Source organism: Phreatobacter stygius (assembly GCF_005144885.1).
Lineage (GTDB): Bacteria > Pseudomonadota > Alphaproteobacteria > Rhizobiales > Phreatobacteraceae > Phreatobacter > Phreatobacter stygius.
Genome location: NZ_CP039690.1, coordinates 843,541 through 900,548, shown reverse-complemented (window position 1 = coordinate 900,548; position 57,008 = coordinate 843,541). Strand labels below are relative to the sequence as shown.

Annotated in this window: 49 protein-coding genes (2 of these 49 only partly in view); 35 read left to right on the top strand and 14 right to left on the bottom strand. The window is 66.6% G+C overall.

Going from position 1 to position 57,008, the window contains the following annotated elements; translation table 11 throughout:
* The 5 genes from E8M01_RS04205 to E8M01_RS04185 all read left to right on the top strand — a co-directional run.
* A protein-coding gene (locus E8M01_RS04205) for a chemotaxis protein CheW (protein ID WP_136958966.1) crosses the window boundary here: on the top strand, positions 1 to 163 show its 3' end. It extends 299 nt beyond the left edge of the window; the window shows 163 of its 462 coding nt (coding positions 300–462); its start codon lies off the left edge, out of view; its stop codon occupies positions 161 to 163.
* A 28-nt stretch (positions 164 to 191) separates the two neighbouring features.
* Positions 192 to 557: a response regulator gene (locus E8M01_RS04200; RefSeq protein ID WP_136958965.1), complete on the top strand. Its 366-nt coding sequence runs from the start codon at positions 192 to 194 to the stop codon at positions 555 to 557.
* A gap of 59 nt (positions 558 to 616) precedes the next feature.
* Positions 617 to 1,804, top strand: coding sequence for a protein-glutamate methylesterase/protein-glutamine glutaminase (locus tag E8M01_RS04195; protein ID WP_136958964.1), 1,188 nt, complete (start codon positions 617 to 619; stop codon positions 1,802 to 1,804).
* A complete protein-coding gene (locus tag E8M01_RS04190; protein WP_136958963.1) occupies positions 1,801 to 2,673 on the top strand; it encodes a CheR family methyltransferase in 873 nt (290 codons plus the stop codon). Before E8M01_RS04195 ends, E8M01_RS04190 begins: the two co-directional genes overlap by 4 nt.
* A 240-nt stretch (positions 2,674 to 2,913) precedes the next feature.
* Positions 2,914 to 3,669 carry a sulfite exporter TauE/SafE family protein gene (locus E8M01_RS04185; RefSeq protein WP_136958962.1) on the top strand — a complete coding sequence of 252 codons (756 nt, stop codon included), beginning with the start codon at positions 2,914 to 2,916 and terminating at the stop codon, positions 3,667 to 3,669.
* Positions 3,670 to 3,696: 27 nt separating this feature from the next.
* Here the strand turns inward: E8M01_RS04185 and E8M01_RS04180 are convergent, their stop codons facing one another.
* Together E8M01_RS04180 and E8M01_RS04175 are read right to left on the bottom strand one after the other, a co-directional pair.
* Positions 3,697 to 4,554, bottom strand: a complete 858-nt coding sequence (locus E8M01_RS04180) for an isocitrate lyase/PEP mutase family protein (protein WP_136958961.1) — start codon at positions 4,552 to 4,554, stop codon at positions 3,697 to 3,699.
* Between the two features lie 12 nt (positions 4,555 to 4,566).
* Positions 4,567 to 5,775 carry a cytochrome P450 gene (locus tag E8M01_RS04175; RefSeq protein ID WP_136958960.1) on the bottom strand — a complete coding sequence of 403 codons (1,209 nt, stop codon included), beginning with the start codon at positions 5,773 to 5,775 and terminating at the stop codon, positions 4,567 to 4,569.
* A gap of 113 nt (positions 5,776 to 5,888) precedes the next feature.
* On the opposite strand from E8M01_RS04175, the gene E8M01_RS04170 reads away from it, so the two are divergent.
* Positions 5,889 to 6,824, top strand: a complete 936-nt coding sequence (locus E8M01_RS04170) for a LysR family transcriptional regulator (RefSeq protein WP_170181772.1) — start codon at positions 5,889 to 5,891, stop codon at positions 6,822 to 6,824.
* Between the two features lie 88 nt (positions 6,825 to 6,912).
* Here the strand turns inward: E8M01_RS04170 and E8M01_RS04165 are convergent, their stop codons facing one another.
* Complete coding sequence (locus E8M01_RS04165; RefSeq protein ID WP_136958958.1) at positions 6,913 to 7,650, bottom strand: outer membrane protein; 738 nt, start codon at positions 7,648 to 7,650, stop codon at positions 6,913 to 6,915.
* 453 nt (positions 7,651 to 8,103) lie between these two features.
* Here E8M01_RS04165 and E8M01_RS04160 point away from each other — a divergent pair, with 453 nt between their 5' ends.
* The 3 genes from E8M01_RS04160 to E8M01_RS04150 all read left to right on the top strand — a co-directional run bounded on the left by E8M01_RS04160 (position 8,104) and on the right by E8M01_RS04150 (position 13,697).
* Positions 8,104 to 9,726: an acyl-CoA synthetase gene (locus E8M01_RS04160; RefSeq protein ID WP_136958957.1), complete on the top strand. Its 1,623-nt coding sequence runs from the start codon at positions 8,104 to 8,106 to the stop codon at positions 9,724 to 9,726.
* Between the two features lie 169 nt (positions 9,727 to 9,895).
* Complete coding sequence (locus E8M01_RS04155) at positions 9,896 to 11,545, top strand: FAD-binding dehydrogenase (RefSeq protein WP_136958956.1); 1,650 nt, start codon at positions 9,896 to 9,898, stop codon at positions 11,543 to 11,545.
* Positions 11,546 to 11,786: 241 nt separating this feature from the next.
* The gene (locus E8M01_RS04150) at positions 11,787 to 13,697 is read left to right on the top strand and encodes a propionyl-CoA synthetase (RefSeq protein ID WP_136958955.1); all 1,911 of its coding nucleotides are present in this window, start codon (positions 11,787 to 11,789) and stop codon (positions 13,695 to 13,697) included.
* Between the two features lie 33 nt (positions 13,698 to 13,730).
* Here E8M01_RS04150 and cysK read toward each other — a convergent pair whose 3' ends face one another.
* The 3 genes from cysK to ctrA all read right to left on the bottom strand — a co-directional run bounded on the left by cysK (position 13,731) and on the right by ctrA (position 16,588).
* Complete coding sequence (cysK, locus tag E8M01_RS04145) at positions 13,731 to 14,708, bottom strand: cysteine synthase A (protein ID WP_136958954.1); 978 nt, start codon at positions 14,706 to 14,708, stop codon at positions 13,731 to 13,733.
* A 541-nt stretch (positions 14,709 to 15,249) separates the two neighbouring features.
* Positions 15,250 to 15,648, bottom strand: coding sequence for a PaaI family thioesterase (locus E8M01_RS04140; RefSeq protein WP_136958953.1), 399 nt, complete (start codon positions 15,646 to 15,648; stop codon positions 15,250 to 15,252).
* A 238-nt stretch (positions 15,649 to 15,886) separates the two neighbouring features.
* On the bottom strand, positions 15,887 to 16,588 hold the full coding sequence (gene ctrA / locus E8M01_RS04135; RefSeq protein WP_136958952.1) for a response regulator transcription factor CtrA: 702 nt from the start codon (positions 16,586 to 16,588) through the stop codon (positions 15,887 to 15,889).
* 780 nt (positions 16,589 to 17,368) lie between these two features.
* On the opposite strand from ctrA, the gene fliI reads away from it, so the two are divergent.
* Both fliI and fliJ read left to right on the top strand, forming a co-directional pair.
* Entirely contained in the window at positions 17,369 to 18,697 is a 1,329-nt protein-coding gene (gene fliI, locus E8M01_RS04130) for a flagellar protein export ATPase FliI (protein WP_136958951.1), read from the top strand.
* Between the two features lie 195 nt (positions 18,698 to 18,892).
* Positions 18,893 to 19,312 (top strand): flagellar export protein FliJ, encoded by a 420-nt coding sequence (gene fliJ / locus E8M01_RS04125; RefSeq protein ID WP_136964443.1) that lies wholly within the window; start codon positions 18,893 to 18,895, stop codon positions 19,310 to 19,312.
* Positions 19,313 to 19,714: 402 nt separating this feature from the next.
* Here fliJ and E8M01_RS04120 read toward each other — a convergent pair whose 3' ends face one another.
* Both E8M01_RS04120 and mbfA read right to left on the bottom strand, forming a co-directional pair.
* Positions 19,715 to 20,569, bottom strand: a complete 855-nt coding sequence (locus E8M01_RS04120) for a metallophosphoesterase family protein (protein WP_170181771.1) — start codon at positions 20,567 to 20,569, stop codon at positions 19,715 to 19,717.
* Positions 20,570 to 20,678: 109 nt separating this feature from the next.
* Positions 20,679 to 21,650: an iron exporter MbfA gene (mbfA, locus tag E8M01_RS04115; protein ID WP_136958949.1), complete on the bottom strand. Its 972-nt coding sequence runs from the start codon at positions 21,648 to 21,650 to the stop codon at positions 20,679 to 20,681.
* A gap of 284 nt (positions 21,651 to 21,934) precedes the next feature.
* On the opposite strand from mbfA, the gene E8M01_RS04110 reads away from it, so the two are divergent.
* The 6 genes from E8M01_RS04110 to E8M01_RS04085 all read left to right on the top strand — a co-directional run bounded on the left by E8M01_RS04110 (position 21,935) and on the right by E8M01_RS04085 (position 26,438).
* Entirely contained in the window at positions 21,935 to 23,050 is a 1,116-nt protein-coding gene (locus E8M01_RS04110) for a lipocalin-like domain-containing protein (protein WP_136958948.1), read from the top strand.
* 422 nt (positions 23,051 to 23,472) lie between these two features.
* Complete coding sequence (locus E8M01_RS04105) at positions 23,473 to 23,949, top strand: NUDIX domain-containing protein (RefSeq protein WP_136958947.1); 477 nt, start codon at positions 23,473 to 23,475, stop codon at positions 23,947 to 23,949.
* Between the two features lie 89 nt (positions 23,950 to 24,038).
* Positions 24,039 to 24,896: an AraC family transcriptional regulator gene (locus E8M01_RS04100; protein WP_136958946.1), complete on the top strand. Its 858-nt coding sequence runs from the start codon at positions 24,039 to 24,041 to the stop codon at positions 24,894 to 24,896.
* A complete protein-coding gene (locus E8M01_RS04095; protein ID WP_246088593.1) occupies positions 24,896 to 25,315 on the top strand; it encodes a hypothetical protein in 420 nt (139 codons plus the stop codon). Before E8M01_RS04100 ends, E8M01_RS04095 begins: the two co-directional genes overlap by 1 nt.
* Positions 25,316 to 25,543: 228 nt before the next feature.
* Positions 25,544 to 26,053, top strand: a complete 510-nt coding sequence (locus E8M01_RS04090) for a GNAT family N-acetyltransferase (protein WP_136958945.1) — start codon at positions 25,544 to 25,546, stop codon at positions 26,051 to 26,053.
* A gap of 100 nt (positions 26,054 to 26,153) precedes the next feature.
* A complete protein-coding gene (locus E8M01_RS04085; RefSeq protein WP_136958944.1) occupies positions 26,154 to 26,438 on the top strand; it encodes a peptide-binding protein in 285 nt (94 codons plus the stop codon).
* Positions 26,439 to 26,459: 21 nt separating this feature from the next.
* Here E8M01_RS04085 and E8M01_RS04080 read toward each other — a convergent pair whose 3' ends face one another.
* The 4 genes from E8M01_RS04080 to E8M01_RS04065 are packed head-to-tail and all read right to left on the bottom strand — an operon-like array spanning position 26,460 to position 33,348.
* Complete coding sequence (locus E8M01_RS04080; protein WP_136958943.1) at positions 26,460 to 28,541, bottom strand: hypothetical protein; 2,082 nt, start codon at positions 28,539 to 28,541, stop codon at positions 26,460 to 26,462.
* A gap of 3 nt (positions 28,542 to 28,544) precedes the next feature.
* Positions 28,545 to 31,397, bottom strand: coding sequence for a DUF4159 domain-containing protein (locus tag E8M01_RS04075; protein WP_136958942.1), 2,853 nt, complete (start codon positions 31,395 to 31,397; stop codon positions 28,545 to 28,547).
* Positions 31,394 to 32,338: a DUF58 domain-containing protein gene (locus tag E8M01_RS04070; protein ID WP_136958941.1), complete on the bottom strand. Its 945-nt coding sequence runs from the start codon at positions 32,336 to 32,338 to the stop codon at positions 31,394 to 31,396. Before E8M01_RS04070 ends, E8M01_RS04075 begins: the two co-directional genes overlap by 4 nt.
* 8 nt (positions 32,339 to 32,346) lie before the next feature.
* Complete coding sequence (locus tag E8M01_RS04065; RefSeq protein ID WP_136958940.1) at positions 32,347 to 33,348, bottom strand: AAA family ATPase; 1,002 nt, start codon at positions 33,346 to 33,348, stop codon at positions 32,347 to 32,349.
* Between the two features lie 152 nt (positions 33,349 to 33,500).
* On the opposite strand from E8M01_RS04065, the gene E8M01_RS04060 reads away from it, so the two are divergent.
* From E8M01_RS04060 to E8M01_RS04035, 6 genes are all read left to right on the top strand, one after another.
* On the top strand, positions 33,501 to 34,091 hold the full coding sequence (locus tag E8M01_RS04060) for a DUF1285 domain-containing protein (protein ID WP_425467702.1): 591 nt from the start codon (positions 33,501 to 33,503) through the stop codon (positions 34,089 to 34,091).
* Entirely contained in the window at positions 34,088 to 34,750 is a 663-nt protein-coding gene (locus tag E8M01_RS04055) for a CoA pyrophosphatase (RefSeq protein ID WP_246088592.1), read from the top strand. The genes E8M01_RS04060 and E8M01_RS04055 overlap by 4 nt, the downstream gene beginning before the upstream one ends.
* Positions 34,750 to 35,031 (top strand): DUF6111 family protein, encoded by a 282-nt coding sequence (locus tag E8M01_RS04050; RefSeq protein WP_136958939.1) that lies wholly within the window; start codon positions 34,750 to 34,752, stop codon positions 35,029 to 35,031. Before E8M01_RS04055 ends, E8M01_RS04050 begins: the two co-directional genes overlap by 1 nt.
* Complete coding sequence (locus E8M01_RS04045; RefSeq protein WP_246088591.1) at positions 35,028 to 36,281, top strand: CCA tRNA nucleotidyltransferase; 1,254 nt, start codon at positions 35,028 to 35,030, stop codon at positions 36,279 to 36,281. Before E8M01_RS04050 ends, E8M01_RS04045 begins: the two co-directional genes overlap by 4 nt.
* 150 nt (positions 36,282 to 36,431) lie before the next feature.
* Positions 36,432 to 38,741: a putative bifunctional diguanylate cyclase/phosphodiesterase gene (locus E8M01_RS04040; RefSeq protein WP_136958938.1), complete on the top strand. Its 2,310-nt coding sequence runs from the start codon at positions 36,432 to 36,434 to the stop codon at positions 38,739 to 38,741.
* Positions 38,742 to 39,263: 522 nt separating this feature from the next.
* Entirely contained in the window at positions 39,264 to 39,953 is a 690-nt protein-coding gene (locus E8M01_RS04035; RefSeq protein WP_136958937.1) for an N-acyl amino acid synthase FeeM domain-containing protein, read from the top strand.
* Between the two features lie 101 nt (positions 39,954 to 40,054).
* On the opposite strand, the gene E8M01_RS04030 is transcribed toward E8M01_RS04035, so the two are convergent.
* Positions 40,055 to 42,379 carry a heavy metal translocating P-type ATPase gene (locus tag E8M01_RS04030; RefSeq protein WP_136958936.1) on the bottom strand — a complete coding sequence of 775 codons (2,325 nt, stop codon included), beginning with the start codon at positions 42,377 to 42,379 and terminating at the stop codon, positions 40,055 to 40,057.
* Positions 42,380 to 42,585: 206 nt separating this feature from the next.
* On the opposite strand from E8M01_RS04030, the gene E8M01_RS04025 reads away from it, so the two are divergent.
* The gene (locus E8M01_RS04025) at positions 42,586 to 42,831 is read left to right on the top strand and encodes a hypothetical protein (RefSeq protein WP_136958935.1); all 246 of its coding nucleotides are present in this window, start codon (positions 42,586 to 42,588) and stop codon (positions 42,829 to 42,831) included.
* Positions 42,832 to 42,834: 3 nt separating this feature from the next.
* Here the strand turns inward: E8M01_RS04025 and E8M01_RS04020 are convergent, their stop codons facing one another.
* Positions 42,835 to 43,110: a YodC family protein gene (locus tag E8M01_RS04020; RefSeq protein ID WP_136958934.1), complete on the bottom strand. Its 276-nt coding sequence runs from the start codon at positions 43,108 to 43,110 to the stop codon at positions 42,835 to 42,837.
* A 206-nt stretch (positions 43,111 to 43,316) separates the two neighbouring features.
* Here E8M01_RS04020 and E8M01_RS04015 point away from each other — a divergent pair, with 206 nt between their 5' ends.
* From E8M01_RS04015 to E8M01_RS03965, 11 genes are all read left to right on the top strand, one after another.
* Complete coding sequence (locus E8M01_RS04015; protein ID WP_136958933.1) at positions 43,317 to 43,604, top strand: hypothetical protein; 288 nt, start codon at positions 43,317 to 43,319, stop codon at positions 43,602 to 43,604.
* Between the two features lie 236 nt (positions 43,605 to 43,840).
* Positions 43,841 to 44,956, top strand: a complete 1,116-nt coding sequence (locus E8M01_RS04010; protein ID WP_136958932.1) for a C45 family autoproteolytic acyltransferase/hydrolase — start codon at positions 43,841 to 43,843, stop codon at positions 44,954 to 44,956.
* Positions 44,953 to 46,539 carry an ABC transporter substrate-binding protein gene (locus tag E8M01_RS04005; RefSeq protein ID WP_246088590.1) on the top strand — a complete coding sequence of 529 codons (1,587 nt, stop codon included), beginning with the start codon at positions 44,953 to 44,955 and terminating at the stop codon, positions 46,537 to 46,539. The genes E8M01_RS04010 and E8M01_RS04005 overlap by 4 nt, the downstream gene beginning before the upstream one ends.
* A gap of 24 nt (positions 46,540 to 46,563) precedes the next feature.
* Positions 46,564 to 47,511 carry an ABC transporter permease gene (locus tag E8M01_RS04000; protein ID WP_136958931.1) on the top strand — a complete coding sequence of 316 codons (948 nt, stop codon included), beginning with the start codon at positions 46,564 to 46,566 and terminating at the stop codon, positions 47,509 to 47,511.
* 5 nt (positions 47,512 to 47,516) lie between these two features.
* Complete coding sequence (locus E8M01_RS03995) at positions 47,517 to 48,332, top strand: ABC transporter permease (protein ID WP_215908855.1); 816 nt, start codon at positions 47,517 to 47,519, stop codon at positions 48,330 to 48,332.
* Positions 48,329 to 49,948: an ABC transporter ATP-binding protein gene (locus E8M01_RS03990; RefSeq protein ID WP_136958930.1), complete on the top strand. Its 1,620-nt coding sequence runs from the start codon at positions 48,329 to 48,331 to the stop codon at positions 49,946 to 49,948. Before E8M01_RS03995 ends, E8M01_RS03990 begins: the two co-directional genes overlap by 4 nt.
* Before the next feature lie 102 nt (positions 49,949 to 50,050).
* Positions 50,051 to 51,076 (top strand): NAD-dependent epimerase, encoded by a 1,026-nt coding sequence (locus E8M01_RS03985; RefSeq protein WP_136958929.1) that lies wholly within the window; start codon positions 50,051 to 50,053, stop codon positions 51,074 to 51,076.
* A 49-nt stretch (positions 51,077 to 51,125) separates the two neighbouring features.
* Positions 51,126 to 53,093 carry an asparagine synthase (glutamine-hydrolyzing) gene (gene asnB / locus E8M01_RS03980; protein WP_136958928.1) on the top strand — a complete coding sequence of 656 codons (1,968 nt, stop codon included), beginning with the start codon at positions 51,126 to 51,128 and terminating at the stop codon, positions 53,091 to 53,093.
* Positions 53,000 to 54,964: a glycosyltransferase gene (locus E8M01_RS03975; protein WP_136958927.1), complete on the top strand. Its 1,965-nt coding sequence runs from the start codon at positions 53,000 to 53,002 to the stop codon at positions 54,962 to 54,964. The genes asnB and E8M01_RS03975 overlap by 94 nt, the downstream gene beginning before the upstream one ends.
* Positions 54,965 to 54,966: 2 nt before the next feature.
* Positions 54,967 to 55,860, top strand: a complete 894-nt coding sequence (locus tag E8M01_RS03970) for a class I SAM-dependent methyltransferase (RefSeq protein WP_136958926.1) — start codon at positions 54,967 to 54,969, stop codon at positions 55,858 to 55,860.
* A 91-nt stretch (positions 55,861 to 55,951) separates the two neighbouring features.
* Positions 55,952 to 57,008, top strand: the 5' portion of a protein-coding gene (locus E8M01_RS03965; RefSeq protein ID WP_170181770.1) for a glycosyltransferase. Its footprint extends 128 nt past the window's final position; only the first 1,057 of its 1,185 coding nucleotides appear in the window; its start codon is at positions 55,952 to 55,954; its stop codon lies off the right edge, out of view.

The following is a 57,008-nucleotide window of genomic DNA, read 5'->3' as shown; positions in this document are numbered from 1 at the left end:
GGTGCTGAAGCTCTCCCCCGACAGCCGCGAACAGAACCCGATCAATCTCGACGCGCGCTGGACGCGCGTCTCCGCCGGCGTTCACCGGCTCGATGGTCAGCTGATGGTCATTCTCGATGTCGATTCGGTGCTCGCCATGGGTGGCGAGGCCCTGGCGGCATGAATTCTTCTCAACAGTCAGGACCAATGTGATGAAAACCTGTCTCGTGGTCGACGATAGTTCGGTCATCCGCAAGGTTGCCCGCCGCATTCTGGAAGGGCTCGGCTTCACGATCGAAGAGGCCGAGGACGGCAAGAAGGCGTTGGATATCTGCTACGGCGCCATGCCCGAGGCCATCCTGCTCGATTGGAACATGCCGGTCATGGACGGCTACGAGTTCCTGCGCGAACTGCGCAAGCTGCCGGGCGGCCAGGCTCCGAAAGTGGTGTTCTGCACCACCGAGAATGACGTCGCCCACATTGCGCGGGCCATGCATGCCGGCGCCAACGAATACATCATGAAGCCGTTCGACAAAGAGATCGTCGAAGCCAAATTCGCCGAGGTCGGCCTGATCTGATCCATCTGCCGCGGCTCCGGCCGCAGTGTCTCATGTCACATGTGTTCGAGTAGCGGCGTATGAGTATCGCGTCTTTGACCGGCTCCCCGGCGGGAGCAGCAGTCGCCCAGGCAGACCCGATCAAGGTCATGCTGGTCGACGATGCCGTGGTGGTGCGCGGCCTGGTCGGCCGTTGGATTTCCGACGAACCGGACATGACGCTGGTGGCGGCCCACCGCTCGGCCCGCGACGCGGTCGCCGACATCACCAGGCAGAACCCCGACATCGTCATTCTCGATATCGAGATGCCCGACATGGACGGCATCACGGCGCTGCCGCTGATGATCGCCGCCAAGCGCGATCTGGTGGTCGTGATGGCGTCGACCTTGACCCGGCGCAATGCCGAGATCTCGCTGAAATGCCTGTCGCTGGGTGCCGCCGACTATGTGCCGAAGCCGGAATCGAATGCCGGCGTGACCACCTCGCCGGCATTCAAGCGCGAGCTGATCGACAAGATCCGGGCGCTTGGCCGGAAGCGTCGGATCGGGACGCGGTTCGCCCATGCGCCGGCCGCCGGGGCGGCGGCGTCAGCCGCTTCGGCGACCACCCGCATCGCCGCGCCGTCGATCGTGCCGCACCATCATGCGCCGCATGCCTTCAAGACCCGGGCGTTCAACCCGACGGCGCCCAAGGTGCTGCTGATCGGCTCGTCGACCGGCGGTCCGCAAGCCTTGACCGCGGTGCTGCGCGGGCTCGGCTCGATCCTCGAGCGGGTGCCGGTGCTGATCACCCAGCATATGCCGCCGACCTTCACCACCATCCTGGCCGAGCATACCGCCAAGGCCACCGGCCGGCCGGCGGCCGAGGCCAAGGACGGCGAGCCGATCCTGGCCGGCCACATCTATGTCGCGCCCGGCGGCCGCCACATGCTGGTCAAGCGCACCGGCACCACGCCGGTGATTCACCTCGATGACGGCCCGCCGATCAATTTCTGCAAGCCGGCGGTCGACCCGCTGTTCAAGTCCGCCGCCCAGGTCTGGGCCGGTGCCGCGCTCGGCTGCGTCCTGACCGGCATGGGCGCCGACGGCTCGCATGGCGCCGGCGACATCGTGACCGCCGGCGGCAATGTCATCGCCCAGGACGAGGCGACCAGCGTCGTCTGGGGCATGCCCGGCGCCGTCGCCATGGCCGGCCACGCGGCAGCGGTGCTGCCGCTCGATCAAATCGCTCCGAAGATTGTACGCTTGTTCTCGGGAGACCGGTCGTGACACCGCTCGACTACGACTATCTGCGCGGCTTCCTGAAGACGCGCTCCGGTCTGATGCTGTCGAATGACAAGCAATATCTGATCGAGAGCCGGCTGATGCCGATCGCCCGCAAAGAGGGCCTCGCCGGCATCAGCGAGATCGTCCAGAAGCTCAAAGCGCCCGGTTCGGAGCGGCTCGCCTCGAAAGTGACCGAGGCGATGACCACCAATGAGAGCTTCTTCTTCCGCGACAAGACGCCGTTCGACCACTTCAAGGACGTCATGATGCCAGCCCTGCTGGCGGCCAGGGCGAACAAGCGGCACATCCGCATCTGGTGCGCGGCGGCCTCCACCGGCCAGGAGCCCTACTCGCTGGCCATGATGCTGAAGGAGATGGGCCCGGCGCTGAGCAGCTGGCGGATCGAGATCATCGCCACCGACCTGTCGGGCGAAGTGCTGGAGCGAGCCAAGGCCGGCACCTATACCCAGTTCGAGGTGCAGCGCGGCCTGCCGATCCAGATGCTCCTGAAATATTTCAAGCAGAACGGCGACCAGTGGACGATCGCCCCCGAAATCCGCAGCATGGTGCATTACCGCACGCTCAATCTGCTCAATGATTTTTCGGCGCTCGGCCAGTTCGACATCATCTATTGCCGCAACGTGCTGATCTATTTCGATCAGCCGACCAAGGTCGGCGTGCTCAACCGGGCAGCCAAGCTGACGGCGCCCGACGGCTATCTTCTGCTCGGCGCCGCCGAGACGGTGGTCGGCCTGACCGATACCTACAAGCCGGTGGCCGACCGGCGCGGGCTCTATGTGCCCTCGGCCGCAGGCGCGGGTGCGACTGCCGCATCGCGGCTGTTTGCGGTCGCCGGTGGCCAGGTTGCCTGACGCCCGGCTCGCCTGACGCCCGGTTCGCCTGACGCCCGGCTCGCTCCCGGGAGGAGAGCAGGCGCGTGGCGAAGCAATGCATGACTGGCGCTGCGCCCATGCGCCGGCCGTGGCGCATCGCGCCGCGATCCCTGCCATGGTTGGTTCATTCCCGTCCCGACGCTCGCGGGCCGGGGTTCGCCGCCAAGGCGGGGCACGCCGCGACAGGGCCGCCCGAGATCAAGCCGTGCCGACAGTCCAATGATCACCGAACCGACTTTTTATGCCGCGGCGATCCCGGCGGTGACCCTCTATGGCCTGTCCAAGGGCGGCTTTTCCGGCGTGGCCATCCTCTCCATGCCGCTCCTGTCGCTGGTGATTTCGCCGGTCGCGGCGGCGGCGATCGTCCTGCCGGTGCTGATGGTGCAGGACGTGGTCACGGTCTGGAGCTATCGCAGGACCTGGGACGGCAAGGTGCTGGCCTATCTGGCGCCGGGCGCGCTCGCCGGCATAGCAACCGGTTATGCCTTCGCCTCGGTGGTCGCCGAGCCGGCGGTGCGCATCATCGTCGGGCTGATCGCCGTCGTGTTCTGCCTGGATCGCTGGCTGCGGCCGGGCGCCGCGACCGCGCCGCCGCGGCCGCATAACCTGATGTCGGCCACGCTGCTCGGCTGGATCTCCGGCTATACCAGCTTCGTCATCCATGTCGGCGGGCCGCCGTTCAACATGTATGCGATGCCGCGCGGGTTGAAGCGCGATGTCTTCGTCGGCACGGCGGCGCTGTTTTTTGCCGCGATCAACCTGATCAAGGTCGGCCCGTTCATCGCGCTCGGCCAGATGACCCTGGACAATCTGGCGACCGCCGCCGTGCTGTTTCCGGTGGCGATCCTGTCCAACCTGGCCGGCATCTGGCTGGTCCGGCGCCTCCCGGCAACCGCCTTCTACGCGATCATCTATGCGCTGACCTTCGTTGTCGGCGCCGTGCTGCTGATCGGCGGCGTCAGGGCCTTGTTGTAGATCGCCGGCGCGCGGTGCCGGTCAGCCCTAGACGCCGCGCGCCCGCGCGAACAGCGCGTTGAGATCGGACCCGGAGATCTGCTGCTCGGTGAACCCGATCGTTCCGTGATCGCGCAACTCTTCGGCACAGCGACGGACGAATCCGAGCGCGGAGCGTGCGATGCTGCCGCCGAGGCTGATGCGCTGGACGCCGGCGGCGAGCAGCGCCCGGGCGTTGCCCTTGGTGGTGCCGAGCCCCATGACGACATTGATCGGCCCGGTGATTTCGCGCACCAGCTCGGTGACCGTCTCGATATCGGATGCACCCGGTACATAGAGACAATCGGCGCCGGCCTCGCGAAAGCGATTTGATCGGCGAATGCCGTCGGCCATGCCGGCCTTGCCCGCTTGAAGAATGGCATCGCTTCGCGCCGTCAGCACGAAGGCGCTGCCGCGTGCGTCGATCGCGGCACGGGCCGCCGCGATGCGCTCGACCGCGAGCACCTCGTCATAAAGTTCCCGATGACCCGGGATCTTGTCCTCGATGTTGCCGCCGGCGAGACCGGCATCGATCGCCATGGTGATGGTCTCGGCGACCGCTTCCGGACTGTCGCCATAACCTGCTTCGAGATCGGCATTCACCGGAACACCGGCCACACGGACGATCTGGCGCATCTGGTCGAACATCTCGTCGCGGGGCACCGCGAGCGCCGCCGACGTCACCCCGTAGTCCTGCTTGGCCAGCGCAAAGGCAATCCCCGCGCTGGTCGTCGCGATGGCCGGGAAGCCTGCTGCCGCCAGCACGGCGGCGCTGCCGCCGTCCCATGCGTTCGGCATGATGAAGCCGCCTTTCGCGGCGTGCAGCGCCTTGAACAGGCGCGCGGCGTCGTCGCGGTCATGGGGCATGTCGGCCTCCTCTCAAGCCTTGAACAAGGGCGTGCGGACGTGACCCGACGCAGCATATGAGAGCGACGATTCCAGCCGCTCCAGAGGCACGCCGCGGGTCAGCAAATGATCGACCGCGATCTCGACGACCAGCACGGCGAACCGGTCGGCCGGACAGACGTGCGAGCCGGCGCCGAATTCGAGATATTTCCGGTCGGTGCGCGCGATGTCGAAGCGATCGGGTTCTGGATTGAGTGCCGGATCGCGGTTGGCCGCAGCCAGCAGCACGATGATCATCTCGCCCTGGCGCAGCCTGTGTCCGGCGATCTCGCCATCACGCGCCATGAAGCGGAAGGTGCTGTTGGTGACCGGGTCGCAGCGAACCACTTCCTGGACGAGCGGACGCAGCAGGGTCCTGTCGGCATCGACCTCGGCGCGCAGCGCTGGCCGCCGCGCCAGCGCCAGCAGCGTCGAGCCGATCAACGAGGCCATCGCAGCATAGCCTTGGATCATGTAGCCGATGGCGTTGGCGACGACGTCCTTCTCGTCGTCGCAGCCGGCAAGCCTTGCTTCGCGTACCAGCGCCCCGAGCAGCGGGCCGCGCGCCGTATCGTCGTCCTTGATGGCGCGGACGAGATCGAACAGCGCCTGCGCGCCGCGGTGCCCGCGCGTGACGAGCTCGGGTGTCGGCGTGGGGATCCCGGTTCCGGCCGCCGCGGCGGCGGCGCCATAATCACCAAGCCAACCCATGGCGTCGCCGAAGCGCGTGTGGGGGAGCCCGAGCAATTGTGCGACCACCTGCACCGGCAAAGCGAACATGAACCGCGTGGTGCTGGCCGCGTCGAGCGTCGGCCCGAGCTCGCTGTCCAGTTCGGCGGCGCGCCGCCGCGTCAGGTCGGCGACCTGCCCGAGGTCGATGCTGCGCAACGCGGCCGTCACCGCAGCCTTGAGCCTGCCGCGCGCCTCGTCGTCGCGCAGGCGCACCAACCGGCCAAAGAGCTCCGCGGCGGCGCCGTCGCGCAGCGCTTCCGGGACCGGCTCGCTCGACGGACGGGTGAGACAGAGTTCGCTGGTCAAGACTGCCGTGACGGCCGCGGCGCTGGCCGCGACCCACCAGCCATTGGTCTCGTCCCGGAAGAATGGTCGCTCGCGGGCGAGACGGCCGTAATAGGGGTAGGGGTCGGGATGGGAGGGCGCCGCGCGAACATGCTGCGGTTCGGCTGCCAGGGTCATCGTCTGCATGTCGAAAACTCCATCGGGCGCGCCGAGGCGGTGCTCTCAGTCTATCGATGCTCCTTGCATCTTCATTTGTCGAAGTCATAATTCTTCTCATCGCGATCAGGTTTTTGCATGCCATGGACAGCGACGCGCTTTTGACCTTCGTCACCATTCATCAGGCCAATGGCTTTTCCCGCGCGGCGGAAATACTCGGCCGCTCGCAACCCGCCATCAGCCGGCGCATCGCGCTGCTCGAGGACGAACTCGGCGTGCCGGTCTTCGAACGCGCGGCCGGCGGCGTGGTGCTGAGCCAGGCAGGCCGCGCCTTGCTGCCCCATGCCGAACGCGTGCTGGCGGCCCTGCGCGATGCCGAGAATGCGATCGACACGATGCGGACTGAGACCGCCGGGCGGGTCTCGATCGTCGCGGTCGGCACCCTTGCCGGCACGAATCTCACCACCATTCTCAAGCGCTTCGTCACCGACCACCCGAAGATCGACCTGTCGATCAGCACCGCCACCAGCGCCGAGGTCAGCGATCTGGTGCGGCGGGGCGAGGCGATGATCGGGCTGCGCTATCTGCTCGACACCGCCCCCGACATCATCTGCGAACATATCGCATCCGAGACCATGGTCGTGGTCTGCGCGGCCGAACATCGTTTCGCGGGCAAGACGCTCGCGTCGCTGGCCACGCTCAGCGGCGAGCCGTGGTTCGCATTCCGGAATGCCTATGATCAGCGTGAGACATTCGCCGACAATATCTTCGCGCAGTTTCAGGCCCGCGGCATCGCGGAGATCCGCTGGACGCCGGTCGACAGCCTCAATGCGAAAAAGCGCCTGATCGAGGCTGGCCTCGGCCTCGCGCTGCTGCCGGAAAGCGCCATCGACGAGGAGTTGCGCGCCGGTTCGCTGGCGACCATTCGGCTGGCCGATCTTGATGTCGCCAATCCGGTTTTTGCCGTGGTGCGCCGGGGCGGCTATCTCAGCGCCGCGACGCTCAATCTGCTCGCGCTGCTGCGCAATGCGCCGAGCCTTGCCGGAAAACCTGTCTTGTCACGGCAGAGCCAGACGTAGTTGTCCTGGCCGCAACGGCCGGCTCAAACGAAAACGGGCCGCCCGAAGGCGGCCCGTTCGTCACGATCCCGAGGGGATCGTAATCTAATCAGTAGCGAGCAACCACGGCGCCCGGACCGGTCGAGAACAGGTAGTTCACGCCCAGCTTGACGGTGTGGATGTTCTGCGAGAAGCGGTCGTTCGCCGTGAAGATGTTCGAACGGTCGCCGAAGCCGTAATAGAGATACTCGACCTTGGCGGTCCAGTTCTGGGTGAAGGCATACTCGATGCCGCCACCGACGGTGTAGCCGACGCGGGTGCTGGACGACGAGAAGGTCGTGCCAGTCGGGCCGACCGAAGCGTCGAAATACTTGTCCGAGAAGGTCGCGACGCCGAGACCACCGGTCACGTAGAACAGAGCGCGGTCGGCGGCGAGGCCGGCGCGAACACGCAACGAGCCGAGGAACGGCACCGAGGTGCGGTAGCTGTCGCCAAACGTCAGGCTACCGACAGTGGTGTCAGTCGTACGCTTGCTGAGCCCACCGGCCGAAACGTCACCCTCGACGCCGAGAACGAACTGGTTGATCTGCCAGTTATAGCCAACCTGAACGCCACCAAAGACGCCGTTCGAGGTCAGGCTGCTGTTGAAGAACGTGCCGGTGTTGTCACGGTAGCTGGAACGAGCCGAACCCCAGCCGATGTGGGCGCCGGCGTAGAAGCCGGTCCACGAGAACGCCGGAACGAGGATCGCCGAGGGAACGGCAACGCGCTGGACGCCGAGGTCGGCGGCCTGAGCGCCGGAAGCGAGAGCGGCGAGAGCAGCGCCCGCGAGAAGAAACTTCTTCATGAGGTCATTTCCTTTTTGACTTCGGCGGTCCGTCTGCACGGGCCGTCATGCTTATTGATTTTCGAGGCAAGGTCAGCGGCGGCGCTAGGCCCTGCCAACACATGTCCATCCATCACGTCTGACCTCTAGCCGACGAGAATGAGAAATCAACTAACAAGAGCGTTGTGCCGGCCGTGCTCCCCCGGCCTGTGGACTGTTTGCATGGTGCTGTGTCCTAGGGATCACACCTGCCGTAAGGTCATTAGAACATTGATAACGTTGTTGGTGTGGCGATTGAAATCTTGTTTCGGCCAATTGCACCGGCAACGCGGTCGGGCCGGCATTGGCCGTGAACCATGATTCTGCAATGACACAGCGGGGTTGAGCCGAGACGGCGCGAAGGCTCATGTTGAACCCGGCGCTACGGGCTTCTAGGGTCGAGGCCGAAACGCGACGGTCGCGAAGGGATCCGCGATGAGTGTCTACGATACCGACCTCCCGAAGCGCGAAGCGAATCATCAGCCGTTGACGCCGCTGTCGTTCCTGGAGCGCTCGGCGCGGGTCTTTCCGGACCATTGCGCGCTGATTCACGGCAGGATCCGGCGAAGCTATGCCGAGTTCTATGCCCGCTCGCGCCGGCTCGCCTCGGCGCTGGCCAAGGCCGGCATCGGCAAGGGCGACACGGTGGCGGCGCTGATCGCCAATACGCCGGCCATGCTCGAATGCCACTACGGCGTGCCGATGGCCGGCGGCGTGCTGAACACGCTCAACACCCGGCTGGACGCCCCGATCATCGCCTTCTCGCTGGATCACGGCGAAGCCAAGGTGTTCATCGTCGACCGGGAATTTTCCGCGCTGGCGCGCGACGCGCTGGCCCAGGCCAAGGTCAAGCCGATCGTCATTACCTATGACGATCCGGAATATGACGGTCCGGGCGAGCGGATCGGCGCGGTCGAATATGAAGATTTCATTGCCAGCGGCGACCCGGACTTCGCCTGGCGGCGGCCCGACGACGAATGGGATGCGATCGCGCTCAATTATACGTCTGGCACGACCGGCAATCCGAAGGGCGTGGTCTATCACCACCGCGGCGCCTATCTCCTGGCGCTGGGCAATATCGTCACCTGCGGCATGGCCAAGCACCCGGTCTATCTGTGGACGCTGCCGATGTTCCACTGCAACGGCTGGTGCTTCCCCTGGTCGATTTCCGCCGTCGCCGGCACCCATGTCTGTCTGCGCTGGGTGCGCGCCAAGGCGATGTATGACGCCATCGCCGATCATGGAGTGACGCATCTTTGCGGCGCGCCCGTCGTGATGAGCCTCTTGCTCAATGCGCCGGCGAGCGAAAAGCGGCCGATCGGCGACCAGGTGTCGTTCTTCACCGCCGCTGCGCCGCCGCCGGAGGCGGTGCTCGCCGCCATGCAGGCCGCCGGTTTCGAGGTGACCCATCTCTACGGCCTGACCGAGACCTATGGCCCGGCCGTGATCAACGACTGGCATCGCGACTGGGATGGGCTCGACAGCGCCGACTATGCCGCCAGGAAAGCGCGCCAGGGCGTGCCCTATACCGTGCTCGACGACATGACCGTGATGAACCCGGAGACCATGGTGCGGGTGCCGGCCGATGGCACGACGCTGGGCGAGGTGATGTTCCGCGGCAATGTGGTGATGAAGGGCTACCTGAAGAACAAGGCCGCGTCGGACGAGGCCTTTGCCGGCGGCTGGTTCCATTCCGGCGATCTCGGCGTGCTCCATCCCGACGGCTATATCCAGCTCAAGGACCGCTCCAAGGACATCATCATCTCCGGCGGCGAGAACATCTCGTCGATCGAGGTCGAGGATGCGCTGTTCAAACATCCGGCGGTGCAGGCCGCGGCGGTGGTCGCCAGGCCCGACGACAAATGGGGCGAGACGCCCTGTGCCTTCGTCGAGCTGAAGCCTGGCGCCGAGGCGACGGCCGAGGAGATCATGGCCTGGTGCCGGCAGCACCTGGCCGCGTTCAAATGCCCGCGCACCGTGGTGTTTGCCGAATTGCCGAAGACCTCGACCGGCAAGATCCAGAAGTTCCGGCTGAGAGAAATGGCCAGGGCACTCTGACGCCGGCTGGAGCGATCACGCGCGCTTGCACTCCCCCGACGCTCGGTCACAATGCGTGAAACAAGCGGCAAGCAGCCGGCTCGCCGCGGCCTCGCGTGGTGGCATTGCGGCATGATGGGGATCGGGCTTCAGCCGATCCCGCCAGGGCCGGGCAGGGGGAGAAGCGCGCATGGACGCGGATGTCATCGTCGTCGGCGGCGGGCTCGCCGGCCTGGTCGCCACCGCCGAACTGGCGGCGGCCGGCCGGAAGGTGATCCTGCTCGATCAGGAAGGCGAGCAGAATCTCGGCGGCCAGGCCTTCTGGTCGTTCGGCGGCTTGTTCTTCGTCGACAGCCCCGAGCAGCGACGCATGGGCATCAAGGACACATTCGATCTGGCCTGGCAGGATTGGCAGGGCTCGGCCGGCTTCGACCGGCCGGAGGACGATTGGGCCCGCCAGTGGGCCGAGGCCTATGTCCATTTCGCCCATGGCGAGAAGCGCGCCTGGCTGCATCAACAGGGCATGCGCTGGTTTCCGCTGGTCGGCTGGGCCGAGCGCGGCGGCGGGCTGGCCACCGGCCACGGCAATTCGGTGCCGCGCTTCCATGTCACCTGGGGCACCGGCCCGGGCGTGATCGCGCCTTTCGTGGCCAAGCTCCGCGAGGCCGCCGCCAAGGGCCTGGTGCAGCTGAAGTTCCGCCACCGGGTCAACGGCTTTACCCGGTCCGGCGGCGCCATTGACGGGGTCGAAGGCGAGATCCTCGAGCCGACTTCGGTGGCGCGTGGTCAATCGAGCTCGCGGGTCGCGACCGGGTCCTTCGCGCTGAAGGCCCAGGCGATCCTGGTCACTTCAGGCGGTATCGGCGGCAATTTCGACCTGGTGCGCAAGAACTGGCCGGAGCGCCTCGGCACGCCGCCGGAGTTCCTGGTTTCCGGCGTGCCCGAACATGTCGACGGGCGCATGCAGCTGATCACCGAGGCCGCCGGCGGGCGCATCGTGAACCGCGACCGCATGTGGCACTATGTCGAGGGGGTCCGGAACTGGAACCCGATCTGGCCGAACCATGGCATCCGCATCCTGCCGGGGCCGTCGTCGGTCTGGCTGGACGCGACCGGCAAACGCCTGCCGGCGCCGAACTTCCCCGGCTTCGATACGCTGGCGAGCCTCGACCACATCATGAAGACCGGCCACGGCTACACCTGGTTCGTGCTGTCGCGGGCGATCATCAAGAAGGAATTCGCACTGTCGGGATCCGAGCAGAACCCCGACCTGACCAACAAGAGCATAACCGGCATCCTGTCGCGGCTCGGCAAAGGCCTGCCGCCGCCGGTCCAGGCCTTCATGGACAAGGGCGCGGACTTCATTGTCGACACCGATATCAAGACGCTTGGCCGGCGGATGAACGAGCTGGTCGGCACCACGCTGATCGACCCGGAGGCGCTCGAGCGCGAGATCGTCGCGCGCGACCGCGAGACCGAGAACGGCTTCTCCAAGGATGCCCAGGTGATCGCCATCCGGGGTGCGCGCAATTATCGCGGCGACAAGCTGATGCGCACAGCGCCGCCGCACCGCATCCTCGACCCGGCCAAGGGACCGTTGATCGCGGTGAAGCTCAATATCCTCACCCGCAAGACCCTGGGCGGGCTGCAGACCGATCTCGACGGCCGGGTGCTCGGCGCCGACGGCCTGCCGCTCGGCAATGTCTATTCGGCCGGCGAGGTGGCGGGCTTCGGCGGCGGCGGCGTGCACGGCTATCGTTCGCTCGAGGGCACGTTCCTCGGCGGCTGCATCTTTTCCGGCCGGACCGCGGGCAGGGCGGCAGCCAAGGCCGTCGGCTGACCGGACGCAAGGTCTTCGGCTGCCGGGCGTCGACAACATCAGGCCGGTCGTCCCGGGGCACAGGCGGTGACGCCGTCAGACGAAAGTCCGGCGCGGCCTCGGCCGAACGGTGAGGGGCGGTGCGGGTTGCGCTCGGCCCCAGGCCAGCGACAATGGCGCCGGCTCAGGTCTAGGGAGCTTTGGAGATCGGCGAGAGCGGCGACAAGACCGCCTTGCCCTGCAGACAATGAGGAGACGCCCGATGGATGCGCCGACGCCGTCCCGCTATGCGGCGACCTATGCGGCCTGGAAGGCCGATCCGGTCGGATTCTGGGCCGAGGCGGCCAAGGCCATCGACTGGTTCACGCCGGCGACCAAGGTGTTCGACCCGGACCAGGGTGCCTATGGCCGCTGGTATGTCGGGGCGACCTGCAACACCTGCCACAACGCCGTCGACCGGCATGCCGCTGATCATCCCGACCGGACGGCGGTGATCTATGATTCACCGGTCACCGGCACCAAGCGGACCATCAGCTACGCGGAACTGAAGGATGAGGTCGCGACCTTCGCGGCGGTGCTGCAGGATCTCGGCGTCGGCAAGGGCGACCGCGTCATCGTCTATATGCCGATGGTGCCGGAGGCGATGGTGGCAATGCTCGCCTGCGCCCGCATCGGCGCGGTTCATTCGGTGGTGTTCGGCGGCTTCGCCGCCAAGGAACTGGCCACCCGCATCGACGATTGCCACCCCAAGGTGATCGTCTCGGCCTCCTGCGGCATCGAGGGTGCCAGGGTGATTGCCTATAAGCCGCTGCTCGACGGCGCCATCGACCTGGCGCTGTCGAAGCCTTCGGCCTGCGTGATCCTGCAACGCCCGCAAGTCGAGGCGTCGCTGGTTGCCGGACGCGATCACGACTGGCAGGGCCTGGTCACCCATGCCAAGGCCCGCGGGCGCCAGGCCGATTGCGTGGCGGTCGCCGCCACCGATCCGCTCTATGTGCTTTATACCTCGGGCACCACTGGCAAGCCGAAGGGCGTGGTGCGCGACAATGGCGGCCACATGGTCGCGCTCGCCTGGTCGATGACCAATCTCTACGGCATTGCGCCCGGCGAGGTGTTCTGGGCGGCCTCCGATGTCGGCTGGGTCGTGGGCCATTCCTATATCGTCTATGCGCCGCTGTTCATCGGCGCGACCTCGATCCTCTATGAGGGCAAGCCGGTCGGCACGCCCGATCCCGGCGCCTATTGGCGGGTGATTGCCGAGCACGGAGTGAAGGCGCTGTTCACGGCGCCCACCGCCTTCCGCGCGATCAAGAAGGAAGATCCGAACGCCGAGCACCTGAAGCGCTACGCGCTCGCCGGGTTCCGCACCCTGTTCCTCGCCGGCGAACGCGCCGATCCGGACACCGTGCTCTGGGCCGAGAAGATGCTGGGCGTGCCGGTGATCGACCATTGGTGGCAGACCGAGAGCGGCTGGTGCATGGTCGGCAATCCCGTCGGCCTCGGCCTGCTGCCGGTCAAGCCGGGCTCGCCGACGGTGCCGATGCCGGGTTATGACGTGCGCGTCGTCGACGAGGCTGGCCACGACATGCCGGCCAGGACCATGGGCTCGATCGTCGTGAGGTTGCCGCTGCCGCCAGGGGCGCTGCCGACGCTGTGGCAGCAGGACGACCGGTTCAAGGACGGCTATCTGACCCAGTTTCCGGGGTTCTATTCGACCTCGGATGCCGGCTTCATCGACGAGGACGGCTATCTCTACATCATGGGCCGCACCGACGACATCATCAACGTCGCCGGGCATCGCCTGTCGACCGGCGGCATGGAGGAGGTGCTGTCGGCCCATCCGGATGTCGCGGAATGCGCGGTCATCGGCATGGCCGACAGCCTGAAGGGCGAAGTGCCCTGCGGTTTCGTGGTGCTCAAGGCGGGCGTCAACAAGGAGCCGGCCGAGATCGAGCGCGAACTGGTGGCGCTGGTCCGCGACAAGATCGGCCCGGTGGCGGCCTTCAAGCTGGCGATCACCGTTCAGCGCCTGCCCAAGACGCGTTCGGGCAAGATCTTGCGCGGCACGATGAAGAAGATCGCCGACGGTGTGGAATGGTCTGTTCCGGCGACCATCGACGACCCCGCCGTGCTCGCCGAGATCGAAGACGCGCTCAAGCTGCGCAGGCGGTGAAGGCGCGCGCTGGCGCGCGCCCCGCCAGAACCGTCACAGGCCGTCGAACAGCGCCGTCGACAGGTAGCGCTCGGCAAAGCTCGGGATGATCACGACAATGGTCTTGCCGGCATTGTCCGGCTTCTTGGCAAGGTCGAGCGCGACCTGCACGGCGGCGCCCGAGGAAATGCCGACCGGAATGCCTTCGACGCGCGCCAGTTCGCGGGCCACCGTGAAGGCCTGGTCGTTGGTGACGGTGACGACCTCGTCGATGACAGCACGATCGAGAATGTCGGGCACGAAACCGGCACCGATACCCTGGATCTTGTGCGGACCGGGATTGCCGCCTGACAGAACCGGCGAGTCGGTCGGCTCGACCGCGACGATGCGGACGCCGGGCTTCCTGGCCTTGAGCACCTGGCCGACGCCGGTAATGGTGCCGCCGGTGCCGACGCCCGAGACGAAGATGTCGACATTGCCCTCGGTATCGTTCCAGATCTCTTCCGCGGTGGTCTGGCGGTGGATTTCCGGATTGGCCGGGTTCTTGAACTGCTGCGGAATGATCGCGTGCGGGTTCTCGGCGGCCAGTTCCTCGGCCTTGGCGATGGCGCCCTTCATGCCCTTCGGGCCTTCGGTCAGCACCAGTTCGGCGCCCAGCAGCGCCAGCATCTTGCGCCGTTCGATCGACATGGTCTCGGGCATGACCAGAACCAGCTTGATGCCGCGCGCGGCGGCGGCAAAGGCCAGCGCGATGCCGGTATTGCCCGAGGTCGGCTCGATCAGCACGGTCTGCGGATTGATCTTTCCGGCCGACGCCAGAGCATCGAGCATGGACACCCCGATGCGATCCTTGACGCTGGCGATCGGATTGAAGAATTCGAGCTTGGCCAGGATCGTCGCCTTGGCGCCATGAATCTTGCCGAGCCGGTCCAGGCGCACGAGCGGGGTATCGCCAATGGTGTCGGTGATCGAATCGTAGATCCGGCCGCGGCCGGGCTTGCGGGTCTTGGCGGGAGAAACGTGAGCGGTCATGACGGCACCCAGGCTGAAAGGAGCGCGATGATGACGAGCGGGGAAGGAATTTTCTACGGAAAAGCGAGACCTGTTGCGAAATAAGAGAAGGCCTTTCTCAAATTCAACCTGGGAGAGAATGTTTTTCCCAAGTGTGCTGGGATCGGAGAACGGCCGGCAGCCTCGTCCCGGGGCCCGGCTTCCGTGCCGGCAATGGCCGCGGCAAGAATGGTCTGCCGCGGCGTCGCACGCCGGCGGTCGCGGCCGGAAGCGAGGCCGGACATAGACCGAAACAAAGCCCTGTCCGCCGGCCATCGTCGCGGCCGAAGCCCGGCCGCCCAGCAAGCCGTCGCACTATCCCGAACCGTTCTTCTCGCGCATGGCGGGACCTATCAGGCGGCCACTCGGCGATCCCTCGGGCGCCGACGCGGTTTTCTGGAGATCGGCGACGGCTCGGCCGGATGGCCCATGGTCGTTCGCGCATAGGGACGGCACGCCCTATTGAACCGGGGTCGGGCCGGCCAGCCGCGGCGGGCCGGCGACGGTCGGCGGTCCAGCGTCCTTACAGGATCAACTGCGTCTGCGTGACCAGGGCCACCAGCTTGCCGTCCTCGCGCTCGATGCGGGTTTGCCAGACCTGGGTGCGGCTGCCGCGATGCACCGGCGTGGTCGTGCCGGTGACCGTCGTGCCCACCTTGGCCGCCGCGACGAAATTGGTCTTGCTTTCCAGCGTCGTGGTGCCCTTGGTACCCTCCGGCAGGTTCACCACGGTCGCGGCCGCGCCCAGCGTGTCGGCAAAGGCCATGACCGCGCCGCCATGGATGGCGCTGCCGGCCGTGCAGAGGTCCTCGCGGACCAGCAGGCGTGCGACGATGCGGTCGGGGCCGGCTTCGACATAGTCGATGCCGAGCAGGGCGGCGAAGGGCAGGGGGAAAGATCTGATCTTGTCGAGCGCGGTCATCGGCGGCTTCCTGCAACGGAGCGATCGGGCGCCGGAGAGTGAGACGCGCGGCGCCGGCGGGTCAAGCCGGCGGCACGATGGAGCGGGCAACAAAAAGCCCCGCTCGGTTTCCCGGCGGGGCCTCCGTCACCTGGCGGCATTTCATCCGTGCTCGCCAAGTGGTTGAGCTGTGATATCACAGATGGGGATGACGGCGGTATGACGCAAGCGAGGCCCAAACAAGGCCCGGCTCTTGCGCTCAGGCGGGGATGCGCTCTTCCATTTCCGACGGCTCGCGCAGCACGTAGCCGCGGCCCCAGACCGTCTCGATGTAGTTCTTGCCGTCGGAGGCATTCGCGAGCTTCTTGCGCAGCTTGCAGATGAACACGTCGATGATCTTCAGCTCCGGCTCGTCCATGCCGCCATAGAGATGGTTGAGGAACATCTCCTTGGTCAGCGTCGTGCCTTTGCGCAGCGAGAGGAGTTCCAGCATCTGGTACTCCTTGCCGGTGAGGTGGACCCGCTGGCCGCCGACCTCGACGGTCTTCTGGTCGAGATTGACCAGGAGATCGCCGGTGGTGATGACCGACTGGGCGTGACCCTTGGAGCGGCGCACGATCGCATGAATGCGGGCGACCAGCTCGTCTTTGTGAAAAGGCTTGGTGAGGTAGTCGTCGGCGCCGAAACCGAGGCCGCGCACCTTGTCTTCGATGCCGGCGAGGCCCGACAGGATCAGGATCGGGGTCTTGACCTTGGCGACGCGCAGGGACTTCAGAACCTCATAGCCGGACATGTCGGGCAAGTTGAGATCAAGAAGAATAATGTCGTAGTCGTATAGTTTTCCGAGGTCGATGCCCTCTTCGCCGAGATCCGTCGTGTAAACGTTGAAACTCTCGGATTTGAGCATCAGCTCGATGCTTTTGGCAGTGGCGCTGTCATCTTCAATCAACAGAACGCGCATGCTCATCCCCTTCCGCTGGCCCCTGACCGACCACCCCGCCACGTAAGACGAAGCAGCCGTTCGGCATAGCGATCCCGATCCTCCACCGCCGCGCGGAGGGTTGGTGGGATCCGTCCCCGTTCACTGATTCGACGCTACGTCTTAATGGTTAACAAACTGTGATTCGCCGGGGCAAGAGTCTTCGCAAAAGATTTTTGCGACTCACTCCAACCCACTGCCGAATCGACCATTTCAGTCGTGTCGCCGGCGTCCTGGAACTGCCTTGCCGAGATCAGGGTTCGTGCGGGGCCTGTCCGCCCGAACCGTTAACGACCGCGGCTGCCTTTAATTGGCTGACAACCATCATTAACGGGCCGGGTTAAGGAAGGGTTACGGCGACCGGCGGAATCCGGGCGCCATCTGGCTTTACTTGGAAATACGATCAGGCTCCCGCGTTAAGGCGAGGCCGAAAATCCAGGCCGGCCGCGGCGGCAGCCGGTCTTCGTGGGCAATGACCGGGGAGGGGGCCGGTCGTGCCGCAATGGGCAATTTCTACCGGGGACATGGTTAAGAGGTGGTAAACGGCGGAGCCCGCGCTGACGAAAATTGCACGATCAGGGGCCGGCGCCCGGCCCGTGGCCGGCAAATTCTGCCGGTGCCGGTTAACGCGCCGTTGAAATTAACGGTTCGTTGACCAAAAGCCTCCAAGGCTTGAGATTAGGCCTAACGCGCGCCGGCACTTTCCGCGCCGGCCGGCCGCGGTCTTAACAATCCCCTTCCTCGAATGCCGGACATGCCGTTATGCGGGCGCTTGCCGACCAGATCGCCGACATCGATGCAGTGACCATTTACGGGCGCGTCGCGGGCGTGCGCGGGCTGATGGTGGAGGCGGCAGGTCCGGTTCATGCCATGTCGGTGGGGGCGCGGGTGACGGTCGAGACCGGCGTCCGGCCGATTCCCTGCGAGGTGGTCGGGTTCAACGGCGACCAGGCCCTGCTGATGCCCTTTGCCGGCCTGGAAGGCGTCCGGCGCGGTTGCAAGGCGCTGGTCTCGCTGGCGCCGGCGGCGATCAGGCCGAGCGCCGGCTGGCTCGGCCGGGTGGTCAATGCGCTGGGCGAGCCGATCGACGGCAAGGGGCCCTTGCCGCAGGGCGGCGATCCCATGCCGTTCCGTGCCGCCCCGCCGGCCGCCCATACCCGCAAGCGGGTCGGCAAGCCGCTGGACCTCGGCGTCAAGGCGCTCAACACCTTCCTGACCTGCTGCCGCGGCCAGCGCATGGGCATTTTCGCCGGCTCGGGCGTCGGCAAATCGGTGCTGCTGTCGATGATCGCACGCAATGTCGATGCCGATGTCTCGGTGATCGGGCTGATCGGCGAACGCGGCCGAGAGGTCCAGGAATTCCTGCAGGAGGACCTCGGCGACGAGGGTCTGGCGCGCTCGGTGGTGGTGGTCGCAACCTCGGACGAGCCGGCGCTGATGCGCAAGCAGGCGGCCTATCTGACCTTGTCGATCGCCGAATATTTCCGCGACCAGGATCAGCAGGTCATGCTGATGATGGACTCGGTGACCCGCTTCGCCATGGCCCAGCGCGAGATCGGCCTCTCGGCCGGCGAGCCGCCGACCGCCAAGGGCTATACGCCGACCGTGTTCTCCGAACTGCCGCGCCTGCTCGAACGCGCCGGTCCCGGCTCCGGCGAGGGTGCAATCACCGCGATCTTCACCGTGCTGGTCGATGGCGACGATCACAACGAGCCGGTCGCCGACGCGGTGCGCGGCATTCTGGACGGCCATATCGTGATGGAACGGGCGATCGCCGAACGCGGGCGCTATCCGGCGATCAATGTGCTGAAGAGCGTGTCGCGGACCATGCCGCGCTCGGCCGACCCGGCCTATTGGCCGGTGATCCAGCGGGCCAAACGGCTGCTGTCGACCTATGGCGACATGGAGGAGCTGATCCGGCTCGGCGCCTATCGCCAGGGCTCCTCGGCGGAGGTCGACGAGGCGATCCGCCTGCAGCCGGCGCTCGAGGCTTTTCTCTCCCAGGGCAAGGACGAGGTCTGCGGGCTGGCTGCGGGTTATGCCGCGCTCGCGGCCATCGTGGCGGAGACCGCCACCGATGCCACAGCCTGAGGACACGCATGAAGCCTTGGCCTTATGCACCTGCCGATTCAGACATTTTCAAGCTTTACGGAAACGGAATCTCAACCTCAACGATGTTACACCAACGGCGATGAGGAAGGCGGCGTTCACGTTAAGAATGCCGATTTCCCCCGCATTCCCTTTGGTTGGGATGTGGGCAAGTGAGACTTCTGGGAGTGTGTGTCGATGAAGTCGCGAGAGACCCTGATCCGCCTGAAGCGCTTTCAGGTTGATGAGAAACGCCGTCAGGTCGCGCAGATCGAAATGATGATCGCTGAGTTCGAACGCATGGCGAACGAACTCGATCGCGAGATTCTGACCGAACAGAACCGGGCGAACATCCACGACCCCGGCCACTATGCCTATCCGACCTATGCCAAGGCCGCCGGCCAGCGCCGCGACAACCTGCTTGGCTCGGCGAACGAACTGAAGGGCCAGCTCGACGACGCCAAGGCGTTGCTTGCCGAAGCCTTTGAAGACCTCAAGAAGGTCGAGATCCTGGACGAGCGCGAAAGCGCGCGCGACAGAGCGGCGGATGCCGCGCGCGAACAAGCCGAGATGGACCGCATCGGGCTCTCCCGTCGGGGATCCTATATCGGCGCCTAAGCCGCACAAATCGGTATGATGACAGCTGAAGGCGCGCGGCGAGAACCGCGCGCTTTTTGGTGTGAAAAGGGCGAATGCGAATGGCGAATGGGGCGGCGAGGGCTGCGCGAACCCTCGCCCACGTCTTCGTGGGAGAGGGTGGCGGCGGAGCCGCCGGGTGAGGGTGGTTGCGTCGGTCCGCGACGCGCATTCCCCTTGGAAATGATGGGTGGGCGCTGAATTAGACCCTCACCCGGCGCCTCATAGCATCGAGCGAACGCGAGATGCGTTCGCACTCGCTATGCGGCGCCACCCTCTCCCGCGAAGACGCGGGAGAGGGTTTGCGCGCACCACGCGTTCCGCTTCATCCCCATTCGCTATTCGCTACTCGCTACTCGCTATCAGCCACTCGCCGCTTGCCCGCTACGCGGCCGGCCGCCTTGTCTCGACCATGACCTGCCAGGCGCCGGGCGCGCCGTCGATGCTGACCAGGTTCCAGCCGGCGGGTTCGGACGTGCCGTCATCGGCCGCCGAGGCCGAGGCGACGCCGTGAACCGGGATCGGGCCGCCGGCGCCGTCGAACTGCCGGACCGATCCGACATGGGTGTGGCCGTGCAGGACCAGCTCGGCGCCGCTCCGGCTCAAGATCGCCGCGAGCCCGGTATGGTCGGTCAGCTGTTTGTGCCAGCCGATCGGGAAGGGTGGATGATGGATGAGCAGGACCCGCGCCAGGCCCTCCTGGCGCAGCGCATCGAGCGTCTCGCCAAGAGCTGCAAGCTGTCTTTGGCCGAGCGTGCCGGTGGCCAGGAACGGCGGTTTCGGCACGCCGCTATTGACGCCGATCAGCGCCACGCGGCCACGCCTGCGGACGAAGGGAAAGGCCTCGTCGAGACCGGGCGGCGGCGGTTCGTGATCGCCGGCGAACCAGGGCGCCCAATGCCCGACGATGGCCGGCAAGGTCGCCCTGATATAGGCGTCGTGATTGCCCGGCACGACGCTGACGCGGTCGGGCGGACCGATGCGTTCCAGCAGCGACAAGGCCGGACCATATTCGCCGGCAAGCCCGAGATTGATCAGGTCGCCGGTGACCGCCACATGGTCGGGCCTGACACCGGCGATATCGGCGAGGACGCGGTCCAGCACCGCCATCCGGTGGTGTTCGGCCCGCCCGCGGCGCCAGTTGAGATAACCGGTCAGACGTTTGCCGGCGAGTTCGCGCCAGCCCGGTTCGGGCAAGGGGCCGATATGGAGGTCGGACAGGTGGGCCAGGCGGAACATGGCTCCGCTGTAGAGGGTTTTCCCCGGCCATGGCAACGGAAAACCGGCTATCCTCTTGTTATCTCGTATTTTCTTCGCGGGTGACGGAGGCTGCGCCGATCCTGCGGCATCAGGCATTGCCGAGCAGGATGCCGGTGATCAGCACCAGGGTGCCACCGACCACGATCTGAAACACCGCCTTCAGGAACGGCGTGTCCATGAAGCGCCAGCGGATCCAGGCGATCGCCCAGAGCTCGATCACGACAATCGCAATGGCGATCGAGGTGGCGATCCAGAAGCCGTTCGGCCAGGCGGTCGGGATCAGATAGGGGACGGCATGGCCAAGGCCGCCGAGCGCCGTCATCAGGCCGCAGACCCAGCCGCGAATGACCGGTGAGCCGCGCCCGGTGATCTTGCCATCATCGGACAGCGCTTCGGTCAGCCCCATCGAAATGCCGGCGCCGAGCGCGGCCGCCAGCGCCACGATGAAGGTGGCGCCATTGTCATGGGTGGCAAAGGCCGCTGCGAAGACCGGCGCCAGCGTCGAGACCGAACCGTCCATCAGGCCGGCGAGACCCGGCTGGACATAGGTGAGCACGAAGCGCCGACGGGCGCCGGCATCCTCGGATTCACGCGCCTCGGGTGTCAGGTGCGTCTCGGTCAGGTGGTGGGCGAGGCTCTCGTGGCTTGCCTCTTCGTCAGCCAGTTCGGTCAGCAATTGGCGGATCGATATGTCGCGGGCGTCGGCCGCGGCCTTGCGATAGAAGGCGGCCGCCTCGGCTTCCATGCTCTCGGCCTCGGCGCGGATCCGCGCGATGCCGAGATTGCAGATCAGCCAGTTGGGCTTGCGCTTGAGGAAGCCCGCGACGTCCTGGCGGCGCACCAGCGGCAGGTGCTCGCCGAACCTGTCGCGGAAGAGATCATAAAGCCGGCCGCGGTGGCCGGCCTCTTCGGTGGCCATGTCGCGGAACACCTTGGCGGAGGCTGGATATTCGGGGTCCAGGTGCTGGGCGAAGGCGAGGTAGATTCGCCCATCCTCTTCCTCATTGGCAATGGCGAGCGCCAGCACCTGCGCTTCGGTCAGATCGGACAGGGAAACCATCATGGCCTCGAGACATTGATGAAGCCATCAGTTTAGAATATTTCTAATCTTATGGCCAGCCGTCGGGGCGTTTTCGCGGGCGGGCGCCGGCCTGCGCCGCTGCGAGGGCGGCGGCATCGCAGGTCACGCAGGCGCCTCGAATTATCGCGCTCAGCCGGCCACTTGGCCCTGGCGCGGCGGCTGGACACCACTCATGATTGCGTGTGCCAGGCACTGCTTCACGCCGGTCGGCTTCGCCTGGCGCATCGCCCCCTGATCATCCCCAACGGATAGCGGAGCTTCGCATGACGTCCCCGAATGCGGCGCAGGATCGCGCCGGCCTGCTGCGCCTTGCCAGTGACCCGGAAGACTATCGCGGGCTTGGCATCGCGCCAGCGGAGGTTGCGCCCTTTGAGGACGGATTGCGCATCGAAGACGCCAAAGGCACCTATGAATGGTGGTATTTCGACGCGCATCTGGACGACGGCACCAAACTGGTCGTGATCTTCTACACCAAGCCGATCACCGAGCCGAAGAGCCGCCTGGCACCGGTGATAACGATCAATCTCGATCTCGCCGACGGGCGCTCGATCGAGAAAATCCTGCATGCCGCGCCTGACGCCTTCCGGGCGTCAAAAGACGGCTGCGACGTCTGGATCGGCGACAATCATTTCGCCGGCGACCTCCATCGCTACCGCATCACGGCCGAGATCGGGGATGTCGCCGTCGACATCGAACTGGTCGGCGAAATCCGGCCCTGGCGGCCGAAATCCGGCCATCTCTACTTTGGCCAGCCGCCCAGAGAACATCTGTTCGCCTGGCTGCCGTCGGTGCCGCAGGGCCACGCGACGGTGACCTACCGGATCGGCGACGCGCACTATCGCACCGAAGGGATCGGCTACCACGACCACAATTGGGGTGACGTGCCGATGACCGATCTGATGCACTGTTGGTATTGGGGACGGGCCAAGGTTGGCCCCTACACGGTCATCGCCGCCTATATCACCGCCGCCGAAGCCTATGGCTACGCGTCCCAGACCGTCTTCATGCTGGCCAGGAACGGAACGGTGATCGCCGACGATGACGCCAAGGTGGTGTTCACGACCGATCGGGTGAATGCCGATGCGGTGACCGGCAAGCCGGTTGCCGACATCACCCGCTACGAGTACCGCGACAAGGACGAGCGCTATCTGATCACGTTCGAGCGTGCGGCGACGATCCTGCAAGCCAAGTTCGTCGACCGGCTGCCTCTGCTGAAGCGCATCGCCGCCAGGCTGATCGGCTTCGATGGCGCCTATCTGCGGTTCACCGGAAAGCTGACGCTGCAGCGCTTCGTCGCCGACGATCTGGTCGAGGCGGTCGAGGAAGAGGCGCTCTGGGAACTCATGTATTTCGGCCACGCCCGGCCGCCGGCGGTCTGAACCTGGCCTCCGGGCCATGGCGCGCCGGCGTCACGGGCAGCAGGACACGTGCCTAAGAAGAAGGCGCCCGCGAGCCGAAGCTCAGCGGGCGCCCTACCACAACTTCAGCCAGAGGGGAGGTTGGCTTCAGTCGCGGGAATAGATACCGAGAATGGCTGCGGTGTGACCGTCACGGATCTCGATGGACGGCTGCCAGCGAAACCCGGTGCGGCGCGAGAACAGCGTCGAGAACAGAGCGATCAGCATGGGAAACTCCCAAAAGGTTCGGCGTTGCCTGTTATTGCAGCGCAACATGAGCGATAGATAGGCGCCTGAAGGCGGGCCAGTTACCCCCTGTCTTACTTATCAGCCATGCATTTCTGATTAGTGTCCTTCATGGTTGTGCAACATTTCATCGGTTTCGTTGATGGGACGAGTCGGGCATGATTTTTGCCGATCCAAACAAGCGCTCCCGGCTGACACCCCTGCTGCATCTCTATTGGCGGTTCGCGCGCGGCATGACGCTCGGCGTGCGCGCCTGCGTGATCGACGGCGAAAGCCGTGTCCTGCTGGTCAAGCACAGCTACATGCCGGGCTGGTACTTCCCGGGCGGCGGGGTCGAGGTTGGCCAGACCATGGCCGACGCGCTCGCCACTGAATTGCGCGAGGAGGCCAATGTCGAACTGACGGCGCCGGCGCAGCTGGTCGGCCTCTATCTCAACGCCCATACCTCGAAACGCGACCACGTGGCGCTGTACCGGGTCGAGGCCTGGCGGCAGCCGAGCCCGCCGGTGCCGAATGCCGAGATCATCGCCCATGGCTTCTTCGCCCGCGACGCCCTTCCCGAAGGCACCACGCGTGGCACGCGTGAAAGGCTTGCCGAAATGTTCGAGGGGCGGCCTGCGACCCCGGTCTGGTGATGACGGCGGCCGGCGGCCGTCAACTCCGCAAGATTTGTCAAAATGGCCCGTGATAGCGTCCCGCTCAGGATGAAGACGGGGCAGCCGCGATGCGGGACGATCGGAACTGGACGACCTATAGCGATCGCCTGGAGCGGGTGACCGCCCATATCTACGCTCATCTCGACGACGACATCGACCTCGACAAGCTCGCCGAGGTGGCCTGCCTGTCGACCTATCACTGGCACCGCATCTATCACGCGGTGCATGGCGAGACGATCGCCCAGACGGTGAAGCGCCTGCGCCTGCATCGCGCCGCCGGCCTGCTGGCCCAGACCTCCCTGCCGATCGCGGAGATCGCGGAGCGGTCGGGCTACCCGAACCTGCAGTCGTTCACGCGCATCTTCCGCGCTGCCTACGGCATGCCGCCGGCGCAATATCGCCGGCACGGCACGCACAGCCATTTCCAGAAATCCCCAGAAGAGGTTTCCGCCATGCATGAGATCACGATCACCACCGTTCCGACCCTCAAGGCCGTCTCGATCGCCCATGTCGGGTCCTATATGGAGATCGGCCAGGCCTTCGACCGCCTGTTTGGCTGGCTTGGCCCGCGCCAGTTGATCCGGCCGGGCATGCGCATGCTCGGGGTCTATCTCGACGATCCCTCGGTGGTGCCGGAAAGCCAGTTGCGCTCACGCGCCTGCGTCGTCTCCGGCACAGCCGTCGCGGTCGAGCCGCCGGTGGAAATGACCGAGATCGCCGGCGGCAGCTATGCCGTCTTGCGCCACAAGGGGCCCTACGCCACGATGAAGTCGGCCTATCAGTGGCTCTATGGCGACTGGCTGGTCAATTCCGGCCGGGAGGCCGCCGATGCGCCTTGTTTCGAGGACTACCTCAACAGCCCGCGCGACACCGCGCCGGCCGAACTCCTGACCGACATCTACCTGCCGCTGCGCGAGACGTCATGATGACCGGCAAAAGCAAACGAAAGTCCTGGATCGAAAAGTTCGAAGGGGCGCCGCCGCCGGTGGTCAAGCCGGTGCCGGCCGACATCGCCGGCATGAAGGCCGGCGAGATCATGCTGGTGCCGTCGCCGGCGATCATCGCCGATTTCATCGGCAAGATCCCGGCCGGCACCAGCATGGACGTGAAGATGCTGCGCAGGCAGCTGGCGCGCCAATTCGAGGCCGAGGTGACCTGTCCGATCACCACCGGCTTTCACCTCCGCGCGGTCGCGGAGGTGGCCTATGAAGCCCATCGCGCCGGCGCGGCGGTGACCGCCATCACGCCGTTCTGGCGGGTGCTGGACGAGACGACGCCGACCGCCGCCAAGCTCGCCTGCGGGCCGGACTTCATCCGCGCGCAGCGGCAGCGCGAGGGGCTCTGACGGCGGGATCTTCGATGGCTCGAACCTGGCCGATGGTCTTGCCTCGATAGCGCTGGGTTCCCCGTCCTGCCTGATCGGCTGACAGGCCTAGTGACGACTTTGGCGCGCCATGCTATGCGCGCCATATGACATGTTCGAGCTTCGCTTTCGCTGCGCGACGACGACGGCCGGTGTGAATTCCACCGCCCGCAATGTTCCGTTCGTCTTCGTGCCGCTGAGCTTGAGCTGATGCCCGACCTGTCCCTCGACCTTCAACCCGAAATCCCTGCCGACAATCCCGCCATCGACCGGCTGCATGAGCGCGCCTTCGGCCCGGGCCGTTTCGCCCGCACCGCGTTCCGGCTGCGCGAAGGCGTCCAGCCGTTCATCGACCTTTGCTTCACCGCCCGCGTCGGCACGCTGCTGGTCGGCTCGATCCGCCTGTCGCCGGTCGTCATCGGTTCGGATGTCGAGGCCATCCTGCTCGGCCCGATCACCATCGATCCGGCCTTCCAGAGCCGCGGTATCGGCGCGGCGCTGATGAAACGCTCGCTCGATGTGGCCAAGGCCAAGGGCCATCGGCTGGTCGTGCTGGTCGGCGACGCGCCCTATTACAATCGCTTCGGCTTCAAGATGGTGCCGCCCGGCCGGCTGTCGCTGCCGGGGCCGGTCGATCCGGCCCGTCTCCTGGTCGCCGAACTGGTCGAGGGCGCCTTCGATGGTGTCCAGGGGTCGCTAAGGGGCGCCCGCGCCGGCTGAATTCCGGCCGCGGCCGGGCTCGCGCGTGAATTGACCTGTTGGCCGCGGCGGCTGACTATCCTCGGCATCCTGGGCCGGGGGCGGCTGAGGAGTGAAGACCATGGTCCGTGTCGCAGCCGTGACGCTTGTCGGCGCAATGTTCGTTTTCGCCGCACCGGCGCAAGCGCAGTCCGACCGGTGCCGGGTGATGGACCCGACCGGCACGCCGCTCAATGTCCGCGATGCGCCGAACGGCGCGGTGCTGGGCGCCGTGCGCAACGGCACCCTGGTGACGCGGGTGCGCAGCGGCGAAGACAATCGCGGCCGGCCCTGGGTCTATGTCGTCGATCGGGAGAGCGGCAAGCCGATGGGCTGGGTCATCCGCGAGTTCGTCGCCTGCTTCTGAGCGGAGCGGCCGGCGAGGCCGTCACCGGCCCTCGCGCGCCCAGACCGCGGTCAGCGCGCCAAGCAGCAGGATCAGGCCGAGGACGCCGGCAAAGGCCGGCAGGATGCCGATGCCGCGCACCACCGAGGCGTCGCGCTGGCGGATGCCCATCCAGTCGTCACCGCGCATCGAGCTCGCCGAGCGGGTTGGAACGATGCGCGGGACGGTGAGCGTGCCATCTTCGGAAATGCGCCAGAGCCCGCCGCCGGTGGCCCGGACCAGTGGTTCGAGCAGGCGCAGCGTCGAGGTCACATCGGTGAATTCGCGCGGATTGGGCGGCCCGACATTGACCAGGCGGGTCAGCGTCCCGGCCTGAGCCCGCCAGAGGCCGAGTTCGGTGACATCGACCTGGCCGCGCCAGAGCCCCGGCTCGGCGTTCTGCATGGCGACCACCTGGGACCTGCCCGATGGCGTCGTCAGGGTCACCTCGGCCGGCGCCTCGGCCATGGTCTGCAATTCGACCGCCAGTTGCCGGCCGCGCACGGCAAGCCGCAGGCTTTCTTCTTCCAGCTCCGGCTCCTTCATCAGCCAGTGCGACAGGCGGCGCAGCAGCTCCAGATGCGGCCCGCCACCCTCATAGCCGCGCGCCCACAGCCAGATATGGTCGGACAACAGCAGCGCGACGCGACCTTCGCCCTGGCGCTGCAGCACCAGCAGCGGCCGGCTGTCGGGACCGTCCATGACGGTCGCCGCGCCTTGGGCCGGTTCGCGGCTCTCGATCAGCCGGAACCAGCGGCTCCATTGCGGTTCGCCCTCGATGGCCGAGCCGGGCAGCGCCCGGGTCACCGGATGGCGCCGGCCGAGTTCCGAGACGCGGGCGTGATAGGGCCGCTCCATGACGTCGCCGGTCGGCGCCGCCGGCAGGATGGTCTCCAGCGGCGTGTCGTTGATCGAGGCCGAGGTTGCATGTTCCGGGCCGGCCGCGACCAGAAGCGCGCCGCCGTTGCGGACATAGCGGGCGATGTTCTCGAAATAGATCAGCGGCAATACGCCCTGCTGGGCGTAGCGGTCGAAAATGATCAGATCGAATTCGCGGATCTTGATCTGGAACAGCTCGCGCGTCGGGAAGGCGATCAGCGACAATTCGTTGATCGGCGTGCCGTCCTGCTTTTCCGGCGGCCGCAGAATGGTGAAATGGACCAGGTCGACGCCGGCATCGGACTTCAGGAGGTTGCGCCAGGTGCGCTCGCCGGCATGCGGCTCGCCCGAGACCAGCAGGACCCGGAGCTTCTCGCGGATACCCTCGATGATGACCACGGCGCGGTTGTTGATGGCGGTCAGCTCGCCGTCGAGACCGTCGACCTCGACCTCGACGATATTGGCGCCGGCATGGGTCACCGGCACCTGGATCAGGGTGGTCGCGCCGGTGACGACGGTGCGGCGCTCGATCAATTCGCCGTCGCGCTTGACGGTGACGGCGGCCTCCGCGGCGCGGCCGCCGGTGCCGTTGTCCTCGATGCGGAAGCCCACGGTCTGGGCCTGGCCGACAAGGCCGAAACGTGGCGTCTGGGTCAGCACCACCCGACGGTCGCGATCGGTCGAGCGGCCGGTGATCAGGGCATGGACCGGCGCCTGGAAGCCGATCGCGGCGGCCTGGGCCGGCACGTCGTGAACCTGGCCGTCGGTGACCAGGATGGCGCCGCCGATGCGCTCGGCCGGAACGTCGGAGATCACTCCGCGCAGCGCCTCGAACAGATGGGTGCCGTCGGTCTGGCCGTCGGAGGCGCCGGCATCGACATAACGCACCTCGAAGCCGGTGGAACGGCCGAAATTGCGCTCGAGCGCGGCCTTGGCCTCGTCGGTGATGCGACTGCGATCGGCCAGCGACTGGCTGGCCGAACGGTCGAGCACCACGGCGACGACGGTGCGCAGGGGGTCACGGTCTTCCTGGGTGAACACCGGATTGGCCAGCGCCAGCAGGGCCAGGGCCATGGCGCCGATCCGCCACCAGGCGCCGCGGGTGCGCGACACCAGCAGCAGGGCCGAGAGGATCACCACGGCGATCGCCGCGGCGGCGAGCGCTGCGGGCGGCAGAAGCGGCGACCAGACGATACCGAAGGCCATCGCTCAGTTCCCCAGCCGTTCGAGCAGGGCCGGCACATGGACCTGGTCGGTCTTGTAATTGCCGGTCAGCGCATACATCACCAGGTTGACGCCGAACCGGTAGGCGAGCTCCCGTTGGCGCGCCTCGCCCTGCACCGGCAGCAGCGGATTGCCCTGCCGGTCGATCGCCCAGGCGGCGGCGAGGTCGTTCGCCGTGATGATGATCGGCGAGACCGAGTCGGAGGCGCGCGCCGGCCGTGCCGGCTCATCCTCGCTCGCCGGCGGGATGGCTTCGACCCAGGTCGAGCCATCGGAATGGCGGCCGGGAAACTCGCGCAGGATGAAGAAGGCGCGGGCGAGCACATGGTCACGCGGCACCTGTTCGAGTTCGGGAATGTCGAGGCCGGCCAGGATGCGCCTGAGGGTGGCCTGGGCCGGGCTCGCCTGGCCGGGCCGTGCGGTCGCGGCGTCGCGGGTGTCGAAGATCACCATGCCGCCCTGTTTCATATAGGCGTCGAGTTTCAGGAGCGCCTGCGGCGTCGGTTCGCCGGCGCCGGCCACGATCGGCCAGTAGAGCATGGGGAAGAAGGCCATCTCGTCGCGGCCGATATCGACACCCTGCGGGGTTGCCGGTTCGAGCGCGGTACGCGCCGACAGGAAACGCGTCAGGCCATCCATGCCGGCGCGGCTGATCTCGTCGACCTCGCGCGAACCGGTGATCACATAGGCAAGCCGGGTCGCCTGGGTGGCGCGCACCGCCGCGTCATCGGCCGGATTGCCGGTCGAAATCGGCGGGCGGTCCTGGGCGCGGCGGGTCTGGGCATCGGCCGGTCCGCCGAACAGCGTGGCCATGGCGCCGAGCGCCAGCAGGACCGCGGCGGTCCGGGCGGCGCGGCCGCCGGTCAGCCGGGCAAGGCCGCCGGCGATCACGAAGACCGCAATGCCGTCGGCGAGAAGCAGGATGAGCGCTGCGATCACAAGCGGAGATCTCAAATCCACGGGTTCGCCAACCCGATAGCGTTCGATCGCGGCGCCGAGAGGGCGGAGGTCGAGCGGCTTCAAGCGCTCGTCGGCGCCCAGCGCATTGACCGCGACGGTGCCATCGGGCGGTCCGTAGAAGCCGGGCGGATAATCCGCCGTCGCCGGCTCGCGCCAGTCGGCCGGGATCGGCTTGGCGGTGGCGGGCGGACGGATGAAGCCGCCGAAGCCGTCGAGCACGCGGTTCGGTGCAACCCGCTCGTTCGCCCGCGCCTGGCCCGGCAGGCCGGCAAGGCCTTCGGCTGCCGGCCGGCCGGCAGCCGACAGACCGGCGATCCGCTTCAACATTTCGACGAAGGCGCCTGACAGCGGCAGGTCCGACCAGGCGGTGTCGGCGGTAATGTGGAACAGCACCAGGAGGCCGCGGCCGCGCTTCTCGGCGGTGACCAGGGGCGTGCCATCCAGCAACTGGGCCCAGGTCTTGTCGGCCAGGAGCCCGTCGGGCTCGGCCAGCACCTGGCGGCGGACACGGACGTCGGCCGGCACGGCAATGTCGGCAAAGGGGCTGTCGCGGGTGAAGGCGGCGAGGGCCTGCGGGGTTTCCCAGGACAGCGCGCCGCCGAGCTGGCGGCCGCCGCGGCGCAGCTTGACCGGCACCAGGTCGTCATTCTGCGCGCCGGCGAGCCGCGTGCCGGCGAAACGCAAGAGGATGCCGCCATTGTCGATGAAGCGGTTGAGCGCATCGCGGGCCTCGGCGGTGACGGTGCCGACATCGGTCAGCACGATCATCGGCACCCGGCCCTCGACGAAACGGATGGCGGCTTCCGAGGGTGAGGCGCCCTCGACGGTGCGGATATCGGCGAAAGGTTCGAGCGCGCGGCCGAGATAATAGGTTGGCGACAACAGCGGCTGGGCAGTGTCGGCGGTCGCGCCCGAGATCACACCGATGGTGCGGCGCTGCCAGCGGGCGTCGATCAACTGCACGGCGCCGGCCGAGCGTTCGCCGACAATGTCGAGGCGGGTGATGTCGTTGCGGATCTCCACCGGCAGGTCGAAACGCACCTCGGCTTCGGTCTTGCCCGGCTCGAAGGCATAGGTGCTCTCGCCGATCGGCAGGCCCCGGGTGTCGAGGGCACGCACCCGGCCGACCTGGGCCGGGCCGGGTTCGGCCCGGATGATCAGGGCGTTGAAGCCGCCGCTGGTATTGGTGGCGCCGGTGAGGGCCAGCACCGGTGGCGTGCCGCCATCATAGACGGTGAGCGTGTGGCTGCCGACGGTCTCCTTGAGCTGGGCCAGGAAAGCCTGGGACCGGCCGGTGTCGATGCCGTCGGTCAGCCAGACGATTTCGGCCTGCGGCTGGGCGGCGAGGAAGCGGCCGAGCGGCGGCAGCACGCCGCTGCGATCCGGCGTATGCGGCGACGGCTCGAGCGAGCGCAGCCGTTCACGCACCGAGGACGGCGTTTCGATGCCGATGGTGATGACCGGCTTGGCGGTCGAGGCGAAGGCCACCGGCCGGCCGGCGCTTTCAGCCGAGGCGATGATCTGGTTGGCGACACGCAGGCGCTGCTCGAAGGCGGCGGCCGAAGGCCAGCCGTCGTCGATCAGGAGCAGCACGGGGCCGCGCGCCCCGCTGGTGGTCGCCGGCGGATTCCACATCGGCCCGGCCATGGCCAGGATGATGAGGGTGGCGAGCAAGAGCCTGAGCGCGGTCAGCCACCAGGGGCTGCGTGACGGCGTCTCTTCCTTCGGCGCGATGTCGATCAGGATCTTGGTCGGCGGGAACTTCACCCGGCGCGGCCGCGGCGGCACCAGCCGCAACAGCCACCAGAGCGCCGGCAGGGCCGCCAGCGCGAACAGGACCAGGGGTGAGGCGAAGGCGAGTGGCAAGCCGAGCATCATCGCCTCACCGTCTCGCGCGCCAGGTCGCGCGATCCCGGCCCCATGCGCTGATGCAATGCCAGAATCGCGCCGGCGAGCGGCTGGTCGGTACGGTGCAGGCCGAAGCTCCAGCCGCGCACGTCGCATTCCTGGCGCAAGGCCGCGCGATGTGCGGCAAGCCTTGCGACATAGTCGTCGCGCCAGGTCTCGGCGCGGCCGGCGGTGATCGTCAGGCCCTCTTCCAGCTCCTCGAACTCCACCCGCCCGCGATAAGGGAAGGTCTCCTCGATCGGATCATTGATCTGCAGCACATGGCCGCGCGATCCGCTGACCGCCAGGCTCTTGACCTCGTCGCGGAAGGTTTCGATCGGCACCAGGCAGTCGGACAGGATGACCACTTCGGAGAGCCTGGACACCGGCGCCTTGGGCGGCAGGTCGGAGGTCTTGCCAATGGTGTCGGCGAGGATCGCGTCGGCCATGCGCTCGATGATGGCGCGGCTGGCGCTCGGCCGCATCACGCCGGGAATGCCGACCCGCTCGCCGCCGCGCACCATGATCTCGGCCAGCGCGAAAGCGAGCACCAGGCCGCGGTCGCGTTTGGTCTCGCGGGCAAGGTTGGAGACGAACTCCATCGAGGCCGAGCGGTCCGGCCAGATCCACACGGTGTGGGCGGCCTCCCATTCCTGCTCGCGGACATAAAGATGCTGGTCGCGGGCCGAGCGGCGCCAGTCGACCCGGTTCGCCGGTTCGCCATCGGTGAACCGGCGGAATTGCCAGAAGTTCTCGCCGGTGCCGGCGCGGCGCCGGCCATGCAGGCCATGGGCGACAGTCATGGCGACGCGGCGCGCCTCCAGCACCAGGCGCGGCAGGCTGGCGGCCAGGATCGCGGCGTCGCGCGAAAGCCGGCGGCCCGGGGTGTCATTGTCGTGGTTCTGGCGCAGCGTCTCGGCGAGGCCGAACATCAGTTCGGTTACCGGATCGGCTTGACCAGCGAGGCAATGGTCGCCTCCACGGTCAGCCCGTCGGCGCGCGCGCTGTAAGATAGCGCCATGCGGTGCTTCAGCACCGGCTCGGCGAGGGCGACGACATCGTCGACCGAGGGCGCCAGCCGTCCGTCGAGCAGCGCGCGTGAGCGGACCGCCAGCATCAGTGCCTGCGAGGCGCGTGGGCCAGGACCCCAGGCGATGGCATTGGCCAATTCTCCCTTGGTGGCATCCGGACGGGCCGAGCGAACCAGGGTGAGGATGGCGTTGACCACGGTCTCGCCCACCGGCAGGCGGCGAACCAGCCGCTGGGCCGCCTGCAGATCGTCCCAGGACAAGGCCTGCTTGGGTTTGGTCTCTTCGGCGCCGGTGGTGTCGAACAGGATCTTCCGTTCGGCCTCCAGGTCGGGATAGTCGACGTCGACCTGCATCAGGAAGCGGTCGAGCTGAGCCTCGGGCAGCGGATAGGTGCCTTCCTGCTCGAGCGGGTTCTGGGTCGCCAGCACATGGAACGGCCGTGGCAGGTCGTGGCGTTCGCCGGCAACCGTCACGTGATATTCCTGCATGGCCTGCAGGAGCGCCGACTGGGTGCGCGGCGAAGCGCGGTTGATCTCGTCGGCCATCAGCAATTGGGCGAAGACCGGGCCCTTGAGGAAGCGGAAGGCACGCTTGCCCGAGGCCGATTCCTCGAGCACCTCGGAACCCAGGATGTCCGAGGGCATCAGGTCGGGGGTGAACTGGACGCGCCGGGCGTCGAGGCCGAGCACCACGCCCATGGTCTCGACCAGCTTGGTCTTGGCCAGGCCCGGCAGGCCGACCAGCAGCGCGTGGCCGCCGGACAGGACGGTGATCAGCGCCTGGTCGATGACCGATTGCTGGCCGAAGATCACATTCGAGATATTGGCGCGGGCCAGACGGACCTGGGCGACGGTCGTCTCGGCGGCGCGGATAATGGCGTCTTCCATGCGTTCGGCGGTCTCGGCGGTCATGATGGCTCCCTTCGAGGCGCAGCTATCCTTCGCAGTGCATCATGAAGCATGCGTTGCGATCACGATAGCCGAGTCTTACGTTCGGTTGAGGCTCCGGCCAATCGCCTGGGGCCAAATGATCAGGGATTTCACTCAAACGTGAGGCTTATCGCGTGACCAGCGGATCACCGTCGCCAGGCGGCCTGGAGGGCATCGCGACCCAGGTCAAGGCTGTCAAAGGCCCGCCGCCGGTGCATTTGTGGAACCCGCCGTTCTGCGGCGACCTGGATATGCGCATCGCCGCCGACGGCACCTGGTTCTACATGAAGACGCCGATCGGCCGGCCGGCGCTGGTCAAGCTGTTTTCTTCCGTTCTGAAGCGCGAGGATGACAAATATTACCTTGTGACCCCGGTCGAAAAGGTCGGTATCACCGTCGACGACGCGCCCTTCGCCGCCGTCGAGATGCGTGTTTCGGGCAGCGGGACGACGCGCGCGATCGCCTTGCGCACCCAGACCGAGGAGTGGGTGGAGGTCGGTCCGGACCATCCCCTGCGCTTCGAGAAGGAGGCTGGCACCGACGGGCTGAAGCCCTATGTCCATGTCCGCCGCGAGCTCTGGGCCCGGGTTTCGCGCGCGCTGTTCCACGACCTTGCCAATCTCGGCGAGGTCCGCCCGGTCGACGGGGCGGCCTGGTTCGGCCTCTATGCCGCGGGCACCTTCTACCCCATGGTGCCGGCCGCCGAGATCGAGGGGCTAATGTGATTCCCGTTTCGCCAGACCAGTTCACCGCCGCGGTGACCGGGCGCTTGACGCTCGACGTTCCATCCTTCGTCCATGATCCCTTCGCGGGCGTCGGCGACCGCCCGGCCGATCCGGGTGACCCGACCATCAACGAGGGACCGCCGGCGCGCCCGGCGGCGGTGCTGATCCCGGTGGTCGCCCGGCCCGAGGCAACGGTGCTCTTGACCCAGCGCTCGTCGGATCTGTCCAACCATTCGGGCCAGATCGCCTTTCCCGGCGGCAAGATCGATCCTGATGACGCAAGCCCGCTGGCGGCGGCGCTGCGCGAGGCCGAGGAGGAGATCGGCCTCGACCGCCGTTACGTCCGGCCGCTCGGCTATCTCGCGCCGTTCCTGTCGCGCACCGGCTACCTGATCACCCCGGTGGTCGGCCTGGTCGAGCCGGGTTTCGAACTGACCCTCAATCCGAGCGAGGTGACGGACGCCTTCGAGGTGCCGCTGGCCTTCCTGATGGATCCGAAGAACCACCAGCGCCAGTCGCGTGAATTGAACGGCCAGCGGCGCTATTTCTATGCCATGCCCTTTGGCGAGCGATATATCTGGGGCATCACCGCCGGCATTCTGCGCAACCTCTGGGAGCGACTGTCCGATCCGATCGAGGCGGTGAGCGAGAGGGCCTGATGCGTGCCTTGGTCAATCTGGCGCTGTTTGCGCTGCCCTTTCTCTTTTATATCGGCTGGCTGCACCTGAAAGAGCAGAATCCCTGGCTGAAGCAGCATTGGGACAGGCAGCCGGTGATCTGGATCGGGCTCTGCGGCGTCCTTCTGGCCGGCGGCTATTTCCTCTATCACCTGGCGGGCCAGAGCCGCGATCCGACCGCCGTCTATGTGCCGGCGCGGGTGGAAAACGGCGTGTTCCACCCGGCCCATCTCGCGCCGCGCGCGCCGGAGCCGCGGCGGTGAGCGGCGGCGAGGACGAGGTCCGGCGCATTCCGGTTCCGGACTGGCTGAGCCGGGGGCCGGCGGCGCGGCTGCTGGCCGTCCTGAACGCCGGGCCCGGCGAGGCGCGCCCGGTGGGCGGCGCCGTGCGCAACGCCCTGATCGGGATGGCGCCTGGCGATATCGACATCGCGACGTCGGCCGTGCCGGAGGCGGTGGTCAGCGCCGTCAAGGCCGCGGGGTTCAAATCCGTGCCGACAGGCATAACCCATGGCACGGTGACCGTGGTCGTCGAGGGCAGGGGCTTCGAGGTCACCACGCTGCGCGAAGACATCGAGACCGACGGGCGCCGCGCGGTGGTCCGTTTCGGCCACGACTGGAAGGCCGATGCCAGCCGGCGCGATTTCACGGTCAATGCCATGAGCCTGACGCGCGACGGGGTCCTGCACGACTATTTCGGCGGGGAGGCCGACCTGCGGGCCGGGCGGATCCGGTTCATCGGCGATCCCATCCAGCGCATCCGCGAGGACCGGCTGAGGATCCTGCGGTTTTTCCGCTTTCATGCGACCTATGCCGCCGGCGAGCCCGATGCGGCGGCGCTGGCCGCCTGTATCGCCGAGCGGCAAGGGCTCGCCGAACTGTCGCGTGAGCGGCTGCGCATGGAGATCATGAAGCTGGTCATTGCCGGGCGGGCAGGCGAAACCCTGCAGGTCATGGCCGATGCCGGGCTGCTCGGGCCGCTCATCGGCGGCGTACCGTTTTGCCGCGATCTCAGCCGTTTGGCCGAGATCGAGCGCCTGATGGAACTGCCGGCCGAAGCGCCGCGGCGGCTTGCGGCGCTGGCCGTGCTGGTCCGCGAAGACGCGGATAGATTGCGCGACAGGCTGTCGCTCTCCAATGAGGAGTACCGCCGGCTCGACGGCATCGGCCATGGCTGGCACGGGCTCGATCCGGCCCATGGCGAACTGGCCGCCAAGGCGGTGCTGTTCGCCGCCGGCCCGCGCGGCTACCGCGACCGTGCGCTGGTCGCCTTTGCCCGCTCCGGCGCGCCACCTGATGATACCGCCTGGCGGCAACTGGCCACTTTGGCCGAGCGCTGGAAGGCGCCGGCCTTTCCGATTTCCGGAAATGACCTGGTGGCGCGCGGCTTTACAGCCGGTCCGGAGCTTGGCGCGGCGCTTGCAGCGCTCAGGGCGGCCTGGATCGCCGCGGATTTTCCGACTTCGAACAGCGTGATCTCGGGCCTGATTTCGCAGTTGACTACTGGGCGTTGAAAATAAAAATCTATTGCGCGCTGGGGTCGTTGACCCGCCGCGGCAGGCCAGTGCTTACGTCAATTAATTGATGCGCAAGGTTTTTTTGCTTGATTACGCTTGGTGGCCCTCGTGCGAGGTTCGCCCGCTGGTGTTTGCAACGACTGTATCATGAACATTCGTGCTGAGACGACGAACGAGACGAAGCGCGATTTCCCCGTCGAGATCTATATCGCGATGGTCGATGCGCTTTACGCTGACGTCCGGACATTTCTGTTCGGCGCCCTGACGGCGTGGGTGGCGGCGCTCTACGCTGCCTATCTCACGTCGGACGTCGTCCTCGATGTTTTCGCCGTCGCGCTCGGCCTGGTCAGTCTCGGGCGGACGATCCACATCATGTCCTACCGGCGGGCGCGCGCCGATGTCGTGACCTACGAGGCCGCCCACCGCTGGGAACGCGCCTATACGGTCGGCGCCAATGCCTATGTCTTCCTGCTGGGGCTCTGGTGCTTTGCCAGCTTCGCCCTGACCACCAGCGTGGTCGCGCAGCTGTTCAGCATGTCGCTGGTGCTCGCGCACATGGTCGGCGTCACCGGGCGCAATTTCGCCAATGGCCGTTTCGTCGATACGCAGATCGTCTTGCTGGCCATTCCGGTCATTGCCGGCCTGGTCGTCGCCGGCAATATCGACCATATCGTTCTGGCGCTCTTCTTCGCGCCGTTTTTCGTCAGCACGCGCAGCGTGGCGGCACGGCTGAGAAACATCCTGCTCGATGCGGTCATCGCCAAGCGTGATGTGGAGCTGCTGGCGGCCCGCTTCGATACCGCGCTGAACAACATGCCGCACGGGCTCGCCATGTTCGACGCCACCGGCCGGCTGGTTGTGGTCAATGCGCGCTGGGGCGAGATGTTGCACTGCGATCCGGAGAGCATTCGGTCCGGGGCGCGCATCGAAGCCATCGTGGCCAGCTATGCCGAAAGCGGCGTGATCAACCCCCACGATGCCAGCCGCATCATGGAGATGATCAGGCGGCGCGCCGGCGACCGGCTGATGAACCGGCTCGAAGTCGAGACCAGCGAACGTCATATCGACGTGGCGTTCCAGCCGATGGAGAACGGCGGGCTGGTCGTCGTCATCGAGGACATTACCGAGAAGCGCCGGACCGAGGCGCGCATGACGCATATGGCGCGTCACGACGCCCTGACCGGCCTGCCGAACCGCATCCAGTTTCAGGAGCGCCTCGAATTGGCGCTGACCATGCGCTCCGACAGCGACGTGCTGGCGGTGCTGTTCGTCGATCTCGACAATTTCAAGCAGGTCAATGACACGCTCGGCCACCCGATCGGCGACACCTTGCTGATCGAGGTTGCCGACCGGCTGCGCTTCGTCGTTGGCGAGACCAATGTCGTCGCGCGTTTCGGCGCCGACGAATTCGTCGTGCTGCAAAGTGGCGTTCGAACCGTCAACGAGGTCGCCAAGCTCGCCGGCCGGATCATCGAAAACCTGTCCGACATGTTTCAGATCGAAGGCTCGACGGTGGTTTGCGGAGCATCGGTCGGCATTGCGCTGGCGCCACGCGACGGCACCGATCCGGATCAATTGCTGAAATCCGCCGACATGGCGCTGGCCCGCGCCAAGGCCGGCGGCAAGGGCATCCTGCATTTCTACGAAGAAGAAATGGACCGGCAGGCGCAGGCGCGCCGGGCCACCGAGCTGGACCTGCGCAAGGCGATCCACAACGAACAGCTGGCGGTCTACTTCCAGCCGCTGCTGAACCTGAAGACGCTCAGGATCACCACCTGCGAAGCACTGGTGCGCTGGCCGCATCCGACCCGCGGCATGGTGTCGCCGGCCGAGTTCATTCCGATTGCGGAAGAAACCGGCCTGGTGGTGGAGCTTGGCCGGCAGGTGCTGAGAAAGGCCTGCGCGGCTTGTGCCGCCTGGCCGAACGAGGTCCGCGTCGCGGTCAACCTGTCGTCGGTGCAGTTCGACCGCGACGATGTCGTGGCGCTGGTCCGCGACACCCTGCAGGCCACCGGGCTTGCCGCCGACCGGCTCGAGCTGGAGATCACCGAGACATTGCTGCTGCAGGACTCGGCTTCGATCCTTGCGACGCTCGAGACGCTGCGCGAGATGGGCGTCAGGATCGCGCTGGACGATTTCGGCACCGGCTATTCCAGCCTCAGCTATCTCCAGAAATTCCCGCTGCAAAAGGTCAAGATCGACCGCTCCTTCGTGCGCAATCTGGAAACCGACCTGCGTTCGGTCAAGCTGCTGCAAGGCGTCACCCGGCTCGGCGCCGATCTCGGCCTGGCCGTGGTGGTCGAGGGTGTCGAGACCTACGCCCAGATGAAGCTGATCGACGAACCCGGCGTGGTCACCGAGATCCAAGGCTTCCTCCTGAGCCCGGCCATCCCGGACGACCAGTTGCGCATCCTGCTCAGCCGTTCCGGCGCGGGCCTGCTGAAAAAAGTCGCCTGACCGGCGCACCGGCGCGCCGCGCTTTCGTTTCCCGATCTGCCTCCCCACTGCGCCTGTGAAAGCGCGCCGCGATGCGGCGCGCTCATCGCCGTCCGGCCTTGACGGGGGATCGGCCGACGACCGTCGGGCAGTGCGGACAGCCATGCGCGCAATCGGTACGCTGCGCGTGAGGCGTTGCGCGCCATGGTTGCGGCAGCTCCCGGAATGAACCAGCGGAGCGAAGAGCGTGGCCAGCCCGCCTTGGCCACGGCAGCTGATCCAACCGGGCCCTGTGTCGTACTCTGCAACCGGCGCGCGTGACCGCCTCCGCAGAAAAACCACATTCTCATCGGCGCGTTCAAGCAAAATCCATGTTGTCAGCGCGGCTTGCGCGCCGGCGTTAACGCTATTTTAACCAACCGCTTTCCATTCGTTAAAATTTGATTAACATTGTCCTCACTCCTGGCCGCGAAGACTGGCGTTTGATGTGAGGCATGCCTGATGAATACGGTTAATCCGCCAGGATCATTCGCTAATCACGTTATGGAGCTGCTCGGTCGGGTCGAATATCGGCTGGCGGAGACGAAAGAAGACAAGCAGGCGATCTATCGGCTGCGCTACAATTGCTACCTGCGCGAGGGTGCGATCCGGCCGAACAAGCACGGCATCTTCAAGGACGGCTACGACAACTCACCCAATGTCTGGATTTTTGGGGTCTTCCTCGGCGGCAAGCTGGCCAGTTCGATCCGGATTCACGCCGCCACCAGGACCCATCCGATCTCGCCGGGAATGTCGGTGTTCGAGGATCTCTTGGGCCCGCGGGTGCAGGCCGGCGAGACCATCATCGATCCGACCCGGCTCGTCGTGGATCACGAGCAGTCGCGCATCAGTCCCGGGCTTGCCTATGCGACCGTCCGGCTCGGCTTCATGGCGTCGGAGTTCTTCCGGGCGGACCTCGGCCTCGCAACGGTCAGGACCGAGCACCGGGCGTTCTACAAGCGGCTGTTCTTCATGGAAGCCATGGGCGAGCGGCGCCACTATCCCGGGCTGAAGAAGCCGATCAACCTGATGGGCATCCATTATCCTTCGGTGCACCAACGCATCGTCAGCCGCTATCCCTTCATGGCATCCAGCGCCATCGAGCGGAATTTCCTGTTCGGACGCAGTCAACCGGCCCACGCCCTGCCGGCCCGCATCGAACCGGCGGTCGGCGGACAGGCCGCGGCAGCCTGACCATTGGTTCCGGCGGAATGCTCCTTGGCCGGAAACCCTCGTTCCACCGTCCCATGGGTTTGAACGCCCGCCGCCGGCGCGTCGGGTTTAGGTCATGTCGGTCAGGCCGGCCGTAACAGCCGCATGGCATTGGCGGTCACCAGAACCGTGGCGCCGGTATCGGCGAGGATGGCCGGCCAGAGCCCGGTCAAACCGATCATGGTGGTGACCAGGAACACCGCCTTCAGGCCGAGCGCCACGGTGATGTTCTGACGGATATTGGCCATGGTCCGGCGCGACAGCGCGATCATCGCCGCGACATCGCCGATGCGTCCGTGCAGCACCGCCGCATCGGCGGTTTCCAGCGCCACGTCGGCAGCTCCCCCCATGGCGATGCCGACATCTGCGGCGGCAAGCGCCGGCGCGTCATTGATGCCGTCGCCGACCTTGCCGACGCGCTCGCCGGCCGCCTTCAGGTCGTTGACGATGCGCATCTTGTCTTCCGGCAGCAATTCGCCACGCGGCTCGATGCCGACGATCCGGCCGATGGCCTCGGCCGTGCGGCGGTTGTCGCCAGTCAGCATCAGCGTGCGGATGCCGGCGGCGCGCAGCGCCTCCAGGCCCTGCTTCGCATCGGCTCTCGGCTGGTCGCGCATGGCGATGAGGCCGGCGACCTGATCGCCGGCGGCCAGCACCGAGACGGTCTTGCCGTCGTCGTTGAACGCCTGGATGCGTGCAGCGATGTCGTCGGCGAGCGGCACGTGTTCGGCGACCGCCGCGGCCGAGCCCAGGAACAGGGCAAGGCCATCGATCTTGCCGGTCACGCCCTTGCCGGCGCGTGCGCCGATGTCGGTTGCCGGCGTCACGGTGAGGCCGGCCGCCTCGGCGCGCGCCAGGATCGCCTTGGCCAGCGGGTGGTTCGAACCGGTCTCGAGCGCGGCAGCCAGGGCGACGACCTCGGCCTCGCCGCGGCCGAAGGCGACCACGTCGGTGACCTCGGGCTTGCCGCCGGTCAGGGTGCCGGTCTTGTCGAAGGCGACAACCGTCAGGGATCCGAGGCTCTCGAGCACGGCGCCGCCCTTCATCAGGAGGCCGCGCCGGGCACCGGCCGACAGGCTGGCGGCGATCGCCGCCGGCGTCGAGATCACCAGGGCGCAAGGGCAGCCGATCAGCAGGATGGCGAGGCCCTTGTAGATCCATTCGGCCCAGGCGCCGCCGAGCGCGAGCGGCGGCACGATGGCGACCAGGGCGCCGGCGGCCAGCACGGCCGGCGTGTAATAGCGCGAAAAACTGTCGATGAAGCGCTCGGTCGGCGCCTTCGATTCCTGGGCTTCCTCGACCAGTTTGACGACCCGCGCGATGGTGTTGTCGGCGGCCGCCGCGGTGACGCGCAGCCGGAGCGCGGCCTCGCCATTGACCGTGCCGGCAAAGGCGGTGTCGCCGACGGTCTTGCGTTTCGGCGTGCTCTCGCCGGTGACCGGGGCTTCGTCAATGGCGCTGTCGCCTGAGATGATGACGCCGTCCGCCGGCACGCGGTCGCCCGGCCGGACCAGGATGACGGCTCCGACAACAAGGCTGTCGGCGGCAATTTCGCGGGTCCTGCCCTCGGTCTCGACCAGGGCCGTCTTCGGCACCAGGTCGGCGAGGCCCTGGATGCTGGCCCGTGCCTTGGTGGCGGCAACGCCTTCGAGCAATTCGCCGACCAGGAACAGGAACACGACGGCGGCGGCTTCTTCGGTGGCGCCGATGATCACCGCGCCGACCGCGGCGATGGTCATCAGCATCTCGATCGAAAACGGCGTGCCGACGCGCGCCGCCGCGAAAGCGCGCCGGGCGATCGGTACCAGGCCGACGGCGAGCGCCAGGAGGAAGACCCAGTGGTCGATCGCCGGAACCAGCTTGCCGAGGCCATAGGCGGCGGCGAGCGCCGCGCCGCAGGCAATCGTCGTCAGGCCCTTGCGGCCTCGCCACCAGGGGCCGGTCGCCGGGCCATGGTCGTGGTGTTGATCTCGCCTTGGAAGACCAAGGCTCCCGAGGCTGGGCGCCGGCCCGCCGGCGGCACCGGCGTGGCCGGAGCGGCGCTGGTCGCCGTGATCATCATGGTCGTGAGCGTGGTGGTGGTCGTGATGCGATCCGGTGCAGGACCCGTGATGGTGGTCATGCTGGTCGTGATGGTCCCGGCCTTGGCCAAGCGCGCCGGCGGCGGTGCTTGCCGGGGCATCGGCACCGATGGCGGCGACCGCATAACCAAGACCGGTGACCCGGCGCTGGACCGCGGCGAGGTCGTCGTCGGAGCCGTGAGTGACGGTCATGCGGCCGGTCGCGACCGAGACATTGACATCGGCGATGCCGGGCAGGCGGCGCACCGCCGTGTCGATCTTGGCTGCGCAGGAGGCGCAATCCATGCCTTCGATGCGAAAGCGGCTCTGGCGGACGGCTCCGGTCATGACGATATTCCTGCCTGTATGCGACCGTCATTAAATATCGCAATCACAGGCCGGCAAGACCGGAACCCTCAAATAGGGCAAGAGCTATAACGTTACCTGTCTCGTCCCGATGGTAACGACTGGGTCTTGAAGCGTAACCGGCCGCTTCAATATGATGATATAACAGAACGCTGCTATCTCCAGCGGCGCGGATACAGAGGCCGTCCATGCGATCCGACAGCCGCAAGCCATTCGATGCCGTCCGGCGCGGGCCGCAGCCGACGTCGCCGCGGCCGACCGATGGGTTCAAGCGCGAGACCTTCACCTTGCCGCGCGAGGCGGCGCGGGCGAAAGCGCGCGAAATCCTCACGCGCTTCCCCAAGGCCGCCTATATGACCGAAGTCGAGGCTTGGCGAGAGCTGGATGACGGTCGCATCGAGTTCACGATGCGCCGTCTGCCGACTGCCGATTGAGCCTCAGGCGCGCAGCTTTTCGCGCTTTTCGGTGTGACCTTCGGTGTCTTCCTCGTCTTCTTCGTCGTCACCGTCCTCGGTCTCGTCCTGATCGTCTTCCTGGTTCTCTTCCTCTTCGAGGTCGAGCGGCGAAAGCGCGGCCACCGGGATCTTCTCGCGGAACAGGTCGCCTTCTTCACCGATCCAGATGCAGGTCACTTCGTCGGCCTCCACGGAGGCCACGGTGAGTGCCTGGCCGCCCGATTTCAACATCACCACGTCACCGGCATTGTAGGTCATGGCATCCTCCTGGGTTGGGAAACGCCTTGGGTCTAGCCGAGGCTGGTGACGGGACGATCACAGAGGTGGGTTTTCGTCGTGCCGGATCAGGTCGGCATGGCGCCTGCGACGTTTCGTCCAGCACACTACGTAATCGGCCCAATGACGCGTCGGGCGGCAAAGCTTACATTTCGCTGACAATTGCGCGATGGCCGTCAGGGGTGACGTTGGAACACGATCTGGATCAGACGCCGGACCTGCTTCTGGAGGTCGTCGATGAATGCGTGCGCGCCGGCCGGCGCAGGAACGAGATCGCCGCCTTTCTGGCGCGCGAATATGGTCTCGATGCCGGCTCGATCGCACGGCTGATCGCCGATCACGGCGCCCGCCAGACCAGGCAGGCGGTCTCGGCCGGCATCACGGCCTCGGCCGCTCTCTATCTCGCAGTGCTCTCCCTGCTGCAGCGCCAGGCCCAGGAACCGGGCGAGCTGATGCCCTTGATGCTGCTCGCCTGACGCGATCCCGCAACGGCTGTGCTGGCGCGCCGCCGCGGATTTCTGCCGCTTTTTCCGCGCTCTGCGTCTGCCGGCTGCGAAGCCGTGGGTGGATTTGAGCGGTCACGTCCCGTCGCACCGCGCCGGGTCCGCCGCCACTTGTCGAAAAGATGCCGGCCGCAACGTGAACTGCCCCTTGCTCAAGAGATGCATTTTGGGGTACCAAAATCCGAACGAGGCATTTTGGGACGCGCGGCATGGAACCCTTTCCCCTGATCGAGCTTCGCGGCGACGCGCAAACCCGCGGCCGCCACTACGGCCAGCAGGCAAGCCAGCGCATCCGGCGGAGCATCGAGCATTATTCGGCGCAATTGACCGCCGGCGGCCATGGTGCGGCGACGATCCGTGGCTGGGCCCGCGACTTCGTTCCGCGGATCGAAGCCTTCGATCCGGCTTATGTCGCGGAGATGCGCGGCATCGCGGCCGGCGCCAATGTCGAATTCGAAGACATCGTGCTGATCAATGCCCGCACCGAGGTGCTGCAGCTCGGCAAACGCGCCCGGCTCGCCGCCGAAGATCACGATGGCTGCACCGGCGTGGTGGTGCTGCCGTCGGCGTCACGCAGCGGCGAACTCATCCATGCCCAGAACTGGGACTGGAAATCCGAATGCGCCGAGACCGGCGTGGTGCTGCGCATCCGCCGCGACGACGCTCCTGACATCCTGACCTTCGTCGAGGCCGGGGGCCTCGCCCGCGCCGGCCTGAATGCTGCCGGCATCGCGGTCACCGCCAACTACCTGGAAAGCGACCGCGACTACCGCGAACTCGGCGTGCCCCTGGCGCTGATCCGGCGCAAGGTGCTGGAACAGGAGCATGTCGCGCAGGCCTTCCACGCCGCCTACACCACGCGGAAATCGGCTTCGAACAACATCATCGTCAGCCACGCCGGCGGCATCGCCATCGACTTCGAATGCGCTCCGGACGAGAGTTTCCAGGTGCTGCCGACCGATGGCCTGATCGTCCACGCCAACCACTGGCAAAGCCCGGTGGCGCTGGCCAAGCTCAGGGATACCGGCATCGCCAACACGCCCGATAGCCTGTACCGCGACCTGAGGGTGCGCGCGCTCCTCGAAAAGCGCCGCGGCGCGCTGGATGTCGAGGCGGTGCGTGATGCGCTGTTCGACGACTACCAGTCGCCCTGGTCGGTCTGCCGCCCGCCGCGGGTGAATTCCGGGGGCAATCTCTCGGCGACGGTTGCCATGCTGCTGATGCAGCCGGCCAGGGGGGTGCTCGATGTCGCGCCCTTGCCGGCGCTGAACCGGGTCTTCACTCGTTATGAACTCACGCCAGGCGCTGCGACGAGGGCGGCATGAGGCAAGCGATCGCTCTTGGCATCGTCGCCTGGCTGACGGCCTTTGCCGGCCCGGCATCGGCGCAACCGGGGTCTGCTGCCGGCCCGGCGCCACAGCGCGGCGACTATGGTTTCCGGGTGGCGCTGAATTCGGATATCCGCAGCACCCAGCCCGGGGTCAACCGCGATTTCAACACCGACAGCGTGGTGCTGCACATGGTCGAGGGGCTGGTCGCGCTGCGCGAGAACGCCGCGATCGCGCCCATGCTCGCCGAGCGCATCGACCTTTCCGCCGATGGCCGCACCTATCGCTTCACGCTCCGCCAAGGCGTGACCTTCCACAACGGCGCGCCGCTGACCTCGGCCGAGGTGGTCTGGAGCCTCAAGCGCTATCTCGATCCGGCCGTGCAATGGCGCTGCCTGCCGGATTTCGACGGCCACGGCATTGCCAAGGTGGTGGATATCGGGGCGCCTGACGCGGCCACCGTGACGATCACCCTGGAAAAGCCGACGGCCTTGTTCCTCAACACCATGGCGCGGCCCGACTGCGGCTCCACGGCCATCGTTCATCCGGCCTCGGTCGGGGCGGACGGCGTCTGGCGTCAGCCGGTCGGCACCGGCCCCTACCGGCTCGGCGAATGGCGCCGTGGCCAATATGTCGATCTCCTGCGCTTCGACGGCTATGTGCCGCTGGCCGGCCCGCGCGACGGCCTGGCCGGCGCCAAGATCGCCTCGGCCGCGCAGATCCGCTTCATGGTCATCCCGGATTCCTCGGCCGCGAAGGCCGCTCTGATCGCCGGCGCCATCGACCTCATGTCGGATGTCGCCTCGACCGAGCTCAGCGACATGCGCGGGCGCAATGACATCACCGTCGTCTCGGCGCCGACCATGGGGCTGACCGGCTTCCTGATCCAGACCCGCGACCCGCTGCTCAGGGATCCGCGCATTCGCCGGGCGATGGCGTTGGCGATCGACGTGCCGCAGATCGTGGCGAGCCTGGTCGGCACCGACGCGCCGGACAATCCATCGCCGATTCCGAGTTCCAGCGCGTTCCATACGGCGGTGCAGGGCGTGCGGCCGCGCCATGACATCGCCGCGGCGAAGCGGCTCCTGGCCGAAGCCGGCTATCGCGGCCAGACGATCCGGATGATCACCAACCGGCGCTATCCGAATGTCTATGACGCGGCGGTCGCCGCCCAGTCGATGGCGGCCGAGGCTGGCCTCAAGATCGAACTCGAGGTGCTGGATTGGGCGACCCAGCTCGACCGCTACACCCGCGGCGACTATCAGATGATGTCCTTCCTCTATTCGCCCCGGCTCGATCCGTCGCTGTCCTACGAGATGTTGTCGGGCCCGAAGGACAGCCAGCCGCGCAAGCTCTGGGAGGACCCCGAGGCGCTGGCGCTCATCCGCCGCTCCTTCGAGGTGGCCGACCCGGCCGAACGCCAGGCGATCTTCGACGATCTCTTTCAGCGCTTCATCGCCCAGACCCCGGCCATCATCCTGTTCAACCAGCCGGACTATCTCGCCCATCGCAAGGGTCTCGACGGCGTTGCCTCCTGGGCCGCCGCGCAGACCAGGCTTTGGGGCGTATCCAGACGCTGAACCAGGGACGGGGAGGTCGCCGACATGACATTCGCCTATGCGCTGAAGCGGCTGCTGCTGGCGCTGCCCACCTTGCTGCTGGTCTCGGTCGCGGTGTTCACCTTGATGCGGCTGGTGCCGGGCGACCCCGCGCAGCTGATGCTGGGCGACGCGGCCGATGCCCAGCAGCTTGCCGCGCTCAGGGACAGCATGGGCCTCAACCAGCCCTTGCCGATGCAGTTCCTGACCTGGCTCGGCCATGGCCTCAGCGGCGATCTCGGCCGTTCGATCTCCAACGGCGAGCCGGTGCTGCCCTTGATCCTCGACCGTTTCCAGGTCACCGCGCCGATCGTGCTGGCGGCGGTGGCGCTGGCCGGACTGCTGGCGGTGCCGCTCGGCATGATCGCGGCCTGGAAGCAGGACAAGGGGCTGGATCTCGCCGTGGTCGCGGGAGCGACCCTGCTGCTGTCGATCCCGAGCTTCTGGCTGGGCTTGCTGATGCTGCTGTTCTTCGGGCTGAAGCTCGGCTGGGTGCCGGTCGTCGGTTATGTCCCGTTCGGCGAGGATGCCTGGCAGGCGCTGCGCTATATCGCGCTGCCGATCGCGACCTTGACCCTGATCGAGGCCGGTGTGCTGACCCGCATGGCGCGCAGCGCCACGATCGACGTGCTGCGGCTGGAATATGTCGCCCATGCCCGCTCCAAGGGCCTGCGTGAATCGACCGTGCTGGGCAAACATGTCCTGCCCAATGCTTTCGCGCCGACACTGACACTGATGGGCATCGTGCTGGGCAATCTGCTCGGCGGCATCGCGGTGATCGAGACGGTGTTCACCTTGCCGGGCCTCGGTCGCCTGCTGGTCGACGGCATCTACGCCCGCGACTATCCGGTGGTGCAGGGGGCGATCCTGTTCATTGCCTGCATCTACGTGCTGGTGAACCTGCTCGTCGACCTGCTCTACCCCCTGTTCGATCCACGCGTGGCGGCGGAGTGAAGGCCATGATGCGGCTCAGGCTCAACGCGATCCTTGGCGGGCTGCTGCTCGCAGTCGTCCTGCTGATGGCCGGCCTGTCGGCGGTCTGGACGCCCTACAATCCGCTCGGCGTCAATCTGCGCGCCCGGCTCGCGGCGCCCTCGGCGCTGCACTGGCTCGGCACCGACGAGGTCGGCCGCGACGTCCTGAGCCGGCTGATGGCGGGCGCCGGCACCTCCTGCCTGGTCGCCGCCTTGACCGTGCTGGTCGCGGTCCTGCTCGGCAGCGTCATTGGCCTGATCGCCGGTTTTGCCCGCGGCTGGACCGACCGGGCCTTGATGCTGATCAACGATACGCTGCTGGCCTTCCCCGGCATCCTGCTGGCGCTCGGCCTGATGGCGGTCATCGGCGCCAGCAAATGGGGGATCGTCGCAGCCCTCGGCCTTGCCTATGCCCCGACGGTGGCGCGCATCGTGCGTGGCTCGGTCATGTCGATCCGTGAGCGGGAATTCATCGAGGCGTCGCGGGCGATCGGCAATTCCGAGTTCTACACCCTGTGGCGGCATGTCCTGCCGAGCACCGCCTCGCCGGTCATCGTGCTGGCCACCGGCATGTTCGGCTGGGCCATCCTGGCCGAGAGCGCGTTGAGCTTTCTCGGCCTCGGCGTGCCGCCGCCGGCGCCGACCTGGGGCAACATGCTGTCGGCGGCCCGGCCCTATATGGAATCGGCCACCTGGCTCAGCCTCTGTCCCGGTTTCTGCATCGCCGTGACGCTGCTCGGCATCAACCTGATGGGCGACGCGCTGCGCGACCGCCTCGACCCGCGCGGAGAGCAGCGATGAGCGCCGGAGCCTTGCTTTCGGTCCGGGGCCTCAGCGTCGGCGCCGGTCCGTTCGTTGCCGTCGACAAGGTCTCCTTCGACATTCAGCCGGGCGAGATCCTGGCGCTGGTCGGCGAGTCCGGCAGCGGCAAGACCGCCACCGGCCGCGCCATTCTCGGCCTGCTGCCGCCCGGACTGAAACGCACCGCCGGCAGCATCGCCATCCTAGGCGAAGACCTGACCACGGTAACGCCGGCGCGCCTGCGCGAATTGCGCGGCGGTTCGATCGGCATGGTGTTCCAGGAGCCGATGGTCTCGTTGAACCCGGCGCTCAGCATTGGCGCCCAGCTCGGCGAGGCGCTCGCCCTGCACAGCCCGATGAGCCCGGACGAGCAGCGCCGGGCCTGCCTCGCCATGCTCAGGCGGATCCAGATCCCCGACCCGGAAGGTTGCCTCAAGGCCTATCCGCACGAGTTTTCCGGCGGCATGCGGCAAAGGATCATGCTGGCCGCGGTCATGCTGCCGGCGCCAAAGCTCCTGATCGCCGACGAGCCGACCACCGCCCTCGACAATCTGGTCCAGGCCGAGATCCTCAACCTGATGGTCGAGCTCGCCCAGGATCGCGGCACCGCCATCCTGCTGGTCACCCACAATCTCGGCCTGGTGGCGCGTTATGCTGACCGCGCGCTGGTGATGCAGCGCGGCCGGGTGGTCGAGGAGGGCAGGGCCGGCGACCTCCTGCGCAAGCCTCAGCACCCCTATACCCGCGACCTGGTCGCGGCCATGCCGCGCCGGACGCCGCGGCCGGTGCGCGCGATCGCGCCCGAGCCGCTGCTGGAGGCGCGCGGCCTGACGGTCGACTATCCCGGCAGCCGGGGCCTGTTCCGGCACGGGCTTGCCAAGCGCGCGGTCGACGGCGTCGACCTGACGATTTCCCATGGCGAGACGGTGGCGCTGGTCGGCGGCAGCGGCTGCGGCAAGACCACGCTCGGCCGGGCCATGCTGAGGCTGATCACCGCCAGCGGCGGCCAGTTGATGTTCCGCGGCGGCGATGTCACCGCCGCCCGCGGCGCCCCGCTCAAGGACTTCCGGCTGGCCTGCCAGATCGTGTTCCAGGATCCCTATTCGTCGCTCGATCCGCGCATGCGCATTGGCGACATCGTGGCCGAGCCGCTGCGCCACGAACCCGGCCTCGATGCCCCGGCGAAGGCCGCGCGTGTCACCGAAACCTTCGAGGCCGTCGGCTTGCCGGGCATGGCCGACCGTTTCCCGCACCAGCTCTCCGGCGGCCAGCGCCAGCGCGTCGCCATTGCCCGCGCCATCGTCCGGCGGCCGGCCCTCGTGGTCGCCGACGAGCCGGTGAGCGCGCTCGACATGACCGTGCAGAAGCAGATCCTCGACCTGATCCGCCGGCTGCAGGAGGAGCGCGGCTTTGCCTGCCTGTTCATCTCGCACGATCTCGGCGCGGTCGCCGAGGTCGCCGACCGGGTGGTGGTGATGCAGGCGGGCCGGATCGTCGAGCAGGGCTCGCGCGACGAGGTGTTCGACAATCCGCGCCACCCCTATACCCGGGCGTTGCTCGACGCGACGCCGCGCATCGATACCGAGGTGGTGCTGGCGGAGGCGGCGCGGGCCTGACATCCGGGGCCGTATGTGGGACGATGATCACGTGGTGGGCGGTCTTGCCGGCGCGAAGCGATTCAGCGCCTCGCGCGTACATCTCCACGGAGCGAGATCGACATGACCAGTGATGCTGGACCAATCCTGGTGACCGGAACGGCGGGGTTCATCGGGTTTCATACGGCGGTCAAATTGCTCGACCGCGGCCTTGAGGTCATTGGTGTCGACAACGTCAATGATTATTACGACCCGAACCTGAAAGAAGCGCGGCTGGCGCGGCTCGGCGAACGCCAGGGTCACCAGTTTCATCGTATCGACATTGCCGATGGCGCGGCGCTGAACGCCGTGTTCACCCAGTCCAGGCCGCGGCGCGTCATTCATCTGGCCGCCCAGGCGGGCGTGCGCTATTCGCTGGTCAACCCGCATGCTTACGTCCAGGCCAACCTGGTCGGTTTCGCCAATATTCTGGAATGCTGCCGCCATCACGGCGTTGAACACCTTGTCTATGCCTCGACCAGTTCGGTCTACGGCGCCAATACCAACATGCCGTTTTCGGTGCGCCAGAACGCCGATCATCCGCTGACGCTCTATGCGGCCTCGAAGCGGGCCAATGAACTGATGGCGCACAGCTATAGCCACCTGTTCGGCCTGCCAACGACCGGCTTGCGGTTCTTCACGGTCTACGGGCCCTGGGGGCGGCCCGACATGATGATGTATATCTTCACCAAGGCCATTCTCGACGGGCGAGAAATCGAGCTCTTCAATCACGGCGAGATGCTGCGCGACTTCACCTATGTCGATGATATCGTCGAAGGTGTCGTCAGGTCCTGCGATGTCGTCGCCACGCCTGATCCACAATGGCGTTCCGATGTTCCGACGCCGGGCACCAGCAAGGCGCCCTATCGGCTCTACAATATTGGAAACAACAAGGCCGAGCCTCTCATGCGGGTGGTCGAATTGCTCGAGCAGAGGCTGGGCCGCAAGGCCAAGACGATCATGAAGCCGATGCAGATGGGAGATGTGCCGGCAACCTGCGCCGATGTCGACGACTTGACCCGGCAAACGGGGTTTCAGCCGGCGACGCCGCTCGAGGTCGGGGTCGCCCGGTTCGTCGACTGGTATCGTTCCTACCACCAAGTGGCCTGATCACCGGTCTCGGCGGACAAGCTCCCGCCAGCGCGAGGCGAACGATTTCATGTGCGGCATTGCTGGATTTTTCGATCTCGGAAGCCGTGACGAGCGACCGGATGGCGCGGTTTGTCTCGCGCGCCAGATCCATACGGTCAGCTATCGCGGCCCGGACGCGAAGGCGGTCTGGAACGGCCCGGGTGTCGGCTTGGCGCATGCGCGCCTCGCGATCATCGATCTCAGCTCCGATGCAAACCAGCCAATGGCTTCTCCGGACGGCCAGATCACGGTGGCGTTCAACGGCGAGATCTACAACTTCCTCGAGCTGCGCTCGGAGCTGGAGGCAAAGGGGTGGCTGTTTCGAACCCGCTCGGATACCGAGGTCCTGGTCGCCGGCTATCAGGTTTGGGGTGTCGAGGTCGTCCACAGGCTGCGCGGCATGTTTGCCATCGCGCTGTATGATCGACGGCGGGATCAGCTGGTTCTCTACCGGGATCGTGTGGGCAAGAAACCGCTGGTCTACGCGATCGTCAACGGTCTCCTGGTCTTCGGCAGCGAAATCAAGACCATTCTTGCCTGGCCCGGCGCCAGGCGTGAAGCGGATCTGGCGGCCATCGACGCCTATCTGACCTACCAATATGTCCCGTCGCCCATGACGGCCTTCACGGGGATCGCGAAGCTCGCGCCGGGGCATTTGATCGTGGTTGGCCGCGGTCAGGAGGTGGTCCAGCGCCGCTACTTCGATTGGCCCCGGCCCGAATCCGCGCAGGCGCGGCCCGAAGCCGAGCTCCAGGACGAATTGGTCGATCGATTGCGCGAGGCAACGCGGTTGCGGATGATATCGGACGTGCCGATCGGGGCGTTCCTGTCCGGTGGTGTCGATAGTTCGGCCGTGGTCGCCATGATGGCGATGCAGTCGTCCAGGCCCATCAAGACGTTCACGATCGGTTTCAACGAGGCGAAATATGACGAGCGTGCCTATGCGCGCATGGTCGCCGAACGCTATGGAACCGATCATGAGGAGTTCGTGGTCGAGCCCCATGCCATGGATGTGCTCGACGACCTGGTTTATTATTACAACGAGCCCTTCGCGGATTCCTCAGCCATCCCAACATTCTACGTCGCTCAAGCGGCGCGCCGGCAGGTGACGGTGGTGCTCAATGGCGACGGAGGCGACGAGGCATTTCTCGGTTATGCGCGCTACAAGCTGTGCCGTCAGCTGCAGGCGATCGACGACAGGATGCCCTTGTGGATGGCGCGCGGCCTGTACGGCCTGGCGCGCATTTCCCCGCGCGGCCTTGATGGCCTGAAAATCATTCGCCATGCGCGCCAGGTTCTGTCGAACAGGTTTCAGCGTCCGTCGCATCGGTATGAGACCTTCATCGCCTACTTCACGCATCAATCGAAGCAGTCGCTCTATTCAGGCGCCATGCGGGCGCATCTGGCGGCGTCCCGCGTCGACAGCCTCGACGAATATTTCGACGCCGCGCCAACCCTGAGCTGGGGCGCGCAATGGGCGGATCTTCATACCTATTTGCCCGATGATCTCTTGGTGAAGGTCGACATAGCGAGCATGGCCAGTTCGCTGGAGTCGCGCTCGCCGTTTCTCGACCATGACTTCCTGGCCTGGGCCTGTACCATCCCCGAGCAGCAGCGTTTCGCCGGCGGCGAACCGAAATCGCTCTTGAAGGGGGCGATGGAGCCCTATTTGCCGCGAGAGGTCCTGTACCGGCCGAAGATGGGTTTCGGCGTGCCTATCGATGCCTGGCTGCGCACCGAGATGCGCGATTTTGCCTATGACATGTTGACCGGAGGCCGGGCGTCCGCGCGGGGTCTTTTCGACATGGCGCAGGTGCGCCGCCTGTTGGACCGTCACAATGCCGGAGAGAACTGGGCGACCCGCATTTGGGCTTTGCTGATGCTGGAGCTCTGGTACCGTGTATGGATCGACCCGGTCGAGGCATTGTCCCACCCGACCGCACAGCGCCTCGGCGGTTCGAGAGGCCCGGTCGAGCAGGCGGCATTCGCGGTGTAGAAGGCCCTGATGGGATCCTCCAGCTCACGTGTATCTTGCTTCCAGCCGGGTGGTCGCCCGGGCGGTCGGCGCATGACGATGGTGTTGAAGGGGCAGGCGTCCGAATGTTGAACATCAAACATCTCGTCGAGCAGGGCCTGGCTGCCTCCGGCGCCCATCGCCTTGGCCTGGCCGTACCGTTCAGCCTGCCGCCGCTGCTCGTGTCCGAAGTGCTTCGCTTCGATCGCTTGAGCGCCGTGATCGTCGACAGCCAACCGGTCGGCGACGAGGATCGTCCGACGGTTGCCGGCTGGTGGAAGGACATCAACCACTCACGCCTGGAAATCAGGCGGCGCCTTCCAGACGAAATGTTGTTCCTCGGGCTTCTTGATGAACTCGCCTTGCCGGTGCTTTGGAAACTGCGCTCGTGGGGCGTCAAGAGCATCTGGGCGATACGACCAAACGGAACATTCCTGCGCACGTCCACCCTCGAAGCCCTGGGCAAGCGCATCAGGCCGGCGATCCAACGCAGGATCGCAACGGCCGGCCTGTTGTCCGGCGTATCGTCGCCAGTCAACTTCACGCGGGCCTTCGAGGACCTTTACGAGCGGCTGTCGTTCCTGCGCATGCCACCAGACAGCTTTCGGCCAGGCCACGCGGCCTTGACCTCCGGCACGCTGGGGCCTGGTGGCGCCGAGCGTCAGCTCGCCTATACCGGCGCGGCCCTGGCGCGCCAGGGCGACTGGCGCGTGAGCGTGTTGTGCCAAAATCTGACCCCGCCACTGAACGATTTTTTCAAACCGAGCCTGGAGGCGGCCCATGTCGGCGTCCACCAGATCGCGTTTCATGGTCCAGCCTACGCAGATCCCGCCATTCAGGAGCAGCTGGACTATTTCACCCAGCGCTACAGCCATATCGGCTTCCAGCAACTGGCCCATACGGTGATCGCTCATGCGCTCGCGCTGCGCGACCTGAGGCCGCAGCTGTTTCACACCTGGATGGATGCCGCCAACATCGCCGGCGGCGTCGCGGCACAAATCGTCGGCGTGCCGCGCCTGATCATGAGCGGCCGGTCGGTCGCGCCGGATAATTTCCTGCTCTACCAGCCCTACATGCGGCCCGGATATCTGAGAATTCTCGAGCGGGGCAATGCCGTCATCATCAACAACAGCACCGCGGGGGCCCGAGACTACGCGCGTTGGCTTGCGATCGACCTGTCGCGCATCGCAGTGATCCGGAATGGTTTCGAATTCCCGCCGGTGCCGACCGGCGAGCAGCGGCAGGCGGCGCGCGCGAGGCTGGGGGTCTCCAACGAGACCGTCGTGCTCGGCGGCGTTCAACGGTTCTCCGAGGAAAAGCGGCCGGATCTCTGGATCGCCGCCGCGATGGAGGCGGTCGCCGCCGATCGGCGCATCGTGGCGGTCTGTTACGGCGACGGCCCGATGCGCGAGGCGATGATCGCGACCGTCGCCAGGGCCGGCCTGGCCGAGCGCGTGCGTTTGCCGGGCGTCACCAGGGACGCCTGGGAGAGCATGCGCGGCTTTGACATTTTCATGCTCACGTCCCGCCTGGAGGGGCTGCCCAATGTGCTGATCGAAGCGCAGAGCGTGGGGCTTCCGGTCGTCACGCCGCCGGTCGGCGGCGCTCCGGAAACGCTGGTCGACGGAACGACCGGGATCCTCACGCAGCGTCAGACCGCCAAGGCCCTGGCGGCCGCGGTCCTGGACCTGGCCGGTGACGCGCCGCGCCGGCGGCAAATGGGCGAGCATGGGGCGGTGCACGCACGCGGCACCTTCGATGTGGCGAGCATGGCCGCGGCCACGCTCGCCGTTTATGGCGCGCGCTCGCCGCAATCTTCGCCGGCGCAGATCACGACAAGTGCGGAAGGCTGATAATGGCCGACACGGGCATGCGGTTCGGCTTTGGAGACAACTGGAACAGATTTGTTCGCCAGAAGCACAGCCAGCAGCGTCTTGATGCCGCCGCCGCGCGGCTGACAGGCTTCCTCAAGCGCGATGACCTGAAAGGCCTCGACTTTCTCGACATCGGATCCGGCTCAGGGCTGCACTCGCTCGCCGCTCTGAAACTTGGTGCCGAAAAGCTGCATAGTTTCGACTATGACGCCAATTCCGTAGCGGCGACACGATTTCTCCGGGACCGGGCGGGCAAGCCGGACCATTGGTCGGTCGAGCAGGGAGACGTGCTGGACGACAGCTACGTTGCCTCGCTCGGCACCTGGAAGCTGGTCTATTCATGGGGTGTCCTGCACCATACCGGCGAGGTTTGGCGGGCGCTCCGCAACGCCCAGTCCTGTGTGGCCGAAGGCGGACTCTTCTACATTGCCCTCTATTCGAAGGATGTCGATTTCCAGCCGAGCCAAGCGTTCTGGCTGGAAATAAAGCAAGAGTACAACCGGGTTACGTCGCTGACCAAATGGCTGATGGTCTGGTGGTATGTCTGGCGCTTTGGCATGTCGATGAACATCAGAAACCTGCCGGCCGTGCTCAAGCAGATCTGGACCTACCGGACCCAGCGCGGGATGAATTATTTCACGGATGTTCGGGACTGGCTCGGCGGCTGGCCAATGGAATATGCCGGCGACCAGGAGACGGTCGACCTCCTGGAAGGCGAGTACGGCTTCGAGCTGATCAACGTGGCGACCGGTCATGCCTGCTCGGAATTTCTTTTCAGGCGCACTGGCGTCAACGGCAAGAAGACGAAGGTGAAGGATATGGTTGCCAGACTGACCGGGCCGGCCGGCTCCCCGGCCGCCGTCAACGTGGCATGACCGGGTCAGGCGCTCGCGCTTCATGCCGGCGGCGATCGCCGTCCGGAGGCAAGCTGGCGGGCAGGGCTTTTCAGGCGACAGGAACCGCTGCGTGCGCATTGCCGTCCTGATCGACAGTCTGGCGATAGGCGGGGCCGAGGCGCAGATGGCTTTGGTTCTGCCGGTGCTTCGGGCGCGCGGTCATGACGTCGCCTGCATAACCATCGCCCCGCGCGAGGCCCTGTGCGCGACACTGGAGGCTGCGGGGATCCCGGTCAGAACGGCCGCGGACGGCGAGCGAATGGGGCGCGGGGCCGTGGCTGCGGTTATCCGAAACCTGCGGGCGGTTGGCCGCGCCGCCGCGGTGGTTCGCGCCCGGCGCAGCGAAATCCTGCTGACCGTCTTGCCCCATGCCTGCATCGTCGGCGCTATGGCGGCGCGACTGACGGGGACCCTTCACATTGTCGCCCGTCGCAGCCAGAACGCCTATCAGCACGAGCGCGGTGCCGTGTTCGGCATGCTGGACCGCTGGGGAACGCGCACCGCGCGGCTGGTGCTGGCCAATAGCGAACCGGTCAGGACCGACCTGTTGGCCGAGGGAGTCGAGCCAGCGCGGATCGTTCGTGTCGTGAACGCGGTGGTGCCGAAGCCGCCGCCGGATCTCCGGGCACGGGAGGCGACGCGCGCCGCTCTCGGGCTGGGAGGCGACGAACTGGTGCTCGTCACGGTCGCCAATCTCTTCGCCTATAAGGGCCATGCCGACATCATCGCGGCCCTGGGCCTGCTCAATCGAACGGGGGCGATGGCAGGCTCTTGGCGGCTCCTGGTGGTTGGTCGCGACGTCGATGACAAGGGCCGCGCGGTGCCGGCTGAAGGCATCGGGCGACGCGCCGTCCTGGAACGCCTGGCTTCGGATGCCGGCATCGCGGCTCATGTGCAGTTCCTCGGCGAGCGCGCCGATGTGTCCGGCCTCCTCGAAGCCGCCGATATCGGCATCCACGCTTCGCTTACGGAGAGCTTCTCCAATGCGCTTCTGGAGATGGCGGCGGCAGGCCTGCCGATCGTGGCAACCTGGGTCGGGGGAGCCAACGAATTGCTCGGACAAGGAGAGGCTGGTCTGCTGGTGCCGCCGGCCGATCCAGTCGCACTCGCCGAGGCCCTTGCCGTCC

Excerpts from the sequence above, each read along its gene's own strand:
- E8M01_RS04050 (WP_136958939.1), top strand. The coding sequence starts at position 34,750 with ATGCGTGCCTTGGTCAATCTGGCGCTGTTTGCGCTGCCCTTTCTCTTT.
- E8M01_RS04150 (WP_136958955.1), top strand. The coding sequence starts at position 11,787 with ATGGATGCGCCGACGCCGTCCCGCTATGCGGCGACCTATGCGGCCTGG.
- E8M01_RS04000 (WP_136958931.1), top strand. The coding sequence starts at position 46,564 with ATGACATTCGCCTATGCGCTGAAGCGGCTGCTGCTGGCGCTGCCCACC.
- E8M01_RS04070 (WP_136958941.1), bottom strand. The coding sequence starts at position 32,338 with ATGTTCGGCCTCGCCGAGACGCTGCGCCAGAACCACGACAATGACACC.
- E8M01_RS04080 (WP_136958943.1), bottom strand. The coding sequence starts at position 28,541 with ATGGCCTTCGGTATCGTCTGGTCGCCGCTTCTGCCGCCCGCAGCGCTC.
- fliI (WP_136958951.1), top strand. The coding sequence starts at position 17,369 with ATGCGGGCGCTTGCCGACCAGATCGCCGACATCGATGCAGTGACCATT.
- E8M01_RS03995 (WP_215908855.1), top strand. The coding sequence starts at position 47,517 with ATGATGCGGCTCAGGCTCAACGCGATCCTTGGCGGGCTGCTGCTCGCA.
- E8M01_RS04200 (WP_136958965.1), top strand. The coding sequence starts at position 192 with ATGAAAACCTGTCTCGTGGTCGACGATAGTTCGGTCATCCGCAAGGTT.
- E8M01_RS04020 (WP_136958934.1), bottom strand. The coding sequence starts at position 43,110 with ATGACCTACAATGCCGGTGACGTGGTGATGTTGAAATCGGGCGGCCAG.
- E8M01_RS04170 (WP_170181772.1), top strand. The coding sequence starts at position 5,889 with ATGGACAGCGACGCGCTTTTGACCTTCGTCACCATTCATCAGGCCAAT.
- E8M01_RS04005 (WP_246088590.1), top strand. The coding sequence starts at position 44,953 with ATGAGGCAAGCGATCGCTCTTGGCATCGTCGCCTGGCTGACGGCCTTT.
- E8M01_RS03990 (WP_136958930.1), top strand. The coding sequence starts at position 48,329 with ATGAGCGCCGGAGCCTTGCTTTCGGTCCGGGGCCTCAGCGTCGGCGCC.
- E8M01_RS04065 (WP_136958940.1), bottom strand. The coding sequence starts at position 33,348 with ATGACCGCCGAGACCGCCGAACGCATGGAAGACGCCATTATCCGCGCC.
- E8M01_RS04040 (WP_136958938.1), top strand. The coding sequence starts at position 36,432 with ATGAACATTCGTGCTGAGACGACGAACGAGACGAAGCGCGATTTCCCC.
- E8M01_RS04195 (WP_136958964.1), top strand. The coding sequence starts at position 617 with ATGAGTATCGCGTCTTTGACCGGCTCCCCGGCGGGAGCAGCAGTCGCC.
- E8M01_RS04185 (WP_136958962.1), top strand. The coding sequence starts at position 2,914 with ATGATCACCGAACCGACTTTTTATGCCGCGGCGATCCCGGCGGTGACC.
- E8M01_RS04175 (WP_136958960.1), bottom strand. The coding sequence starts at position 5,775 with ATGCAGACGATGACCCTGGCAGCCGAACCGCAGCATGTTCGCGCGGCG.
- E8M01_RS04010 (WP_136958932.1), top strand. The coding sequence starts at position 43,841 with ATGGAACCCTTTCCCCTGATCGAGCTTCGCGGCGACGCGCAAACCCGC.
- E8M01_RS04085 (WP_136958944.1), top strand. The coding sequence starts at position 26,154 with ATGGTCCGTGTCGCAGCCGTGACGCTTGTCGGCGCAATGTTCGTTTTC.
- cysK (WP_136958954.1), bottom strand. The coding sequence starts at position 14,708 with ATGACCGCTCACGTTTCTCCCGCCAAGACCCGCAAGCCCGGCCGCGGC.
- E8M01_RS04165 (WP_136958958.1), bottom strand. The coding sequence starts at position 7,650 with ATGAAGAAGTTTCTTCTCGCGGGCGCTGCTCTCGCCGCTCTCGCTTCC.
- E8M01_RS03975 (WP_136958927.1), top strand. The coding sequence starts at position 53,000 with ATGGATCGACCCGGTCGAGGCATTGTCCCACCCGACCGCACAGCGCCT.
- E8M01_RS04100 (WP_136958946.1), top strand. The coding sequence starts at position 24,039 with ATGCGGGACGATCGGAACTGGACGACCTATAGCGATCGCCTGGAGCGG.
- E8M01_RS04105 (WP_136958947.1), top strand. The coding sequence starts at position 23,473 with ATGATTTTTGCCGATCCAAACAAGCGCTCCCGGCTGACACCCCTGCTG.
- E8M01_RS04180 (WP_136958961.1), bottom strand. The coding sequence starts at position 4,554 with ATGCCCCATGACCGCGACGACGCCGCGCGCCTGTTCAAGGCGCTGCAC.
- E8M01_RS04035 (WP_136958937.1), top strand. The coding sequence starts at position 39,264 with ATGGAGCTGCTCGGTCGGGTCGAATATCGGCTGGCGGAGACGAAAGAA.
- E8M01_RS04025 (WP_136958935.1), top strand. The coding sequence starts at position 42,586 with ATGCGATCCGACAGCCGCAAGCCATTCGATGCCGTCCGGCGCGGGCCG.
- E8M01_RS04120 (WP_170181771.1), bottom strand. The coding sequence starts at position 20,569 with ATGTTCCGCCTGGCCCACCTGTCCGACCTCCATATCGGCCCCTTGCCC.
- E8M01_RS04110 (WP_136958948.1), top strand. The coding sequence starts at position 21,935 with ATGACGTCCCCGAATGCGGCGCAGGATCGCGCCGGCCTGCTGCGCCTT.
- E8M01_RS03970 (WP_136958926.1), top strand. The coding sequence starts at position 54,967 with ATGGCCGACACGGGCATGCGGTTCGGCTTTGGAGACAACTGGAACAGA.
- mbfA (WP_136958949.1), bottom strand. The coding sequence starts at position 21,650 with ATGGTTTCCCTGTCCGATCTGACCGAAGCGCAGGTGCTGGCGCTCGCC.
- E8M01_RS04160 (WP_136958957.1), top strand. The coding sequence starts at position 8,104 with ATGAGTGTCTACGATACCGACCTCCCGAAGCGCGAAGCGAATCATCAG.
- E8M01_RS03985 (WP_136958929.1), top strand. The coding sequence starts at position 50,051 with ATGACCAGTGATGCTGGACCAATCCTGGTGACCGGAACGGCGGGGTTC.
- E8M01_RS04075 (WP_136958942.1), bottom strand. The coding sequence starts at position 31,397 with ATGATGCTCGGCTTGCCACTCGCCTTCGCCTCACCCCTGGTCCTGTTC.
- E8M01_RS04140 (WP_136958953.1), bottom strand. The coding sequence starts at position 15,648 with ATGACCGCGCTCGACAAGATCAGATCTTTCCCCCTGCCCTTCGCCGCC.
- asnB (WP_136958928.1), top strand. The coding sequence starts at position 51,126 with ATGTGCGGCATTGCTGGATTTTTCGATCTCGGAAGCCGTGACGAGCGA.
- ctrA (WP_136958952.1), bottom strand. The coding sequence starts at position 16,588 with ATGCGCGTTCTGTTGATTGAAGATGACAGCGCCACTGCCAAAAGCATC.
- fliJ (WP_136964443.1), top strand. The coding sequence starts at position 18,893 with ATGAAGTCGCGAGAGACCCTGATCCGCCTGAAGCGCTTTCAGGTTGAT.
- E8M01_RS04095 (WP_246088593.1), top strand. The coding sequence starts at position 24,896 with ATGACCGGCAAAAGCAAACGAAAGTCCTGGATCGAAAAGTTCGAAGGG.
- E8M01_RS04155 (WP_136958956.1), top strand. The coding sequence starts at position 9,896 with ATGGACGCGGATGTCATCGTCGTCGGCGGCGGGCTCGCCGGCCTGGTC.
- E8M01_RS04090 (WP_136958945.1), top strand. The coding sequence starts at position 25,544 with ATGCCCGACCTGTCCCTCGACCTTCAACCCGAAATCCCTGCCGACAAT.
- E8M01_RS04030 (WP_136958936.1), bottom strand. The coding sequence starts at position 42,379 with ATGACCGGAGCCGTCCGCCAGAGCCGCTTTCGCATCGAAGGCATGGAT.